The 57,027-nt window shown below is 59.0% G+C and carries 47 protein-coding genes and 1 pseudogene (1 of these 48 cut by a window edge); 28 read left to right on the forward strand and 20 right to left on the reverse strand.

The features are described 5' to 3' along the window. Positions 1-120 precede the first annotated feature (120 nt). From Q6A51_RS04535 to Q6A51_RS04550, 4 genes are read left to right on the forward strand one after another with little or no spacing between them, the layout of a single operon-like run. Positions 121-1,731 (forward strand): ABC transporter permease, encoded by a 1,611-nt coding sequence (locus Q6A51_RS04535; protein WP_405046122.1) that lies wholly within the window; start codon positions 121-123, stop codon positions 1,729-1,731. 12 nt (positions 1,732-1,743) lie between these two features. Beyond that, positions 1,744-3,045, forward strand: coding sequence for an ABC transporter ATP-binding protein (locus Q6A51_RS04540; RefSeq protein WP_201001326.1), 1,302 nt, complete (start codon positions 1,744-1,746; stop codon positions 3,043-3,045). 54 nt (positions 3,046-3,099) lie between these two features. Further along, positions 3,100-4,164, forward strand: a complete 1,065-nt coding sequence (locus Q6A51_RS04545; protein ID WP_304574213.1) for a sensor histidine kinase — start codon at positions 3,100-3,102, stop codon at positions 4,162-4,164. Beyond that, positions 4,164-4,817 carry a response regulator transcription factor gene (locus Q6A51_RS04550; protein WP_201019754.1) on the forward strand — a complete coding sequence of 218 codons (654 nt, stop codon included), beginning with the start codon at positions 4,164-4,166 and terminating at the stop codon, positions 4,815-4,817. Before Q6A51_RS04545 ends, Q6A51_RS04550 begins: the two co-directional genes overlap by 1 nt. Here Q6A51_RS04550 and Q6A51_RS04555 read toward each other — a convergent pair. From Q6A51_RS04555 to Q6A51_RS04570, 4 genes are all read right to left on the reverse strand, one after another. Then, positions 4,811-6,097, reverse strand: coding sequence for a glycoside hydrolase 5 family protein (locus tag Q6A51_RS04555; RefSeq protein WP_304574214.1), 1,287 nt, complete (start codon positions 6,095-6,097; stop codon positions 4,811-4,813). The genes Q6A51_RS04550 and Q6A51_RS04555 overlap by 7 nt on opposite strands. A 9-nt stretch (positions 6,098-6,106) precedes the next feature. Further along, a complete protein-coding gene (locus Q6A51_RS04560; RefSeq protein ID WP_304574215.1) occupies positions 6,107-7,414 on the reverse strand; it encodes a hypothetical protein in 1,308 nt (435 codons plus the stop codon). 307 nt (positions 7,415-7,721) lie between these two features. Further along, positions 7,722-9,341, reverse strand: coding sequence for a glucan biosynthesis protein D (locus tag Q6A51_RS04565; protein ID WP_201019751.1), 1,620 nt, complete (start codon positions 9,339-9,341; stop codon positions 7,722-7,724). 407 nt (positions 9,342-9,748) lie between these two features. Then, positions 9,749-10,495: a YkgJ family cysteine cluster protein gene (locus tag Q6A51_RS04570; RefSeq protein ID WP_201019750.1), complete on the reverse strand. Its 747-nt coding sequence runs from the start codon at positions 10,493-10,495 to the stop codon at positions 9,749-9,751. Between the two features lie 262 nt (positions 10,496-10,757). Between Q6A51_RS04570 and Q6A51_RS04575 the strand changes: the two genes are divergently transcribed. The 6 genes from Q6A51_RS04575 to cfaB all read left to right on the forward strand — a co-directional run bounded on the left by Q6A51_RS04575 (position 10,758) and on the right by cfaB (position 18,859). After that, a complete protein-coding gene (locus tag Q6A51_RS04575; RefSeq protein WP_201019749.1) occupies positions 10,758-11,375 on the forward strand; it encodes a TetR/AcrR family transcriptional regulator in 618 nt (205 codons plus the stop codon). A 131-nt stretch (positions 11,376-11,506) separates the two neighbouring features. Beyond that, positions 11,507-13,456: a protease modulator HflK gene (gene hflK / locus Q6A51_RS04580; protein ID WP_304574216.1), complete on the forward strand. Its 1,950-nt coding sequence runs from the start codon at positions 11,507-11,509 to the stop codon at positions 13,454-13,456. A gap of 11 nt (positions 13,457-13,467) precedes the next feature. After that, positions 13,468-14,493: a protease modulator HflC gene (gene hflC, locus Q6A51_RS04585; protein ID WP_201001314.1), complete on the forward strand. Its 1,026-nt coding sequence runs from the start codon at positions 13,468-13,470 to the stop codon at positions 14,491-14,493. Beyond that, positions 14,490-15,563 (forward strand): protease modulator HflK, encoded by a 1,074-nt coding sequence (hflK, locus tag Q6A51_RS04590; RefSeq protein WP_304574217.1) that lies wholly within the window; start codon positions 14,490-14,492, stop codon positions 15,561-15,563. Before hflC ends, hflK (Q6A51_RS04590) begins: the two co-directional genes overlap by 4 nt. Continuing rightward, positions 15,560-17,473, forward strand: coding sequence for a cation-translocating P-type ATPase (locus Q6A51_RS04595; RefSeq protein WP_304574218.1), 1,914 nt, complete (start codon positions 15,560-15,562; stop codon positions 17,471-17,473). Before hflK (Q6A51_RS04590) ends, Q6A51_RS04595 begins: the two co-directional genes overlap by 4 nt. Positions 17,474-17,674: 201 nt before the next feature. Continuing rightward, positions 17,675-18,859: a C17 cyclopropane fatty acid synthase CfaB gene (gene cfaB, locus Q6A51_RS04600; protein WP_201019744.1), complete on the forward strand. Its 1,185-nt coding sequence runs from the start codon at positions 17,675-17,677 to the stop codon at positions 18,857-18,859. Between the two features lies 1 nt (position 18,860). Here cfaB and cls read toward each other — a convergent pair whose 3' ends face one another. After that, the gene (cls, locus tag Q6A51_RS04605; RefSeq protein ID WP_201001307.1) at positions 18,861-20,300 is read right to left on the reverse strand and encodes a cardiolipin synthase; all 1,440 of its coding nucleotides are present in this window, start codon (positions 20,298-20,300) and stop codon (positions 18,861-18,863) included. Positions 20,301-20,447: 147 nt separating this feature from the next. Here cls and Q6A51_RS04610 point away from each other — a divergent pair, with 147 nt between their 5' ends. Next, complete coding sequence (locus Q6A51_RS04610) at positions 20,448-20,969, forward strand: DUF3617 domain-containing protein (protein ID WP_201019742.1); 522 nt, start codon at positions 20,448-20,450, stop codon at positions 20,967-20,969. Positions 20,970-21,157: 188 nt separating this feature from the next. After that, entirely contained in the window at positions 21,158-22,381 is a 1,224-nt protein-coding gene (locus Q6A51_RS04615) for an N-acetylmuramoyl-L-alanine amidase (RefSeq protein ID WP_304574219.1), read from the forward strand. Between the two features lie 6 nt (positions 22,382-22,387). Here Q6A51_RS04615 and Q6A51_RS04620 read toward each other — a convergent pair whose 3' ends face one another. Further along, positions 22,388-22,720: a glutamine synthetase gene (locus Q6A51_RS04620; protein ID WP_304574240.1), complete on the reverse strand. Its 333-nt coding sequence runs from the start codon at positions 22,718-22,720 to the stop codon at positions 22,388-22,390. A 211-nt stretch (positions 22,721-22,931) separates the two neighbouring features. On the opposite strand from Q6A51_RS04620, the gene zigA reads away from it, so the two are divergent. Then, positions 22,932-24,140, forward strand: a complete 1,209-nt coding sequence (zigA, locus tag Q6A51_RS04625) for a zinc metallochaperone GTPase ZigA (protein WP_201019740.1) — start codon at positions 22,932-22,934, stop codon at positions 24,138-24,140. Next, positions 24,140-24,790 (forward strand): DUF1826 domain-containing protein, encoded by a 651-nt coding sequence (locus tag Q6A51_RS04630; RefSeq protein ID WP_304574220.1) that lies wholly within the window; start codon positions 24,140-24,142, stop codon positions 24,788-24,790. Before zigA ends, Q6A51_RS04630 begins: the two co-directional genes overlap by 1 nt. Here the strand turns inward: Q6A51_RS04630 and Q6A51_RS04635 are convergent. Beyond that, positions 24,787-25,161: an NADH:ubiquinone oxidoreductase gene (locus tag Q6A51_RS04635; protein ID WP_201019738.1), complete on the reverse strand. Its 375-nt coding sequence runs from the start codon at positions 25,159-25,161 to the stop codon at positions 24,787-24,789. The two genes, Q6A51_RS04630 and Q6A51_RS04635, sit on opposite strands and share 4 nt — an antisense overlap. 55 nt (positions 25,162-25,216) lie before the next feature. On the opposite strand from Q6A51_RS04635, the gene Q6A51_RS04640 reads away from it, so the two are divergent. Further along, a complete protein-coding gene (locus Q6A51_RS04640) occupies positions 25,217-26,191 on the forward strand; it encodes a CobW family GTP-binding protein (RefSeq protein WP_304574221.1) in 975 nt (324 codons plus the stop codon). On the opposite strand, the gene Q6A51_RS04645 is transcribed toward Q6A51_RS04640, so the two are convergent. Continuing rightward, a complete protein-coding gene (locus Q6A51_RS04645; RefSeq protein ID WP_201001294.1) occupies positions 26,173-26,565 on the reverse strand; it encodes a DUF3301 domain-containing protein in 393 nt (130 codons plus the stop codon). The two genes, Q6A51_RS04640 and Q6A51_RS04645, sit on opposite strands and share 19 nt — an antisense overlap. 114 nt (positions 26,566-26,679) lie before the next feature. Here Q6A51_RS04645 and pdxY point away from each other — a divergent pair, with 114 nt between their 5' ends. Beyond that, on the forward strand, positions 26,680-27,546 hold the full coding sequence (pdxY, locus tag Q6A51_RS04650; protein WP_304574222.1) for a pyridoxal kinase PdxY: 867 nt from the start codon (positions 26,680-26,682) through the stop codon (positions 27,544-27,546). 221 nt (positions 27,547-27,767) lie between these two features. Here the strand turns inward: pdxY and Q6A51_RS04655 are convergent, their stop codons facing one another. Beyond that, positions 27,768-28,253 (reverse strand): acyl-CoA thioesterase, encoded by a 486-nt coding sequence (locus Q6A51_RS04655; RefSeq protein WP_025262582.1) that lies wholly within the window; start codon positions 28,251-28,253, stop codon positions 27,768-27,770. A 310-nt stretch (positions 28,254-28,563) separates the two neighbouring features. On the opposite strand from Q6A51_RS04655, the gene Q6A51_RS04660 reads away from it, so the two are divergent. Then, on the forward strand, positions 28,564-30,330 hold the full coding sequence (locus Q6A51_RS04660; RefSeq protein WP_201001292.1) for a cation:proton antiporter: 1,767 nt from the start codon (positions 28,564-28,566) through the stop codon (positions 30,328-30,330). Positions 30,331-30,358: 28 nt separating this feature from the next. On the opposite strand, the gene Q6A51_RS04665 is transcribed toward Q6A51_RS04660, so the two are convergent. From Q6A51_RS04665 to uvrD, 3 genes are all read right to left on the reverse strand, one after another. Further along, positions 30,359-30,766, reverse strand: a complete 408-nt coding sequence (locus tag Q6A51_RS04665; RefSeq protein WP_025262580.1) for an SMI1/KNR4 family protein — start codon at positions 30,764-30,766, stop codon at positions 30,359-30,361. Positions 30,767-30,991: 225 nt separating this feature from the next. Then, positions 30,992-31,834 (reverse strand): Tim44 domain-containing protein, encoded by an 843-nt coding sequence (locus Q6A51_RS04670; protein ID WP_201019735.1) that lies wholly within the window; start codon positions 31,832-31,834, stop codon positions 30,992-30,994. A 228-nt stretch (positions 31,835-32,062) separates the two neighbouring features. Next, positions 32,063-34,246: a DNA helicase II gene (uvrD, locus tag Q6A51_RS04675; protein ID WP_304574223.1), complete on the reverse strand. Its 2,184-nt coding sequence runs from the start codon at positions 34,244-34,246 to the stop codon at positions 32,063-32,065. A gap of 237 nt (positions 34,247-34,483) precedes the next feature. Here uvrD and Q6A51_RS04680 point away from each other — a divergent pair, with 237 nt between their 5' ends. The 3 genes and pseudogenes from Q6A51_RS04680 to Q6A51_RS04690 all read left to right on the forward strand — a co-directional run bounded on the left by Q6A51_RS04680 (position 34,484) and on the right by Q6A51_RS04690 (position 38,328). After that, entirely contained in the window at positions 34,484-36,976 is a 2,493-nt protein-coding gene (locus Q6A51_RS04680) for a putative bifunctional diguanylate cyclase/phosphodiesterase (protein WP_304574224.1), read from the forward strand. Positions 36,977-37,145: 169 nt separating this feature from the next. Beyond that, a pseudogene (gene hexR, locus Q6A51_RS04685) lies at positions 37,146-38,053 on the forward strand (transcriptional regulator HexR). Positions 38,054-38,106: 53 nt separating this feature from the next. Continuing rightward, on the forward strand, positions 38,107-38,328 hold the full coding sequence (locus tag Q6A51_RS04690) for a PA3496 family putative envelope integrity protein (protein ID WP_201019732.1): 222 nt from the start codon (positions 38,107-38,109) through the stop codon (positions 38,326-38,328). On the opposite strand, the gene Q6A51_RS04695 is transcribed toward Q6A51_RS04690, so the two are convergent. Further along, entirely contained in the window at positions 38,279-39,232 is a 954-nt protein-coding gene (locus Q6A51_RS04695) for a LysR family transcriptional regulator (protein ID WP_201019731.1), read from the reverse strand. The two genes, Q6A51_RS04690 and Q6A51_RS04695, sit on opposite strands and share 50 nt — an antisense overlap. A 222-nt stretch (positions 39,233-39,454) precedes the next feature. On the opposite strand from Q6A51_RS04695, the gene Q6A51_RS04700 reads away from it, so the two are divergent. Together Q6A51_RS04700 and oadA are read left to right on the forward strand one after the other, a co-directional pair. Then, positions 39,455-40,870 carry an acetyl-CoA carboxylase biotin carboxylase subunit gene (locus Q6A51_RS04700; RefSeq protein ID WP_201001283.1) on the forward strand — a complete coding sequence of 472 codons (1,416 nt, stop codon included), beginning with the start codon at positions 39,455-39,457 and terminating at the stop codon, positions 40,868-40,870. A gap of 102 nt (positions 40,871-40,972) precedes the next feature. After that, positions 40,973-42,778, forward strand: coding sequence for a sodium-extruding oxaloacetate decarboxylase subunit alpha (gene oadA / locus Q6A51_RS04705; RefSeq protein WP_304574225.1), 1,806 nt, complete (start codon positions 40,973-40,975; stop codon positions 42,776-42,778). Between the two features lie 100 nt (positions 42,779-42,878). On the opposite strand, the gene Q6A51_RS04710 is transcribed toward oadA, so the two are convergent. Genes Q6A51_RS04710 through Q6A51_RS04720 form a run of 3 tightly spaced genes read right to left on the reverse strand, consistent with a single transcriptional unit; the run spans position 42,879 to position 44,648 of the window. Then, positions 42,879-43,550 (reverse strand): GNAT family N-acetyltransferase, encoded by a 672-nt coding sequence (locus tag Q6A51_RS04710; protein WP_304574226.1) that lies wholly within the window; start codon positions 43,548-43,550, stop codon positions 42,879-42,881. 16 nt (positions 43,551-43,566) lie between these two features. Continuing rightward, the gene (locus Q6A51_RS04715) at positions 43,567-44,013 is read right to left on the reverse strand and encodes a GNAT family N-acetyltransferase (protein WP_304574227.1); all 447 of its coding nucleotides are present in this window, start codon (positions 44,011-44,013) and stop codon (positions 43,567-43,569) included. An 11-nt stretch (positions 44,014-44,024) separates the two neighbouring features. Then, on the reverse strand, positions 44,025-44,648 hold the full coding sequence (locus tag Q6A51_RS04720; protein WP_200986385.1) for an FMN-binding negative transcriptional regulator: 624 nt from the start codon (positions 44,646-44,648) through the stop codon (positions 44,025-44,027). An 89-nt stretch (positions 44,649-44,737) separates the two neighbouring features. On the opposite strand from Q6A51_RS04720, the gene pdxR reads away from it, so the two are divergent. The 3 genes from pdxR (at position 44,738) to Q6A51_RS04735 (ending at position 49,054) form a co-directional block, all read left to right on the forward strand. Then, entirely contained in the window at positions 44,738-46,297 is a 1,560-nt protein-coding gene (gene pdxR / locus Q6A51_RS04725; RefSeq protein WP_304574228.1) for a MocR-like pyridoxine biosynthesis transcription factor PdxR, read from the forward strand. A gap of 149 nt (positions 46,298-46,446) precedes the next feature. After that, positions 46,447-47,361 (forward strand): bestrophin family protein, encoded by a 915-nt coding sequence (locus Q6A51_RS04730; RefSeq protein ID WP_201019727.1) that lies wholly within the window; start codon positions 46,447-46,449, stop codon positions 47,359-47,361. Between the two features lie 88 nt (positions 47,362-47,449). Next, a complete protein-coding gene (locus tag Q6A51_RS04735) occupies positions 47,450-49,054 on the forward strand; it encodes a glucan 1,4-alpha-maltotetraohydrolase domain-containing protein (protein WP_304574229.1) in 1,605 nt (534 codons plus the stop codon). A gap of 23 nt (positions 49,055-49,077) precedes the next feature. On the opposite strand, the gene Q6A51_RS04740 is transcribed toward Q6A51_RS04735, so the two are convergent. The 3 genes from Q6A51_RS04740 to aspA all read right to left on the reverse strand — a co-directional run bounded on the left by Q6A51_RS04740 (position 49,078) and on the right by aspA (position 53,268). Next, entirely contained in the window at positions 49,078-50,082 is a 1,005-nt protein-coding gene (locus Q6A51_RS04740) for an asparaginase (protein ID WP_201019725.1), read from the reverse strand. Positions 50,083-50,108: 26 nt separating this feature from the next. After that, the gene (locus Q6A51_RS04745; protein ID WP_201019724.1) at positions 50,109-51,560 is read right to left on the reverse strand and encodes an alanine/glycine:cation symporter family protein; all 1,452 of its coding nucleotides are present in this window, start codon (positions 51,558-51,560) and stop codon (positions 50,109-50,111) included. 283 nt (positions 51,561-51,843) lie between these two features. Continuing rightward, positions 51,844-53,268 (reverse strand): aspartate ammonia-lyase, encoded by a 1,425-nt coding sequence (aspA, locus tag Q6A51_RS04750; RefSeq protein WP_201001264.1) that lies wholly within the window; start codon positions 53,266-53,268, stop codon positions 51,844-51,846. 416 nt (positions 53,269-53,684) lie between these two features. Between aspA and Q6A51_RS04755 the strand changes: the two genes are divergently transcribed. Beyond that, a complete protein-coding gene (locus Q6A51_RS04755) occupies positions 53,685-54,587 on the forward strand; it encodes a LysR substrate-binding domain-containing protein (protein WP_201001263.1) in 903 nt (300 codons plus the stop codon). A 42-nt stretch (positions 54,588-54,629) separates the two neighbouring features. Here Q6A51_RS04755 and Q6A51_RS04760 read toward each other — a convergent pair whose 3' ends face one another. Continuing rightward, on the reverse strand, positions 54,630-55,271 hold the full coding sequence (locus Q6A51_RS04760; RefSeq protein ID WP_304574230.1) for a hypothetical protein: 642 nt from the start codon (positions 55,269-55,271) through the stop codon (positions 54,630-54,632). A gap of 379 nt (positions 55,272-55,650) precedes the next feature. On the opposite strand from Q6A51_RS04760, the gene purE reads away from it, so the two are divergent. Continuing rightward, on the forward strand, positions 55,651-56,142 hold the full coding sequence (purE, locus tag Q6A51_RS04765) for a 5-(carboxyamino)imidazole ribonucleotide mutase (protein ID WP_025262557.1): 492 nt from the start codon (positions 55,651-55,653) through the stop codon (positions 56,140-56,142). 9 nt (positions 56,143-56,151) lie between these two features. Next, positions 56,152-57,027, forward strand: partial view of a 5-(carboxyamino)imidazole ribonucleotide synthase gene (locus Q6A51_RS04770; protein ID WP_304574231.1) — the 5' portion only. It continues 207 nt past the right edge of the window; the window shows 876 of its 1,083 coding nt (coding positions 1-876); it begins with the start codon at positions 56,152-56,154; its stop codon lies off the right edge, out of view.

Genomic DNA, 57,027 nt, shown 5'->3' on the forward strand with positions numbered 1-57,027 from the left:
AAAAAATTGCCAGCCATTAAATACGGTGCGACACGCAGCCCTGTGTCCGGTCTGGCCGACTTCATCTGCGTGCTGCTTCTGGCGGTGATCGCGGTATTGGTGTTTCACGGTGTCCATCAGATGACGCAACCCTTGGCCGCGCTGGAAAGCACGCCCATGGTGCTCGATCCGGCACAGTTGCCGGATTATGCATTGCGCACGACTTTGCGCATGTTTGCGGCCCTGGCGGCTTCATTGATCTTTACGTTCATCGTGGCCACGTTGGCGGCCAAGAGTCGCAAGGCCGAGATGATTATTGTGCCCGCGCTGGACATCTTGCAGTCCGTGCCGGTCCTGGGTTTTCTGGCATTTACCGTGACCTTTTTCATGGGCATGTTTCCCGGTCGGCAACTGGGTGCGGAATTGGCCGCCGTCTTTGCCATCTTTACCAGCCAGGCCTGGAACATGACGTTCAGTTTCTATCAATCGCTGCGCACGGTGCCGAGCGATTTGAATGAAGTCAGTCGTCAGTTCGGTTTTTCGCCGTTGCTCCGGTTTGTCCGGCTGGAACTGCCGTTCGCCATGCCGGGGCTGGTGTGGAACATGATGATGTCGATGTCCGGCGGCTGGTTCTTTGTCGTGGCCTGTGAGGCTATTTCGGTTGCCGACACCCAGATCAACCTGCCGGGCATCGGTTCCTGGCTGGCTCTGGCGATAGCCCGCAAGGACATGGCAGCGGTGGCCTGGGCGGTTGGCGCCATGGCGCTGGTGATCCTGTGCTACGACCAGTTGCTGTTTCGGCCGGTGGTGGCCTGGGCTGACAAGTTTCGTTTCGAGCAGACGGCTTCGCAAAAGCGTCCGCGTTCGTGGATGTACAGCCTGTTGGGGCGTTCGCGTCTGATTCCGGCGCTCTGCACGGTGTTCACGGTGCCATGGCGGGTATTGATGTCGATGGACTGGACGGCCTTGGGGCGCTCCCGCAAAGCGGTATCCAGGCCGGAGTCTTCCCGTCTGGCTGACGGCTTCTGGCGGATGCTGGTGTTGGCTGCTTGTGTGTCTGGCAGTGTCTGGCTGATGCATTTCATCGGTGCGTCACTGGGGCTGGACGACGCACTGAACGCTTTTGGTCTGGGGCTGGCGACCATGTTGCGTGTGGTCCTGTTGATTGTCATTGCCAGCCTGATCTGGGTGCCGATTGGCGTCTGGATCGGCCTGCGCCCGGCGTGGGCTGAGCGCCTGCAACCGGTCGCGCAGTTTCTCGCGGCGTTCCCTGCCAACGTGCTGTTTCCGTTTGCAGTCATCGCCATTGTCGGGCTGAACCTGAACCCGGATATCTGGCTCTCGCCGCTCATGGTCCTGGGGACTCAGTGGTACATCCTGTTCAACGTGATCGCCGGGGCCAGCGCGTTGCCGACCGATCTGCGCGAGGTGGCCGGGATGTTCAACATGCGCGGCTGGCAATGGTGGCGGCGCGTGGCCTTGCCGGGGATCTTCCCTTACTACATCACCGGCGCGCTCACCGCTTCCGGCGGTTCGTGGAACGCCAGCATTGTGGCCGAGGCAGTGTCCTGGGGCGACAAGTCGCTGGAGGCGACCGGGCTGGGCTCGTATATCGCCAACGCTACTCAGGCCGGGGATTTTGCCAGGGTTGCCTTGGGTGTTGTCGTGATGTCGGTGTTTGTAATTGCTTTCAACCGCCTGCTCTGGCGCCCGCTGTACGGGTTTGCCGAGCGGCGTTTGAGCCTGGTTTGAGGAGTGGAAGCCATGATGACTATCGAAAAGCGCTGCCTGGTGGATGTCCGTGACGTCCGGCATGTCTACGGCAAGGCCAGCAAAGAGCGTCTGGTGCTCGATAACGTGACGCTGAAGCTCAACGAAAACGAGATCATCGGGCTGCTGGGCCGCTCGGGTTCGGGCAAGTCCACGTTGCTGCGCTCGATTGCCGGTCTGGTGGTGCCCACCGCTGGCGAAGTGAGTTTCCCCGCCGGGCCGCAAGGGCGCGCACCCACCGTGAGCATGGTTTTCCAGAGCTTTGCGCTGTTCCCGTGGCTGACAGTGCTGGAGAACGTGGAGGTTGGCCTGGAGGCGCAGCGAGTGCCTGCCGAATTGCGTCGCAAGCGCGCACTGGCGGCCATCGACCTGATTGGCCTGGACGGTTTCGAGAGTGCCTATCCCAAGGAGTTGTCGGGCGGCATGCGCCAGCGCGTGGGCATGGCCCGTGCTCTGGTGATCGACCCTGACGTGCTGCTGATGGACGAGCCTTTTTCTGCCCTCGACGTGCTGACCGCCGAAACCTTGCGCACCGACCTGCTGGACATGTGGTCGGAAGGCCGGATGCCCATCAAGTCCATCCTGATGGTGACCCACAACATTGCCGAAGCGGTGCTGATGTGTGATCGCATCCTGCTGTTCTCCTCCAACCCCGGTCGGGTGGTTAGCGAAATCAAGGTCGACCTGCCGCAGCCGCGCAATCGTCAGGACCCGTCTTTCAGGGCGCTGGTCGAGGAGATCTACGTGCTCATGACTCAGGACAGTGGCGCTGGCGAGTTGCGTCAGGGCGTTTTTCCGGGGACTGGGTTGGGCATGGTGCTGCCGCAGGTATCAATCAACGCGCTGGCCGGGCTGATCGAGGCGATTCATGCACCGCCTTATGGTGCCACGGCGGATTTGCCGGAGCTGGCGAGCGCGCTGCACTACAACGCCGATGAGCTGTTCCCGATTGCCGAAGTCCTGCAATTGCTGCGCTTTGCCGAACTCAAGGGTGGCGATATCCGCCTGCTGCCGGCTGCGCGTCGTTATGCGCTGGCGGATGTCGACGAGCGCAAGCAGCTCTTCGCCCACCACCTGCTGAGCTTCGTGCCGCTGGTGGCGCATATCCGTCGGGTTCTGGATGATCGTGCAACCCATACTGCGCCTGCGCGACGCTTTCGTGACCAGCTCGAAGACTTCATGTCCGAAGGCGATGCGATGCAGACCTTGCGCAGCGTCACCCAGTGGGGCCGCTATGCCGAGCTTTTTGCCTATGATGAATTGCTGGATCAGTTCAGCCTCGACAATCCTTCATAAGCTTTGCAGGAAAACTGGCATATTCAGCTTTCATCAACGAGCGAGACACGGGCAATGCGCGAGTCGAAAACCTTTGGCAAGGCGGCAATGGCTGTTCGACTGGCATTATTGCTCGCCCTGGCGGTGGCCATTGCGATTGCCGATACGCTGACGGATCTGGAAATCGCGGTCGGCGTCTTTCAGATTGCCGTGGTGCTCATGGCTGTCAGGTTCATGCCCGCTGGCGGCGTGATCGCGGTCGCGCTGGCGTGTATGGGGCTGACGGTGCTCAGTTACGAACTGACCACTTCCCGCTCCAGCGAAGCGGGGCTGATCAATTGTGGTATCAGCCTCTTGGCCATCGCCATGACGACGTATCTGGCATTGCGCCTGGCAGCGGCAGTCCGGACGGTTCATGAGGCGCGTACCCAGTTGGCGCAGATTGCCCGGGTCAATATGTTGGGCGAACTGACGGCTTCCATCGCCCATGAGGTCAATCAGCCGCTGGCGGCGATTGTCACCAGTGGCAATGCCGGGCTGCGCTGGCTGGCCAGCGAGCCTGCGAATCTGCCCAAGGCCCGACAGGCCATCGAGCGCATGATCAGTGATGCCAATCGGGCCAGTGATGTCATCGTGCATGTGCGTGCGCTGGCGAAACCGGCCCCGACCCACAAGGAGTGGGTGAGCGTGGCCGATGCCGTCGCCGAAATCGTTTCCCTCGCCCATAGTGAAATGAACCAGCAGGGCATTACCCTGACGGTGGAAATTCCCGACGGCTTGCCTCCGCTGTTGGCCGACCGGGTGCAGATCCAGCAGGTGTTGCTGAACATGATGCTCAATGCGATGGACGCCATGAGCGGTCTTGAGTCAGGCCATGGCCAGTTGCAGGTGGTGGTCGACTGGAGCGCAGGCGCGGATATCGGATTTTCGGTGCGCGATAACGGTATCGGCGTTCCGGCGGAACATCTCGACCGGATTTTCGATGCCTTCTACACGACCAAAGAACAGGGGATGGGGATTGGGCTGGCGATCAGTCGCTCCATTATCGAAGCCCATGGCGGACGCATCTGGATGACACCCGGCGAGCAAGGCGGCGCGACGTTTCACTTCACCCTGCCTACCGCAAAGATGGAGAGCTGATGAAAACAATCGTTCCGGCCCCGCAGGTCGAGGAACCGATCATTTACGTGGTCGACGACGATCAGTCGGTGCGCTCGTCTCTGGAGGACTTGCTGGCCTCGGTCGGGCTGCGCTCCATGCTGTTTGGCTCGACTCAGGAGTTTCTCGACGCCTCGCGGCCCGATGCGCCCGGTTGCCTGATTCTGGACGTGCGCATGCCGGGCATGAGCGGCCTGGATTTTCAGCGTGAGATGGTGAAGTGGGGCATCGGCCTGCCGGTGATTTTCATCACCGGTCATGGTGATATTCCCATGTCGGTGCGGGCGATGAAGGCGGGGGCTCTGGAGTTTCTGACCAAGCCTTTTCGCGAGCAGGATTTGCTGGACGCCATCCAGCAAGGCTTGGTGCGGGACCGGGCAAGACGTCAGGCCAGCGCAGTGGAAACCGAGTTGCAACGGCGTTATGCAAGCCTCAATGCCGGTGAGCAGCAGGTGATGGACCTTGTGGTCAGCGGCCTGCTGAACAAGCAGATTGCGGACCGGCTCAACGTGAGCGAGATAACGGTCAAGGTCCGGCGTGGCTCGGTCATGCGCAAGATGCAGGCGGACTCATTGGCGGATCTGGTCAAGTTTGCCGAGCGCATTCAGCCATCAGCGGTGTCGCACGATCAGTGATTGCTGCTCAGGCTGATGATCTTGGGGAAATTGGTCAGCCTGACCGAGGTCGAGCAGCGGCTGGCCTGGCACTGCCATGACTGCTTACTGTCGATGCTGCCCTGTTCGGGGTTGATGGTATCGGTCAGCCTCACCGGGCCGCTCATGGGCTTGTCGCTGATGATTTTTTCGTCTTTCGGTGCGCCGATTGCCCAGGCCACCAGAACACGCTCATCACCCTTGTCGAAGTACAGCAGGTAAGTGCTGTCGCTCAGGGTGCTGGCCTGTGCATCGTAGGTGAAGCTGCTGATGACCGGCGCAATGGCTTGCATCATGGTGTAGGCGGGCTTGGGCGAGAGGTCTTCATTGAGCACTCCGAAGTTGTGCTCCTGGTCGTAACGGTTCGGTCCGTCATTGAGCAGGTCGTACCACCACAGGCCTTTGACATTAGGCACCGTGCGCGACAGGAAAAAGATCCGCGCCATGTACACGGCCTGGGTCACTTCACTTTTGCCGCAAGGCCCCTGATGGCTGGGCCAGCCCATTTCCGTGAGGTAGAGCGGCACAGCGCGGCCAACACGGGTGCGGATGTCCAGCTCGTAGCGGGTCATCCAGCGCACCCAGGCTTCCGGCGTATTGCCGTTGGTAGCGGAACAATGGGCGTAAGGATGCAGGGAAAGGCCGTCCACCAGATCCAGCACGCCGCTTTCGATCAGGCCATCCGCGAAACCACCATTCATGCCGTCGCGGGTAATGGCTCCTGCCAGGATCTTTGCCGGAGTGCCGTTGGCATTGAGGGTGTTCTGGCGAATCACTGGCACGGTGCTGCGCACCAGATCGGCATAATCCAGGCTGAGCTGGCGGTCTTTTGGCCCGTCCAGATCCCACTCGTTCCAGACCTCGTAAAAGCTGATCTTGTTGCCCAGTTGCCGGGTGACGTAATCGACGTATTTCAGAAAGGGCACCGTGACTTCGGGCGTGCGCGGCTTGGCGTTGTCATGAAAGTAAGTGCTGTAGCCCAGGATTGCCGTTCTGTTGAGGTTCAGGTCACTGGCCAGGTTCAGGTAATTGCGCCATTGCGGAACGATACGCAACTGATTGGGACTGGGTTCGGCGGTCGACCAGAAGATATCGTCCCTGACCGCGTTGAAGCCAGCCTGTGCGGCGAGGTTCAGCGGCTGCCGGACGGGCTGGTCGAAGTTCATCAAATGGGTGCCGATACCGACCAGAAATACCGGTTCGGCCTGCACCGATGCGTTACCGGCCAGGCAACCCAGCAGCAGGCATGCAAGGGTTCTCATGTTGAAGCCTCAGTATTGCGCGGGGAGGGCGCTGATCTGCATTTCCGGTGAACGGGTTGCCAGAGCATCTTCTTCACGCTTGGCGAACACCACATGGCCTATGGTCAGGCCGATGAACAGGTTGGCTACCGCTACCTCGAAGATGTCCGTGGTCCAACTGATCAGGCAGCAGCAAAAACTGATCGCCAGCAACATGCGCCCCACGTGGCTCTGATCGTTGATCAGTGCGAAGAACATGGGAATCTGCAGCGCATACAGCAGCAGCCCGGTCGCGCCCAGCATCACCCACAAGTACATGACGCTGCTGTCGATGGTCATGAAAATATCGGCACCTGGAACCGGGAACATCGTCAGCGTACTGCCGACCATTCCGAAGCCCGCGCCGGTAATTCCCCAGCCCGCAAAGGTCATGGCTTCGGCGATGTTGGGCCAGGTATTGTTCAGCCGGTCATACAGCGATGCCATCGAGCTGCCACCGCTGCTGACCGTTCGGGCATCGAAGTCATACAGCAGGCCCAGCGTCGGCAGCAGCAGACCGGCCATGACTGCCATGATGCAGGCAAGCCGGCAGATCCAGGTCATGCGCTGGATCAGCAACAAACCCAGAGTCAGCATAAAAGCGACGGCTGGGCCTTTGCTGGTGGTCAGCACAATCGCGTAGAGCGCCACTGCGCTCAGCACCATGAGGACCGGGCGCGAGCGGATGAACATGAGCAGATACAGGCTGTAGATGGCGATGAGTATGGCCAGCAGGCTGGACATCCGGGCGAACCCGGCGACCCGGTCTTCCTCATCCGAACTCCAGGATGTGTTGGCGCTCAGTTGCGTTTCTCCCACGCTGTAGCTGTAGCCTTTCCAGGGCACGAAGGTGAACTTGTCCAGCGCCAGCCCCACCAGAGATGCCAGCAGACAAAAGCCGATGGCCCAGCCGAGCAGCTTTCTTCGATGGAACAGGTGCTCGCTGCACACCAGCCCGAAAAACAGCGGGCTCAAGGCGAACAGGCTGAATGCCAGATTGAATACATGGGCTCTGTGCAGCATCGCCAGCAGTGCGTAAATCAGCCACAGCACCATGCATGTCCAGAACAGTCTTCCGGCCTTGAGGGTGCGCAACTCCATGACGAACAGCAGGACGCAGGCCATCTTGGGCAGATAGAGCAGCGGGCTGATGCCGACCTTGTCGAAATAGAAACGCAGGGCGCCGGAAAAGGTTTCGACCAGAATCAGACCGATGGCAACCAGCACCACTACGGTCGACTTATCGAAAGACAGGAGCGACGGTTTCTCGCCCGTATTGTCCACAGGGTTCAACTCCATGATGTAGGCCTTCTGAAGAGCGTCAGGAATTTCGGATGGGCATAGCTACCGCCCTCGACCGCGACAGACGGGCCGATAAGGGGATGAGCTTGAGGAGGGGAAACAAGTCTGGAGCGAATGCTCGCAACGGCGTGACAAGGGATATATCAGTCGCAGTTCACGATACTGTCAACTTTTAGAGGTGATCAAAACCAGGCAGGACCGGATTTATCCGGGAAGAGGCCAGTGCATTCACTGCCTCTTCACCGTCAGCAATCATGTCTTCCCGGATAAATCCGGTCCTGCAACTGTTGCGGGTTTCAGAGCATTACGGGTACTTGCGTCTGTCCGGGGCAGGCGGGAAGTACTGGTACAGCCAGGTTTCACTCAGGGTGCGATCCCCGGTGCGGATGAACATGCGCATTTCCACCGGCTCTACCGAGTCGCTGTCAGGCAGCCAGTCGAAGGTGATGCGGTAACCCTTGATGTCCGGCAGTACCAGGATGTTGAAGTCCTGGACCTTGCCGTGGGAAACCTTGAGCACCGGCTCGATACCTGTACCTTCTGGGAGACGATCCAGGCCGCCGCCGTGGAAGTCCACCGCGAAACGACGTGCCCAGTATTTGGGGTAATGCTCGCCCGGTGCCCAGCCTTCGGTAAAGCCGCCCATGCCCGAACGGGTCGCATTGACCTGAGCCAGCGGAGTGCTGACTGGTGGCAGCGGGCTCCAGAACAGCTTGTAGCCGTAGTTGAGTGACTCGCCAGCCTTGACCTTGGCCTTGGGGGTCCAGAACACCACGATGTTATCCATCGTTTCGCCCGTGGTCGGGATCTCCAGCAGGCTGACCTCGCCTTCACCCCACGGCGTCGTGGGCTCGACCCACAGGCTTGGGCGGCGGTGGTACCAGACAACCGTATCCTGATAGCTGGCAAAGTTGTGGTCGTACTGCACCAGGCCGAAGCCCTTCGGGTCCTTGTCGGAGAAGGCGTTGAATTGCAGTTTGGCCGGGTTGTTCAGCGGGCGGCAGATCCACTCGCCGTTACCGCGCCACATGGCCAGCCGGTCGGAGTCGTGCAGTTGCGGGTGAATCGAGTCGCACATGCGGCGCTCGTGGGTGCCGCAACTGAACATGCTGGTCATCGGCGTGATGCCCAGTTGCTCGATGTCGGCCCGCGCGTTGATATGTGCGTCGACTTCCATCACCACCTGACCGGACTGGCAATCGATGTCGAAGCGATAGGCACCTGTGGCGCTCGGCGAGTCCAGCAAGGCATAGACCACGAAACGGGTGGCATTCTTGTCCGGCGTCTCGAACCAGAACTTGGTGAAGTCGGGAAACTCTTCCTGGCGCTTGGCGTAGGTGTCGATGGCCAGACCGCGTGCTGACAGGCCGTACTGATTGTTGCCGTCCACTGCGCGGAAATAACTGGCGCCCAGGAACGACACGATATCGTTGACGGCGATTTGTGGAGCCTTGAACAGCTTGAATCCGGCAAAGCCCAGGTCGCCCTTGACCAGATTTTTGTCGATGCCGCTGTTCTCGTAATTGAACAGTTCATGACGGAAATGCACTTCGCGCGCCTGTTTGGTCTTGGCGTCGAGGCTGTACATGCGCACGGGCGTCTTGAAGCCCATGCCGACGTGGAAGAACTGTACGTCGAGCTGGCCTTTGACGTCATGCCACAAGGAGTGCGCGGCGTCATAGCGGATGGCGTTGAATTGCAGCGGCGTCATGTTCGCCAATACCGGCGGCAGCACCTGCTTGGTGCTGACATAGGCCTTGCCGGCCAGTTGTTTGGCGTGAGCCTGCAATGTCGGGAAATCGAAATGTTCTATCTCGCCGTCCGCAGCTGCGGCAAGCGCTCGCGCAGCAAAAAGCCCCGAGGCTGGCAAGCTGCTATAGGCGGCCAACGCCATGGAAGCTTTAAGGAGATTCCTGCGATTCATAAAAGTGAAGCCTCTGAGTAATTCTGTGCGTCCTGCACAAGAAAATGGCGCGCCAACGACTCCTTGCCGAACGCAAACTACCCACAACAGATAACAAAGACGAGATGCTGTTCCAAAATAGGTGAAAAAAAATGCCGCTCATCATCAATGAATATGGCACTTGAAGGGCAGGGCGGGAAGGTTTTCAGAACCGGCCCGACCGCCTCATCCCGCTCATCGCCGCTTGGCATAAGGCTTTCAGACGAGTCGGGTGCGAATGAGCGGTCAGGAAGTTGAGTTTGCGTGACGTCTGGAAGCCATTCGCCATGCAATATTCAGCAATCATTTTGCCATGCCTTTCAGGCGGCCCAACCCGCCAATCGGGGTGCTCACGGGCTTGAACGCCAGGAGCTTTTGCCGTTGCCTTGCTACAACTTGTGAAAGATATAGTCACAGTCATCCGCGGCGGCCAGCGGAATATGGTGTGCAAGCAGGCGCTCGTGCAGTTGCGGATCATCGACCCGTACTTTCCAGTTTTCGCTCCAGTTCTCTACGGTGGCCTCCTTGCTGCTGCGTATCGCATCGATCAGTTGCAAACGCTCCGGGAAATAGACCGCGAATGCATCCTCCTTCCAACTGGCCACCTTGATGCCCAGTTGTGCGCAGACTGCTATCTTGGCCGCAGCGTCAACGATGTCGGCTTGCCTGGAGCGGTTGACCAGTGCCTGAAGTTCGGGATTGGCTACGCCATCGGTACACAGGATGTCGCCGCTTTCCCAGGACTCGGGCGGACAGATCTTGTTGTCCTTGTTCACCTCGATGAATGGATTGATTTCCATCGGGTAAATCCGGCAGACCAGCGGGCGTTCTTCATAGATACCGCACAGGTTATCCGCACGCAGATTCGGGCATTGCTCAAGGGCATTGCCAGCGAACACCGCAATGACGCGAATGCTGCTCTGGGCATCGTTGACCGCGACCGACCTGCCAGCGCTGTGCGCATATTCTCTTGAATCGGCTGGCCAGGTCAGCTCGTTGAAGGCCTCCAGGATCACCGCTACATCGTGTCCGCGAGCCAGCCATTGTTCGGCTTCGTTCAGCGTCAAGGGTACAAGCCGGCCTTTACAGCAGATACCGCAACCCACGCAGTTATATCGGATTACATTGCTTGGCATGTTCCATACCTGGAGCTACAGATTTATTCGCACGGACGAACCTGTGCCCAGGCTGGAAGCTTGAGTCAGACCGTCATTTTGTTTTCAGGGGGGTGAGCTATAGGCTTTCCACGCTCGACGTCACGACGGGTTGTCTGCTTGCAGGCCAACTTGTAACCATTTATGTGACATAATTTTTCAAGCCTTATATTTCGTAACGTTCATTACGAAATGCTTTTATCCCGGCCACGCAGACGCTGTCAAACATTTCATAGCGATCATTATGAAAACAGTCGAATCTAAAAAATCGGGACGTCCGCTTTCTTTTGACCGCGATGTCGTACTGGAAAAGGCAATGCTCGCTTTCTGGGAGCATGGCTATGAATCCACGTCCATGGCCACGCTGACCAAGGCAATGGGGGTGACCGCTCCAAGCATCTATGCCGCCTTCGGAGACAAGAAACAGCTTTTTCTGGAGGTTGTGGATCTGTATGTCAAAAAGGGAATGGCTTCCAGAAAGGAGCTTGATGCGAACGCTACAGTTCGTGAAAGCGTTCTGGGTTCATTGCATCATGCAGTCGATGTGTTTACAGCCAATTCCGGTTCTTCCGGATGTCTGCTCGCCACGGCTGCGGTCAGTTGTTCGGAAGCGGCTGCCGATGTCCGCGAACATCTGGCTGCAATTCGCCGTGACATGGAAACCGACTTCGTCTCAACGATCAGGGGAGGCATCCAGAAAGGTGAACTTCCTCCTGGCACTGACGCTGCGGTTCTGGCGGGGTTTTTCATGGCAATACTTCAGGGAGTGGCGGCACAGGCACGCGATGGAGCGGATCGGCAGAAGCTGTTTGAGATCGTGGATTTGGCCATGTCTGTCTGGCCTTCTCCTTCTGAGAGATAGCAGGCCGGGCTGCTGAACAATATTGTTTGCTCGTAGCGGCCAGAGACGCGGAGTCACCTGACGAAAGTTTCACGATAAGCGTTATATCGTAACGCTATCATTCATGGGGTTAGTCAGGTTCCGGGGTAGCAATGCGGGTTGATCTGGATATCGGGCGCGCAGGCCTTGAGGGTTTGCCGCGCTTTCAACTGGCTGCACAACAGGCACAGCGCCTGAGTCGGCTCAGGTACCTGGCTGTCGGCACGAGCATCACGGTGCTGTTGCTGGCGCTGTTCGTCGATCTGTTTTCCCCCAGTTCCTTGTGGATGGCGGTGCTCGTCAACGGTGCTGCTGCCTTGTTGTTGCTGGCTGCCGGACTGCAATCGGCGCTGGGGATCGCCCGCTGGCGCGCTCGTGCCCTGGGCACACTCGCGCCGCTTGAACAGAGCCAGACGTTGCCGCAGATCGACGAAGCCGGTTGGTACGAGCGCCTGCTGACCCGGCTCAGCGATGCTGGCGAATCCATGCTCGCACACTTGGGCACCGCGGCATTGTGGCTTGCCGGCTGGTCGCTGCTGGCGCTGATATGTATCCGCATGGTCTGGGACTTGAGCTTGCCCGGCACCGAGCTGTCATCTGTCGCCAGTCTGGCGGGCAGCCTCATGCTGCTGATGGCTTTCGGATTGCTGGTGCTGGAGCGGCAGTTCAGTCACGAACAGACCGCCCAATGGCCTGAAGCCGGGCAACTGGCGCAACTGACCCGCATGGTCATCGGGGTCTTGCTGGTCGGGGCGCTGTGTCTGTTCTTTGCCAGCGTGGATCGCGTCTGGCCGCCACGGCTGGCGGTGCTGGTCGGCATCCTGCCAGCGTTGGTCGCTGTCGAATTCCTGCTTCGGGCGCTGCTGTCGCTCTTCACTCCGCGCAATGAGCGTCTTGAGCCACGCTTGATGGCCAGCAGCCTGATTGCCGATCTGTTGCGCTGGCCGCCTCGGCCGTTGCTGGTTTTGCAGCATGAATTGCATAACCGGTTTGGTATCGACCTGCGCCAGATCTGGGCGCTGAGCTATATGCGGCGTGCGTTTCTGCCGGTGCTGGCGGTGGTTGCTGCCTTGGGCTGGGCGCTTACGGGCGTGCATGAAATTTCAATGCAGGGGCGCGGGATTTATGAGCGCTTCGGCAAACCGGTCGAGGTGTTCGGGCCGGGTCTGCATGTCGGGTTGCCATGGCCGTTCGGCAAGGTGCTGGCGGTGGAAAACGGCGTGGTTCACGAGATGGCCACCAGCGTTTCCGAGGCCAGTGCCGTGGAACAGCTTCTGGACCCTGCCGAAGGTCCGCCGCCCGCCAGCGCCAATCGCCTGTGGGACGCCAGCCACATCAACGAGAAATCCCAGGTGATCGCCAGCAGCACGGGTGACAAGCAGAGCTTCCAGGTGGTGAACATGGATGTGCGCTTTGTCTATCGCATCGGCTTGAGCGACGCCGCTGCGCTGGCCGCGACCTACAACAGTGCCGATGTGCCGACCCTGATTCGCAGCACCGCCAGCCGTGTGCTGGTCCACGACTTCGCTTCCCGCACGCTGGATGAGCTGCTCGGCGAACAACGCACAGGGCTGGCCGAAGACATTGGCAAAGCGGTTCAGGCCGACTTGCAGCGTCTCGATAGTGGCGTGGAAATTCTCGCCACGGTGGTCGAAGCCATCCATCCACCAGCCGGTGCCGCCAATGCCTACCATGCCGTGCAGGCTGCGCAGATCAGCGCCCAGGCCTTGATCGCCCGCGAGCGCGGCGCGGCCAGTGCCCAGGCCAATCAGGCGCAACTCAATGCCAGCGTCGCCCATGACCAGGCCAGTGCCAATGCACGTGAAGTGCTGGCGACGGCGCAAGGCGCGGACCTGCGTTTCAGTGCCGAGCGTCAGGCTTACACCGAGGCGGGCCAAGCGTTCCTGCTGGAGCAATACCTGACCCGGCTCAGTCAGGGCCTGGGCAGCGCCAGACTGCTGGTTCTCGACCATCGTCTGGGCGGCACTAGTGCGCCGACCATCGACCTTCGCACCTTCACCCCACCGGCAGACCCAACGGCGCCGCGTAAAGCCGTTCAGTAAGGAGTCGTCCCTTGAGTCTGTTCCATCATCACCATGATCATCACGACCACAGCGACCATGCCCATGGCGGGCATCACCACCATCATCACGATGAAGCCGTCGGCTCAGGGAAGCGTCCCTGGCTGCGAATGGGGCTGGCGGTATTGCTGATTGCATTTGCGGTCGCCACGGCGAGTCTGGTGCAGGTTCGTTCGGGGGAGGCGACGGTGATTACCCGCTTCGGCAATCCGTCCCGCGTCTTGCTGGAGCCGGGCCTGAGCTGGCGCTGGCCTGCGCCGTTCGAGGCGGCGATCCCTGTGGACCTGCGTTTGCGCACCACCTCCAGCGGTTTGCAGGATGTGGGCACCCGCGATGGTCTGCGCATCATCGTCCAGGCTTATGTGGCGTGGCAGGTGCAGGGCGATGGGGACAACGTTCAGCGTTTCATGCGCGCCGTACAGAACCAGCCCGATGAGGCTGCCCGGCAGATTCGCACCTTCGTCGGCTCGGCGCTGGAAACCACCGCCAGCAGCTTCGACTTGTCGAACCTGGTCAATACCGATGCCAGCAAAGTGAACATCACGGCTTTCGAGAACCAGCTGCGCCAGCAGATCGAGCAGCAGTTGCTCACGACCTATGGCGTGAAAGTCCTGCAGGTCGGCGTGGAGCGCCTGACCTTGCCTTCGGTGACGCTCAGCGCCACGGTCGATCGCATGCGTGCCGAGCGTGAAACCATTGCCACCGAGCGCACGGCCGCCGGCAAGCGCGAAGCCGCGCAGATCCGTTCGGCTGCCGAGCGTGATGCGCGGATCGTCGAAGCCGACGCCACGGTCAAGGCGGCGGATATCGAGGCTCAGTCTCGGGTCGAAGCCGCCGAGATCTATGGCCGCGCCTATGCGGGCTCGCCGCAGCTCTACAACCTGCTGCGCTCCCTCGACACGCTGGGCACGGTGGTGACGCCGGGCACCAGGCTGATCCTGCGCACCGATGCCGCGCCGTTCCGGGTGCTGGTGGACGGGCCGCCAACACTGGACGGCAAGAGTGGATCGCAGCCATGAGCGAGCCTTCAGGCGTCGAGGCAGAAGCGCAGCGTCCGGCGGTCAACAGCCCATGGTTGCAGGCCAGTCGTCTGGCGTTTCTGGGGTTGTATGGCGTGACGCTGTTGGCGGCCCTGGGCTGGGTGACTTCCAACGTGCGACAGATCGATCCCCAGAACCGTGCCGTGGTCATGCGCTTCGGTGAGCTGGAGCGGATCCAGAACGCCGGTTTGCTGATTGCCTGGCCGCAGCCACTGGAACGTGTGGTTCTGCTGCCTTCGGCGGATCGGGTAATCGAGCGCCGGGTGGAAACCCTGTTGCGCTCGCCTCAGGCCCAGAAGGCCGATGAGGTCGCAACCTTTGCCGTGCCCATGAGCGATGCCCTGGCAGGCTCCGGCTTTCTGCTGACGGGCGATGCGGGTGTCGTCCAGCTCGACGTGACGGTGTTCTACAAGGTGACCGATCCATATGCTTTCGTTCTCCAGAGCGAGCATGTGCTGCCTGCACTGGATCGGCTGGTCAATCGCAGCGCCGTGGCGCTGACGGCGGCGCGAGATCTGGACACTATTCTGGTTGCCCGTCCCGAGCTGATCGGAGCTGACAGCAAGGCTGCCGAACGGCGTGAGCGGTTGCGTGGCGATCTGGTGCGCGGCATCAACCAGCGTCTGGCTGAACTGGAGGCGACAGGCGCTGGAGTCGGTATCGAGGTGGCGCGGGTGGATGTGCAGTCCAGCTTGCCCAAGGCCGCCGTCAACGCCTTCAATGCGGTGCTGACCGCCAGCCAGCAAGCGGACCAAGCCGTGGCCAACGCCCATAACGATGCGGAAAAGCTCACTCAGGCTGCCAACCAGCAAGCCGACCGAACCTTGCAGGTGGCGCATGCCCAGGCGTCGGAGCGACTGGCCAAGGCCCAGACCGACACCGCGACCGTTGCCAGCCTCGCGCAGTCGATCCAGAACCGCAACGATCCTGGTCTGTTGCAACGCCTCTACCGTGAGCGCGTGCCGAAAATTCTCGGTCAGGCCGGATCGGTCACTACTGTCGACCCCAAAGACGATTCCCGCCTGATCATTCAGGGAGCTGAACAATGAGTGGCGAAGCCGTTCACACCCACGCCAGACCCGAAGCGGCCAGCCTGCTGAGCGGGGCGGAGCAACGCAGCGCGGCCCGTCAGTTGACCCTGGCCATGCTGGCTTTGGGTTTATTGGGGCTGGGCCTGATCTGGCGTTTGATTGCGCCTGAGCAGACCGGCGTCAGCCAGTTGCTGCTGGGCGCGGCCTCGCTGTTGGTGGCAATCCCGGTGATCAGCGCCGGTTGGCATAGCTTGCGTCACCCAAGCCTGCATGGCATCACCGACCAGTTGATTGCGCTGGCGATGCTGGGTGCATGGGCTACAGGCGACCTCATGACGGCGGCCTTGCTGCCGATCATCATGATCTTCGGCCATGTACTGGAAGAGCGCAGCGTGATCGGTTCCCAAGAAGCCATTCAGGCGCTGGGCCAACTGACCCGCAGCCACGCCCGGTTGATCAAGGCCGATGGCAGCATTCATGAAGTGGACAACTCGACGTTGCAGGCTGGCGATCAGGTCGAGGTGCGGGCCGGTGATCGGGTGCCTGCCGATGGCCGGGTGATTTCCGGTCAGGCCAGCCTCGATACGTCCTCCATTACCGGCGAGTCCATACCGCTGGAAGCTCAGACCGGAATGGAAGTCTACGGCGGAGCGATCAACCTTGATGGCCTGCTGCGCATCGAGGTGACGCGCATTGGCGACCAGTCCACGCTGGGCAAGGTCATTGCGCTGATGCAAAGCGCCGAACGTTCCAAGCCGCCGATCACTCGTCTGCTGGAGCGTTATGCCGGCAGCTACATGGTGCTGGTGTTGCTGATTGCCGCGCTGACCTGGTTCATCACTCAGGATGCTCAGGCGATGCTGGCTGTGCTGGTCGCTGCCTGTCCTTGTGCGCTGGTGCTTTCGGCTCCGGCCACGGCCATTGCGGGCATTGCCGTGGCGGCCCGTCACGGGATTCTGATCCGCAGTTCGGCATTTCTCGAAGAGCTGGCGGACCTGACGTCGCTGGTTGTGGATAAAACCGGCACCCTGACGTTTGGCAGCCTGCGTCTTCAATCGATCCAGGACAGCACGGGGTATGCAGACCTGCTGCCGTTGGCGGCCAGCCTCGGGTCGGCCAGCAGCCATCCGGTCAGCCGGGCACTGGCCGGGCTGGTGGACAAGGATCAACTGCTGGCGCTCAGCGATATTCGCGAACGTCAGGGCCTGGGTGTGGTGGCTTCGACAGCCCATGGCGAAGCGGCATTGGGACGTCCCGAGCTGTTTGAGCAATTGGGAATTACCACGCCTGCGGTGCCCGAGCATGACGGCCCGTTGGCCGGGCTGGCGCTGGGCGGGGTATTCCAGGCTTGGTTGTTGCTGTCGGACAGCCTCAAGCCCGAGGCGAGCAAGGCGCTGGCCGAGTTGCGCGAGCTGGGCCTGGGACGGCAATTATTGCTGACCGGTGATCGCCAGACCGTGGCCGACAATCTGGCGCGGGAAGTGGGGATCGTCGATGTTCAGGCTCAGGCACTGCCTGAAGACAAGCTCAACCGGGTGAAGGGTGAAATTGCCCAGGGCTTCAGACCGATGGTCGTCGGTGACGGGATCAACGATTCGCTGGCCTTGAAGGCAGGTGTTGTCGGCGTCGCCATGGGCGCAGGTGGTGCCGATATCGCGCTGGCTTCGGCGGATATCGTGCTGATCGGCAGCGATTTGCGTCGTCTCGGCACCTGCGTACGCCTTAGCCGCCTGTGTCGCCAGACGTTGCAAGTGAACGTGATCATCGGCCTCGGCTGGACACTGGCTATTGTTGCACTGGCAGCCTTTGGTCTGCTGGGTGTCGCTGGCGCCATGGTTGCGGCTGTGCTGCATAACCTCAGCACGTTGCTGGTGCTGGGTAATGCCGGGCGTTTGCTGCGTTTTCAGGAGCCGCTACTAAAATTGTAAGACGGCACTCAAGCCCGAAGAACTCTGTTACAAATTGATGGTCATTCAAGACTAGGGTGATCCATGAAAGGCTGCACGTTTGGCTCGAATCAGTGGGCACAAGGCCGTTCCCGGTAGTTTTTCTTTCATGCCAATAGCCTCGGTTCTGACTGAACCGTCTGGACTACCTTTCTCCAGCTTCTGGATAGGGGGGCAACTCATATGAATGTGCAACTTCCAACGGCCTTGCAGAATCTCCACTTGCCATTGCGTCTCAAGCTTTGGGACGGTCATGAGCTGGATCTGGGGCCTGCGCCCAGTGTCACGATTTTCGTCAAAGACCCGATGTTGGTTTCCGACTTCACGCATCCCAGCCTCGGCCTGCTGGGTAGCGCCTTCGTGGAGGGGCGTCTGGAGCTGGAAGGTTCGATCAGTGAAGTCGTGAGGGTTTGTGACGAGTTGACTCACGCCTTGCTGGTGAATGAAGACTCCATCTCTCCTGTGCGCACTCAGCACGATAAAGCCACCGACGCGGCGTCGATCTCCTATCACTACGACCTGTCCAACGACTTCTATCAGCTATGGCTCGATACGGAGATGGTTTATTCCTGCGCTTACTTCAAGACGGGAAGGGAAACGCTTGAGCAGGCGCAGCAGGACAAGTTTCAGCATCTGTGCCGCAAGTTGCGCCTCAAGCCCGGTGAGTACCTGCTGGATGTCGGTTGTGGATGGGGCGGTCTGGCACGTTTTGCGGCGCGTGAGTATGGGGTGAAGGTGTTCGGGATCACCCTCAGCCATGAGCAACTGGCGCTTGCCCGGGAGCGGGTCAAGGCCGAGGGTTTGCAGGACAGGGTCGAGCTGCAATTGCTCGACTACCGCGATCTGCCGCAAGACCAGCGTTTCGACAAGGTGGTCAGCGTGGGCATGTTCGAGCATGTGGGCCACGGCAACCTGCCGCTCTACACCCAACGCCTGTTTGGTGCCGTGAAGGAGGGTGGTCTGGTGATGAATCACGGGATTACGGCCTTGCATACCGATGGCCGTCCGGTTGGGCGTGGAGCTGGGGAGTTCATCGACCGGTATGTGTTCCCCAACGGCGAGTTGCCGCATCTGGCGATGATCAGCGCGCATATCAGTGAAGCAGGCCTGGAAATCGTCGACGTCGAAAGCCTGCGTCTGCATTACGCCAGGACGCTGGAGCACTGGAGTGCTCGTCTTGAGGCGCGCTTGAGCGAGGCTGCCGCCATGGTGCCGGAACACACCCTGCGTATCTGGCGGCTGTACCTGGCAGGCTGCGCGTATGCATTCGCCAAGGGCTGGATCAATCTGCACCAGATCCTGGCCGTCAAACCCTTTGCCGATGGCGGGAACGGTTTGCCGTTGACCCGTGAAGACATCTATCGGTGATTTACAGGATCGGCGAAATCAACCGCGCCACGCGCATGCCCAGTTGGTGCAGGTGGCGGGTTTCGCGGCTTTCCTGAAGGGATATCTCGTGGCTCAGGTTGAAGTCGGCACTCAGCATGGCTTCAACCTCACGGGCGAAGTCCGTATCGACGGTCAGCAGCATCAGCTCGAAATTCAGCCGGAACGAGCGGTTGTCCAGATTGGCGCTGCCGATGGCGGTGATCTCGTTGTCCACCAGCACCACCTTCTGGTGCAGGAAGCCCGGTCTGTAGCGGAACACTCGCACGCCAGCCCGCACGGCATCGAAGGCGAACAGGCTGGAGGCGGCGTACACCACGTAATGGTCGGGGCGCGAAGGCAGCAGCAGTCGCACATCCACACCGCGCAGCACTGCCAGGCGCAACGCTGCCGAGACGGCTTCGTCAGGGATAAAGTAAGGGCTGGTGATCCACACCCGCTCGGTCGCCGCGTGGATGGCTTCGACAAAGAACAGCGAGCAGGTTTCCTGGGCATCGGCCGGACCGCTGGCCAGTAACTGACACAGCACGCCCTGTTCAGGAAATGATTCGGGAAGGTTCATGGGCGGCAGTTCGCGGGTGGCCCAGAACCAGTCTTCGGCGAACGACTCCTGCAGGCAGGCGACCACCGGACCGATGACCTGCACATGGGTATCGCGCCAGGGCGACAGGGGCGGTTTGAGCCCCATGTATTCATCACCGACGTTGTGCCCGCCCAGATAACCTTTCAGCCCGTCGACCACCACTATCTTGCGGTGATTGCGGAAGTTGATCTGGAAGCGATTGAGCCAGCCGCCATGGGTGGCAAAGGCCTTGATCTGCACACCGCCTGCGCGCAGCTTCTCGCTGTAGGAGGCGGGCAGGGCATGGCTGCCGATACGGTCATAGAGCACGAAAATCGCCACGCCTTCGGCGGCTTTCTTCAGCAGCAGCGTTTGCAGGCGACGCCCAAGGTCATCGTCATGAATGATGAAGAACTGCACCAGAACCGTCTGCCGGGCCTGCTCGATGGCCGCGAACATGGCATCGAAGCTGGCCTTGCCATTGATCAACAGTTTGACCTCGTTATTGGCCAGAGCCGGCATGCGCCCGAGCTTGGGCATGGCGCGCAGCGATGCGTAAGCATCCGAGCGGCGCGCGGCGACGGCTTCTTCGATCCAGGGGCGCCAGTTCAGGTTGGTGATAGCGTTGCGCATTTCGCTGTTGGCGTCACGCCGGGCCTTGATATAGGCATCAAACGAACTGCGCCCGAAGACCAGATAAGGGATCAGGGTGAAGTAAGGAATGAAGAACAGCGGCATCGCCCAGGCAATCGCGCCTTGCGCGGTGCGCACGGTCAGCAATGCATGGATGGCAGCAACTGCGCCCACCAGATGAATGAAAGCCAGGACGTAGCCGAAGAAATACGGGCTATGGAAATCCATAGGTAAACGATGCTCCTTAACTTTGCGCCTACAACAGACCATAGCCGCTCGGGATTGTCGCTATTTTGATCCGGGTGCAACTGGTTACAGCTTATGTCGTCTAAGATGCGGCCTATCTGGGTAATGTTCTTACGAGGAATCTTTTTAATGAACAAACGCGCGTTGGCGTTGATGTTTTGTCTGGCTGCACCTGTGGCTCATGCTCAGGTGCTGCAACCTGGCTTGTGGGAACTGACCTCCAGCAACATGCAGGTCGATGGTCAGGCGCTGCCGGATCTGCAACTGATGCTGGGCCAATTGAAAAACCTGCCTCCCGAGCAGCGCGCCATGATGGAACAGATGATGCAAAAACAAGGCGTCACGCTGGGTGGGCAAGGCGTGCGATTCTGCCTGACCGAGGCGCAGGTCAAATCGGACAATATTCCTCTTACCGATCCAAAATCCGGCTGCTCGCAAAAGATCACCGCACGTAACGGTCAGACCTGGAACTTCCAGTTCAGTTGCCCCAAGGCGCAAGGTACCGGGCAGGCCCAGTTTCTCAGTAACCGTGAGTTCACCACCAAAGTGGTCGGCACCTTCAACGCTACAGGCCAGCAACAGAATGGCAGCATGGACACACGGGCTGTCTGGTTAGGGCCGCAATGTGGTGCAGTGGCTCCACGAAACTGATTACGTTCCACGTGGAACATTTTTCTTTTCGGTCATGCACTTACTGCCCCTGATTGCAGGTTTCTCGACAGCGCCAATCTTCATGTAAGGCTTCAAGTTTCACTTGTAACGTGGTGTTATATTATTACTATTGTTGCGGTGATACTTTTCATGAGCCGGGATGCTCGCCTTGTTTCGTGAGACCTGCCATGCACAGACGTCAAATCCTGCTCAATATGCTTCTGGCCAGCGCTGCGCTGGCCTTGCCTTTTGGGGCTTACGCCACGCAGATTCGCAATGCCCGGCTGTGGCGCAGCGATGACAAGCTGAGGCTGGTGCTCGATTTGAGCGGGCCTGTGCAATACAAGACTTTCACGCTGGCTGCGCCTGACCGCTTGATCATCGATGTCAGCGGTTCGCGGCTGACCGGGGATTTCAGCCAATTGGCGCTGGATCGAACGGTGATCAAGTCGATTCGTTCCGGGCATTACGGGCATGGTGATGACACTCGCATCGTGCTTGATCTCACCGCGCCTGTGCAGCTCAGCAGTTTTCTGCTCGGGCCGGAAGGCGGGCAGGGGCACCGCCTGGTACTGGACCTGAGTTCTACTGCCAGCGCGCCGGTGCAGATGGCTGCTGTCGCGCCGCCGCCTCCGGTTCAGGTTTCCGACAAGGCTCATCCCAAGCGCGACATCATGGTGGTGGTCGATGCCGGGCATGGCGGCAAGGACCCTGGCGCTGTCGGTTCCCGAGGCGAGCGGGAAAAGGACGTTGTGCTGTCCATCGCTCAATTGCTGGCCAAGCGTCTGAAACGTGAGAAAGGCTTCGATGTGCGGCTGGTACGCAACGATGATTTCTTTGTTCCCCTGCGCAAGCGTGTGGAGTTTGCCCATAAGTCCAAGGCCGACATGTTCATCTCGGTGCATGCCGATGCTGCGCCGCGGCTGACAGCCTCCGGCGCTTCGGTGTTTGCCTTGTCCGAAGGCGGCGCGACATCGGCGACGGCGCGGTTCATGGCCCAGCGTGAAAACGGCGCCGACCTGCTGGGCGCCACCTCGTTGCTCAATCTCAAGGACAAGGACCCGATGCTGGCCGGGGTGATTCTCGACATGTCGATGAACGCTACCATCGCCGCCAGCCTGCAACTGGGCCATACCGTGCTGGGCAGCCTGGAAGGCATCACCACACTGCATCAGAAGCGCGTGGAACAGGCGGGGTTTGCGGTGCTCAAGTCACCGGACGTGCCTTCGATTCTGGTCGAGACGGGGTTCATCTCCAATAGCCGCGATAGCCAGAGACTGGTGACTGCACGCCATCAGCAGGCCGTGGCCGATGGTTTGTTCGAGGGCTTGCAGCGTTACTTCCAGCGCAACCCGCCGCTGGATTCCCACATGGCTTGGGTTCAGGAGCAGAAGAAACAGGCGCAAGCCTGACGTTGCTCAGTGGCAGCCATTCAGACGGCTGCAAGTGATCTTGCTGCGTGTGCCATCGGAGCTGGAAACCCGTGTGATGGTGGTCCAGCCGATACGCTGGATGGTGCCTATCCAGGCATCGCCATTCGAGGCCAGGCCGGTGAAGAAGGTCAACTGATCAAACCGGCTGTTGGTCTGCGCCCAGCGTTTTTTGCCAATCACCTCATAGCCCCGCAAATACGTGGTCGAACCTGCGGTGAAGACGCTATAGCCATTGCCTTGCGCATCGCTGCACGCCAGCAGGTTCGCGCTACGGGTACAGGTCGCCATATCTACGCCGGGCCGCGGGCCTGCCGCCATTATTTGTGTGCTGATCAATAGCAGTAACGTGAACAAGCCTTTTGAAATGTGTTTCACGCAGACGCCCTTTGTCGAACAGGTTGGCAATTTTGCATCGTTATACTATAACATTGTCGGGTGATTAGAGCTGGCTGCCAACGGTGTCGATAACAGGCCCGGTGCAGCCTATATCAACAAGGTGCAAGCCTTGCAACCTGGCCCGAGAATCCTGATGCCCAATCGTCTGCCTGTTACCGTTTTGTCCGGTTTTCTTGGAGCCGGGAAAAGCACCCTCCTCAATTACGTGCTGCGCAACCGCGAAAACCTGCGAGTGGCCGTTATCGTCAACGATATGAGCGAGATCAATATCGATGGCGGCGAAGTTCAGCGTGATGTCAGCCTGAATCGTGCCGAAGAAAAGCTCATCGAGATGAGCAACGGCTGCATTTGCTGCACGTTGCGCGAAGACCTGCTCGAAGAAGTCAGCCGTCTGGCTCAGGATGGGCGCTTCGATTATCTGCTGATCGAATCCACGGGCATTTCCGAACCCTTGCCGGTGGCCGAAACCTTTACCTTCCGCGATGAAGCGGGCAAGAGCCTGGCCGACATGGCGCGGCTGGACACCATGGTGACGGTGGTCGATGGCGTCAATTTCATGCTCGATTATCAGGCTTCCGAAAGCCTGGCCACCCGTGGCGAAACCCTGGGCGAAGAGGATGACCGCTCGATTACCGATCTGCTGATCGAGCAGATCGAGTTCGCGGATGTGATCCTGCTCAGCAAGATCGACCTGATCAGCTCCAGCGAACGTGAAGAGCTGATGGCCATCCTCAAGCGCCTCAACGCCCATGCCGAGATCGTGCCGATGGTGATGGGCGAGGTGCCGTTATCGACCATCCTCAACACCGGTCGTTTCGATTTCGAGCGAGCTTCCCAGGCGCCGGGCTGGCTCAAGGAAATGCGTGGCGAGCATGTGCCGGAAACCGAAGAGTACGGCATCGCCTCCACGGCTTACCGGGCGCGTCGTCCTTTCCATCCAGAGCGTTTTTTCAACTTCATCGATCGCCCATGGACCAACGGCAAACTGCTGCGCTCCAAGGGCTTCTTCTGGCTGGCGAGCAAATACAAGGATGCGGGCAGCTGGTCCCAGGCTGGCGGCCTGATGCGGCATGGTTTTGCAGGCCGCTGGTGGCGCTTCGTGAGTCGCGCGCACTGGCCGCAGGATCAGGAGAACATTACGTCGATCATGGACAACTGGTCGCCTGAAACCGGCGATTGCCGTCAGGAGCTGGTGTTCATCGGGCAAAACATCGACTTCGCCCAACTGATCGCAGAGCTGGATGACTGTTTGCTTACCGACGACGAACTGGCCATGGGCGCGGAGAGCTGGCGCCTGTTGCCTGACCCGTTTGGTGACTGGTACGACGAGGAGGCTGCCTGATGCTGGCACCCGTATTGAAGTTTCAGCCCCGTGCCCGTCAGGTGCAGGGCGAGACGCCCGAAGTGTTGGGGCAGGTGCTGGAAGACGGCGTCAACCTGTCGGTCTGGCAGCGCCAATTGCCCGCGCATATCGAGGATTTCGGCGCATTGCTGTTGTCCCTGAACGAGCCCCTGTCGGAGTCCATGACTCTGGAAGTGCAGGGCGGTGATGTCGAGCCCAATCTGCAAGGCCTGGCCTCGGGCTATGCCGACTTGCAGGGGTATGACGGGTTTATCGCAGACGTGTCATGGCTGGTCAGTGCTTATGCATGCCTGCTGGGCGCTGAATGTGTCGGCCTGCGCTTGCGGGCGCTGGACAAAGCCATGTGCCCGCGCTTTCACGTCGATCACGTACCGGTGCGTCTGGTTACTACCTATGCCGGGATCGGCAGCCAGTGGCTCAAGGAACACGCCATCGACCGCAAACAACTTGGCAGCCCAGAGGCCGAACCGCAGGACCCGAGCCGTATCCAGCAGATCCATTGCGGGGAAGTCGCCTTGCTCAAGGGCGAGCGCTGGAGCGGTAACGAAGGTTTGGGGCTGGTGCATCGTTCGCCACAACTGGAGCGCAACGAACGGCGTTTGATCCTGACCTTGGACTGGCTGGCCTAATTGGGCGTCAGCCACTTGCCCTTGCTTTGCCCCTCACAAAACGGCTTGAGGTAAAGCGCGTCGCTGGCAATGCCGTAATAGTGGATATTCTCGTGATAGGGCATATTGGCAACCTGTGCGTTGCTGCATATGCCAAAGGCACCTGCCGGACAACTTTGCGAGAAGGTCACTTCTGTTTTCTGGCCTGCCAGTTGCGGTTGGCAGAAGCCGTCGCGGAACAGGTCTTCCGGGATATTCAGGTTTTCCTGACAGACTTTGACGTCTAACCTCTCAGCCTGGCTGTGCACCAGACACGCTTGGGCCAATACCTTGCCCGATGCCATTGTCAGCAGCATCAACGCCAATCGAACAGGCAGCCTGATGGCTCGCATTGTCAGCTTTCCTTCATCATTGTTTGCAAACGACACTCTCCAGAAGCGACTCCAGATGCTGCAGAACATTGCGACCCATGTGATCGGTGGCCCGCTGGGCGCCGGCAAGACCAGCCTTATCAGGCATCTGCTGAGCCAGAAACCGGCCGATGAGCGCTGGGCGGTGCTGATCAACGAGTTTGGTCAGATCGGTCTGGATGCTGCGCTTTTGACCGTGGATGCCGATGGTATCGCACTTGGCGAAGTGGCTGGCGGCTGCCTGTGCTGCGTCAACGGCGTGCCGTTTCAGATCGGCCTGGGACGCCTGCTGCGCAAGGCCAGGCCCGCCCGCCTGTTCATCGAACCTTCGGGCCTGGGGCATCCCGCACAACTCATGGCCCAGTTGCGCCAGGCACCATGGCTGGGTGTGCTCAGTGTGCAACCTGGCGTGATGGTGCTCGATGCGATCAGCATGGCGGCAGGTCAGCCGCTACCGGTTACCCAGCAGGATGCGTTGGCGGATGCTGGTCTGGTGGTGATGAACAAGGCGCAGGGTATCGACGATGCGTCACGCAGGCGTTTGGCCGAGGCATTGCCGGAGCATTCGCTGATCTGGGTTGAGCAAGGCCAGCTTGCGTTGGCGCAACTGCCCGGTTTTCTGGAGCACGGAGCTGTGGATAACCGTGCTGTGGATAACCTCATTCTGCCCCCAGGCCTCGGGCAATTGCCTGCTGTCTGGAATGATCCGAACGAGCCGATCCGTCAGAGCCAGGAGAGCCCGGACGGCTGGAGTATCGGCTGGCGCTGGCATCCTTCCCGGCAGTTCGATCGGGCAAAGCTGCTGCAATGGCTGGAAAGCCTGACGTGGCGGCGCGCCAAGATGGTTATCCACAGCCCCGACGGCTGGTTTTCAGCCAATGGGCTGGAAGGCTCGCAACTTGAATGGCAAGGCAGCGAGTGGCGCCAGGATTCGCGTCTGGAATTGATCTTTGCGACGCCGCAGGACAGCGTCATGTTGCAGACGCAATTGGCTCACTGCTTGCGTTGCTGATGAGTCTCGCGCCACTTGTTCATTTCGATGATTTCAGCGCTAGGTGGTGGCGTTTTAATTTCAAACGGGTAGGGTGCGAGTTCGATCTGGGCCGAATGGGCACCGAACATCGTGATCGTACCGGGGTGACGTTGTTCTCCGGTGACGGTGAACTCGAAGCCGTAGATACGGGCCAGACGCTTGTGGCCCTGAGCATCGCGGATGAAAGCCAGACGACGCAGAGCGACATTGCCGTCGAGCAGTTCCAGGTCGAGCCGGGCACAATGCTGTTTGACCCGCTCCAGCGCTCGCTCGCGCAGACCGTGGGCATGCCACAACCAGGCTGCCGCACTTGCGAACAGCATCAGCACGAAAATGTTTCCCAGGGTCAACATGGCAGAGTGCTCCTACTCAGGAGTCTTCAGCTTAACTGCCCGAAGTGATTTACAGCCATACTGCGCGACTTAAATTTCTTATTACTGCACTTGCATCGTGTTCAGGATCCTCCCATGAAACGTACACCTCACTTGCTCGCCATCCAGTCCCATGTGGTGTTCGGCCACGCAGGCAACGGCGCAGCGGTGTTCCCTATGCAGCGTATCGGGGTCAATGTCTGGCCGCTCAATACGGTCCAGTTCTCCAACCACACCCAATACAAGCAATGGACCGGCGAAGTGCTGGCTCCGCAGCAGATCCCGGCGTTGATCGAGGGTATTGCGGCAATTGGTGAACTGGGCAACTGCGATGCCGTGCTTTCCGGCTATCTGGGCAGCGCGGCGCAGGGGCGGGCGATTCTGACGGGGGTGGCGCGTATCAAGGCGGCCAATCCCAAAGCGCTGTATTTGTGCGACCCGGTGATGGGGCATCCCGAGAAGGGCTGCATCGTTCCGGCCGAGGTCAGCGATTTTCTGCTGGAAGAAGCAGCGGCAGTGGCGGATTTCATGTGCCCGAACCAGCTGGAGCTGGACAGCTTTGCCGGTCGCAAGCCCGAGTCCCTTCTCGATTGCCTGGCCATGGCGAGATCGTTACTGGCGCGAGGCCCCAAGGCTGTGCTGGTCAAGCATCTGGATTACCCCGGCAAGGCGGCGGATGGTTTTGAAATGTTGCTGGTGACCGCCGATGCCAGCTGGCACCTGCGTCGTCCGCTGCTGGCCTTTCCGCGTCAGCCGGTGGGTGTGGGTGATCTGACGTCCGGCTTGTTCCTGGCGCGTGTGCTGCTGGGTGATGATCTGGTGGCCGCTTTCGAGTTCACGGCTGCGGCAGTGCATGAAGTGCTGCTGGAAACCCAGGCCTGTGGCAGCTACGAGCTGGAGCTGGTGCGGGCACAGGACCGGATTGCCCATCCGCGGGTGCGGTTTGAGGCGGTGCGGTTGTAATGGTCTTGGCGAATGAATTCGCTCCTGCCGATTAATGCCGATCACTTAAGGTCATAAATCACTTTGTGGGAGGCAGCTTGCTGGCGACTTCAGCGTACAGACGCAGAATATCTGCCGGTTTCACAGGCATTTTCGCCAGCAAGCTGCCTCCTACACGTTTTGTTTGCGCCTTAACTGATTGGCATTACTCCTGCCGATCGAATTCATTTGCGAACAACGTATTACAGGGATTCTTCCTTGATCTCCTGATAACGCTTTTCCAGCTCCTGGCGAATCTGGCGGCGTTGCTGGGCCTGGATGAAGCGGCGTTTGCCTTCGGCGGTTTCCGGCTCCAGCGGCGGGACGCTGGCTGGCTTGCGGTTGTCGTCCACCGCGACCATGGTGAAGAAGCAACTGTTGCTGTGACGCACCGAGCGCTCGCGGATGTTCTCGGTCACGACCTTGATCCCGACCTCCATCGAGGTATTGCCGGTGTAGTTCACCGAGGCCAGAAAGGTCACCAGCTCACCGACGTGAACCGGCTCGCGGAAAATCACCTGATCCACAGACAGCGTCACCACGTAGCGACCGGCATAACGGCTGGCGCAGGCGTAAGCGACTTCATCCAGATACTTGAGCAAAGTACCGCCATGTACATTGCCAGAGAAGTTGGCCATGTCCGGGGTCATCAATACAGTCATCGACAGCTGGGCGTTTCCGGGTTCCATAGCGTACTCACACGGTCAAGGTCATCATGAGTGGCGCCTTGTGCCGGCGCTCACGAGGGTGGTTCTATTACCTGCAACAGACAGTTATCGGGACGTTGGCTGATGCAATGCCGTCACGCCTGCGAATCTATCTGTTTCCATATATTGCACCGGCTTTCTCTCGACGGGTGCAGTGTTACTCTCCCAAAACCCGTGGATCGGGTTTTTTCTTACGCTTTTAGCCGCGTTTTCTTGATGCAGCTTCCGATTTTTCAGCTTTGCTGGCTACTCGGGAGAGGTAGGCATCATTTCTCAATAAGGAGCCACACCCATGCATGCCGTCAATTTTATCCAGGATTTGGCAGTGATCATGCTGGTGGCGGGTGTGGTGACTATTCTCTTCCATCGCCTCAAGCAGCCGGTGGTACTGGGCTATATCGTGGCGGGGTTCATCATTGGCCCGCATACACCGCCTGTCGGGCTGATTCACGATGAAGGGACCATCAAGACCCTCGCCGAGCTTGGGGTGATCTTCCTGATGTTCTGCCTGGGCCTGGAGTTCAGCCTGCGCAAGCTGTTCAAGGTGGGAGCCACTGCATTCATTGCGGCCTTCCTCGAAATTGCCCTGATGATCTGGATCGGCTATGAAATCGGCCAGTTCTTTGGCTGGAAAACCATGGATTCGCTGTTCCTGGGCGCGATCCTGGCCATTTCCTCGACCACCATCATCGTCAAGGCCCTCAACGACCTGAAGATGAAGAACCAGCACTTTGCCCAACTCATCTTCGGGGTGTTGATCGTCGAAGACATTCTGGGGATCGGCATCATCGCTTTGCTGTCGGGGATTGCTGTCAGCGGCTCGGTCAGCTCAGGCGAAGTCTTCTCCACGGTCGGCAAGCTGTCGCTGTTCATGATCGTGGCCCTGGTGGTCGGCATTCTGCTGGTGCCGCGCCTGCTGTCCTACGTCGCGAAGTTTGAAAGCAACGAAATGCTGCTGGTGACTGTACTGGGCCTGTGTTTCGGTTTCTGTCTGCTGGTCGTGAAGCTGGAATATAGCATGGTGCTGGGGGCGTTCCTGATTGGCGCGATCATGGCCGAGTCTCGTCAACTGGTGAAAATCGAGCACCTGATCGAGCCTATTCGCGACATGTTCAGCGCCATCTTCTTTGTTGCCATTGGCCTGATGATCGATCCCAAAGTCCTGCTGGAATATGCATGGCCCATCGCGCTGATTACCGTCGCAGTGGTGTTGGGCAAGATGCTGTCCTGCGGGCTGGGGGCTTTCATTGCCGGTAATGATGGCCGGACTTCGTTGCGCGTCGGCATGGGGCTGTCACAGATTGGCGAGTTTTCCTTCATCATCGCGGCGTTGGGTATGACCTTGCAGGTCACCAGTGATTTTCTGTATCCCGTGGCTGTGGCCGTTTCGGCCATTACCACGCTGCTGACCCCGTACCTGATCCGCGCTGCCGACCCGCTGTCGCTCAAACTGGCTGCTGTGGTGCCTCGCCGGATGGCGCGAGTGTTCGGCATGTACGGCGAATGGCTGCGCAGCATCCAGCCACAAGGGCAGGGCGCGGTGCTGGCGTCGATGATCCGGCGGATATTGCTGCAGGTCGGGGTCAACCTGGCGCTGGTGATCGCTATCTTCTTCAGCGGCGGCTATTTTGCCGGACGCATTGGCGCTTACATGAATGAATGGGTCAGCGATGTGGGCCAGCAGAAAGCCTGGATCTGCGGAGCGGCCTTACTGTTGTCGCTGCCGTTCCTGATTGCGGCGTATCGCAAGCTCAAGGCGCTATCGATGCTGCTGGCCGAGATGGGCGTGAAGCCGGAAATGGCCGGGCGTCACACCGTGCGGGTGCGCAAGGTGGTGGCGGAGGTGATTCCGTTGCTGTCGCTGGTGGTGATCTTCATCCTGCTGGCAGCCCTGTCGGCGAGCATTCTGCCGACAAGCGAGCTGCTGCTGGTGATCGTGTTGATTGCGGCGGTGGTTGCAGCATTGCTGTGGCGCTGGTTCATTCGCGTGCATACGCGGATGCAGATTGCCTTGCTGGAAACGCTGGGCAACAACAATCAGGAGTCGTCCGGGCATTGAGCCCGGCGATACCTTCTTGCGGGGTGTCTCAGCTTTCCAGCCAGACATCCCGTGCCCAGTGCCAGACAGATTCCCAGTTCTCTTCGGTCACCAGCTCTTCTTCGCCGGACCACAACACCACAGTGCCGTCTTCTTCGACGCAGTAATAGTCGTCGCCGTCCTGGCAGATCGGGATCAGTTCACGAGGCACACCCAGATCCCACGCAGTCGCGGCTACATCCGGCAGATAGGTGTGTGACTGAGGGTCGGTCACGGTGACTGGCTCAAGGCTGCCATACACGACGTCGCTGACGGTCAGAAGAAATTCTTTGAAGACGTAAGGGATATTGATAAACAGCTGTTCCTCGATCTCGACGAGTTGGTCCTCGTCAGGCAGTTCGAGGGGAACCGGAACCGGCTCGTTTTGTTCACGCAGTTGTTCGATGACTTCTTCCACGACATGGGTCCTCTAAGCTTGATGGCGCGGGTTATACAGTAGCCTAAAGCTTTTCTCAAAATAACTACCCGATCGGATAGGCTCTGTACGAAAAATCCTGGTCGGCCTGCTTTCAATTCACATCAAGCGTGGGACCTTTCAGACTTGCTTTTGTTAGCTGCAGGTGACTAAAAATAAAAACCCCGGAACAGGTCCGGGGTTCGGTGCTGCTGGATATGCCTGGGATCAGCCGTTCTGGCGAATACCGGCAACCAGCCAAGGTTGGTTGTCGCCCTGGGCGCGCTCCATGTTCCAGCTTTCGCTGAACACTTCGCCCTGATCAAAGCGCGAAGTCTTGGAGATGCCGGAGAAGGTCAGGGTCGCGATGGTTTTGTCAGCGCGATCATCCACACCTTCCAGCTGGACGTTCAGGTTGTCGATGTAGGTCGACTGGAAGGCATCGCCAAGGTCAGCACGTTCCTTTTTCAGGAACTGCAGCATTTGTGGCGTTACGAACTCGGCAATCTTGTCCATCTCGTTCGCATCCCAGTGCTGCTGCAGCGACTGGAAGTGGCTACGGGCGGCTTCCAGGAAGCGCTCTTCGTTGAACCAGGCCGGAGCGTTGATGACCGGAGCGGCAGGGGCCGACGAAGCGCCACCGAAGATAGAGTTTTGCGCTGGCTGGCTGGTTTCACGCTGGTAAGGAGCACCGGCACCGGCCATTTTCGGCTGTTGCTGCTGACGACGACGCGCAATGAAGCGGAAGATCAGGAAGGCGATGAGGCCCATGATCAGGATGTCGAAGATCTGCAGGCCGTTGAAGCCATCACCCATGAACATTGCAGCCAGCAGGCCACCGGCAGCGATGCCGGCCAATGGGCCTAACCAGCGCGAAGCGCCACTGGCAGCAGCGGCCGGACGACCGGCAGCGTTAGGGGCTGCGGCTGGAGTAGCCGGAGCGGCCTGGCGTGCCTGGTGCGACGGTGCCGAGCCCATGCTCTTGCCACCACCAAAACGTGCGGCGTTCACATCCAGACTCATGGTGAGCCCGATGCACAGCGCCAGAGCCATGCTTAGAAAACGTTGCATAAGGGTATTCCCGTTGTATGAATGCATGCGCGCCATGTTGCACAGGAGGGCAGTCCATGGCTAGTGCGTTAATGTTTCGGATTTTTGCACAAATCCCGTAAGACCTGTCTATTTGGGCGGTAGGCGAGGAAATAAAGTTCTGTGGGAATTTTCTTTATACGCCGCCGTAGGAGCGAATTCATTCGCGAATATTTTCTTCGCGAATGAATTCGCTCCTACGGAGTCCGATCAGATCGGCACCAGCTTCGCATAACCCATCATCAGCCACTTGCTGCCTTCAGAGAAGTTGACCTGCACCCTGGCCTGTGCGCCGGAGCCCTCGAAGTTGAGGATTACGCCTTCACCGAATACCGCATGCTGTACGTGCTGGCCCAGGGTGAACTGGGTTTCGGGGATGCCGGTGCCCGTGAACAGGCTGCTGTTGCTGACTTTCTGGGTGCCACCGAAAGGACGGCTGACGCTATTGGACAGGCGCACTTCCTGGATCAGCGTCGGCGGAATCTCGCGGACGAAGCGCGACACTTTGTTGTAAGTCTCGCTGCCATACAGACGACGGGTTTCGGCGTAGGTCATCACCAGCTGTTGCATGGCGCGGGTGATGCCGACGTAGGCCAGGCGGCGCTCTTCTTCCAGACGGCCCGGTTCTTCCAGGCTCATCTTGTGCGGGAACAGTCCTTCTTCCATGCCCACCAGAAACACATAAGGGAATTCCAGGCCCTTGGCGCTGTGCAGGGTCATGAGCTGAATGCTGTCTTCGTGCTCCTGAGCCTGGGTGTCGCCCGCTTCCAGCGATGCATGGCCGAGGAAAGCCGCCAGCGGGGTCAGCTCTTCGTCATCTTCATTGTTCTCGAAGTTGCGCGCAGCGCTGACCAGTTCCTCAAGGTTTTCCACCCTGGCCTGACCTTTTTCACCTTTTTCCTGTTGGTGGTAGGCGATCAGCCCCGATTGCTCGATGACGGTCTGGGTCATCAGGTGCAAGGGCATTTCCATGACCTTGGCCGACAGGTTCTCGATCAGTTCGATGAAAACGTTCAAGGCTCCGGCTGCCCGGCCAGTCAGGCCTTTGTTGGCGACCAGTTGGCGCATTGCCTCCCACATGGAGATATCGGTGTGGCGCGCATGCTCGCGGATAGCCTCGACGGTTTTCTCGCCAATGCCGCGTGCCGGGACGTTGATGACCCGTTCCAGCGCGGCATCGTTGCCACGGCCTTCCAGCAGGCGCAGATAGGCCATGGCATTCTTGATCTCGGCGCGCTCGAAGAATCGCTGGCCGCCGTAGATGCGGTAAGGAATACGCTCGCGCAACAAGGCTTCTTCCAGTACTCGCGACTGGGCGTTGGAGCGATACAGAATGGCGATATCGTTACGCGAAAGGCCGGTCTTCAAGGCGCTTTCGATGGTTTCGACCACGTAGCGCGCTTCGTCGTGTTCGTTGAAGGCGGCATACAGGTTGATCAGCTCGCCATCGCCCACGTCCGTCCACAGCTCTTTGCCCAGGCGACCGCTGTTGTTGACGATCAAGCCGTTGGCAGCCTTGAGAATGCTTGCCGTCGAGCGGTAGTTCTGTTCAAGGCGGATGACTTCGGTATCCGGGAAGTCCGACGAGTACTGATGAATGTTCTCGATCTTCGCGCCACGCCAGCCATAAATGGACTGGTCGTCATCGCCGACCACCATCAGGCTGTCGCCGCCTTGTGCCAGCAGCCGCAACCAGGCGTACTGCACGGCGTTGGTGTCCTGGAATTCGTCCACCAGCACATGGCGGAAGCGCCGCTGATAATGCGCCAGCAGGCCTGGATGATCGCGCCACAGGTCCAGTGCGCGCAGCAGCAGCTCGGAGAAGTCGATGACGCCGGCGCGCTGGCAGGCGATTTCATAGGCTTCGTAGATCGACTTCATGGTGCCCAGGAACAGGTCGCCGCTGGCCTGGATGTGTTTGGGACGCAGGCCTTCGTCTTTCTGGCCATTGATGAACCACTGGGCCTGACGTGCCGGCCAGCGCTGTTCGTCCAGCCCCAGTTCGCGAATCACGCGCTTGACCAGCCGTTGCTGATCGTCGCTGTCCAGAATCTGGAAGGTTTGTACCAGCCCCGCTTCCTGCCAGTGTGCCCGCAGCAGGCGGTGCGCCAGACCGTGGAAGGTGCCGACCCACATGCCTGCCGGGCTGATGCCCATCAATTGCTCGATGCGATGACGCATCTCGGCTGCGGCCTTGTTGGTGAATGTCACCGACAGGACCGAATGCGGGGAGGCTTGCTCGACCTGCATCAGCCATGCGATGCGATGCACCAGCACACGGGTTTTGCCGGAACCAGCGCCGGCCAGGACCAACTGACGACCCAGAGAGGCAGCTACGGCCTGACGCTGGGCATCGTTGAGGGAATTGAGAAGGAGAGAGAGATCATCGCGCATCGACGCATTCTAGGGTGCTGCGCCATGGCGGGCAAACCATGCTTTGTCATGGGTAATAAAAAAGTCGTCGATGCTGACGATCGGTCATCTCAGGCTACAGACAGCGTCCGTTGTGCCTGATGCCCTTTGATCAATGCTTTGAACGTCACAGTTTTATGGTAGTGGCAGTTTGGTCTGGCTCAGCGCTTGTGTATGCTCGACACACGCCAAGGCCCTATCAAATACAAGAACCCAGCCATGCCTTTCAGCTTCAGCGCCCACGATGCTTCTGACACCAGCCGACGGGGTATTCGCAAGAAGTTCGCTACCCGGTTGAGGGTCGAGCGCACGCGCCTGCTTTATCAGGGGTCGTTGCTGCCGACCTTGTTCATGCTTGTCAGTGGTCTGGTCTGCGCATGGCTGCTCTGGAGCCCTGAACGCTACGTGCTCGTCAGTATCTGGCTGCTCTGGCTGGCGGTACTTGTGGGCCTGCGAATCATCCAGGTTGCCGCGTTTCGGGCGGCATCCCCTGAGCGTCAGGCCCGGCCTGTCTGGCGACGAATGTTTCTGCTGGGTGCCGCTGTCAGTGGCCTGACGCTGGCTTGTGCGGCCATGGCGTTGGTGCCTGTGGCCAGTTTCGAGCAACAGGCCTGGGTGTTCGGCATGATCGGTGGTGCGACGCTGTGTGCCAGTGTGGCCTACGCCGTCAGCCTCACCGCGTTCCTTACCTTCAGCCTGTCATGCCTGTTGCCGCCGATCGTTTATCTGTTTCTGGGCGGCGACGTGCCCTTTCGCGGCTGGGGCTGGCTCGGCCTGATTCTGTTGTTTGCTCTGATCGTCGTGGCTTGGCAGATCAATCGCCTGATACTGCGCAGCCTGTTGCAGCGCTTTCAGAATCAGGCCCTGATCGAGCACTTGCAGCAAGCCCAGGCCAAGGGCGATGAACTTAATGAAAGCCTGGCCAGGGAAGTCGAGCAGCGCCGCCAGGCCGAGCATAGCCTGCGCGAGGCGCAAGCCGGGCTGGAGGAGCGGGTTGCGCAGCGCACCCTGGAGCTGGAGGCGGCCAATCTGGCCTTGAGCAAAAGCCCGCCGCGTCTTGCCGAGAAAGTTTTCGATGCGGTCAGCGAAAGCATCATGATTTTCGACCCGCAGTACCGGATTCTCACCATCAATCAGGCTTTTTCCCGGCTCACGGGCTACGCGCCTGAGGATGTGGTGGGGCGTCAGGTCATGGATATCGCCAGCAGTCGCGATGCTCGCCGCCACTTCCAGGCGATTCACCATGCCTTGGAGCAGACAGGAAGCTGGCAGGGCGAGCTGGTGGAGGCGCGTAAAAACGGCGAGCTGTATCCGCAATGGCTGCAAATGAATGTCGTGCGCGATATTGCAGGGAATGTCAGTCATATAGTCGGCTTCTTTACAGACTTGTCGGCTAATCGTGAGTCCGAGGAGCGCATGCGCTACCTCACCTATTTCGATGAGTTGACGGGGCTGGCCAATCGCTCGCAGTTCAAGGAGCGCCTGCGTGAAGCCAATCAGCGTGTGCGTCAGGGCGGAAGAAGCCTGGCACTGCTGCATATCAATCTGGATCGTTTCAAGCTGCTCAATGAAAGCCTGGGGCATGAAGTTGCGGACCAGTTGCTCAAGCACGTTGCCCGTCGACTGATCAGCGCCATGCCGGAGGCGGACACCATTGCGCGCCTGTCTGGCGATGAGTTCGCGGTGTTGTTCGATGCCTATGCCAACCTTTCCAGTCTGGCGCGGGTCACCAGCCGTTTGTTGAGCAAACTGCGCACGCCTTTATCGGTGGCGGGCAACGAACTGGTCATCAGTGCCTCGGTGGGGATCAGTCTGCTGCCCGACTCTGCCCGGGAAATCTCGGCACTCGTGAGCCAGGCCAACATGGCGATGCGGCATGCCAAGCATCTGGGCGGCAACAACTTCCAGTTCTTCACCGAAAGCCTGCGAGCCAGCACTCTGGAGCGCCTGCAACTGGAGATCCAGTTGCGTAAAGCCATTGAAGATCACCAGCTACAAGTCTTCTATCAACCCAAGATGCTGCTGGAAAATGGTCGCCTGGATGCGGCAGAGGCGCTGGTGCGCTGGAACCATCCGACACGGGGCATGGTGCCGCCGGGTGAGTTCATCGGGTTGGCCGAAGAAACCGGCCTGATTGGCGATATCGGGGAGTTCGTTCTGCGTCAGGCCTGCTGGCAGGCTTGTGAATGGCAGCGTCAGGGGCTGGAGCCGATCCGCGTTTCGGTCAACCTGTCGGTCCACCAGTTGCGTCAGGGCAAGCTGGTCAGTCTGGTGCGGCAAGTGCTGGATGAAACGGGGCTGGCTCCGCAGTTGCTTGAGCTTGAGCTGACCGAAAGCCAGTTGCTGGACAGCGTCGAACATATCATCTCGACCTTTCAGCAGTTACGCGAACTGGGCGTGAAATTGGCCATCGACGACTTTGGCACCGGCTACTCTTCATTGAGTTATCTGAAACGCTTCCCGGTGGATTACGTAAAGATCGACCAGGCGTTTATCCGCGGCCTGGATGACGGCACGGAAGATGCGGCAATCATTCAGGCGATCATCTCCATGGCTCACAGCCTGGGGCTCAAGGTCGTGGCTGAAGGTGTCGAGAACGAAAAACAACTGGAGTTTCTCAAGGCGCAGGGTTGCGACGAGGTTCAGGGCTATTTGATCAGTCGGCCGATCGAAGCTTCGGTGATGGCAGGTTTGCTGGATCGATCCCGGTGAGGTAGCAGTCCTCTGGAATGTAGGATTATTCCCACAAAAAAGAAGAATTTGTCATTCAAAGGCTTGTGTATGACGTTCAGGGCTCGTTTAACTGGGCGGCTCGCAGGTCATGTAGTATAACTACAAGAAAGCTACAACCCGCCAACCGCACCACTAGCGAGTCTGCCTCTTGAATCTGCTGCAACACATCGCCCAGTCACGTAATTTGCTGCGCAAGTCGGAGCTCAAGGTAGCCGACCATGTGCTGCTTGATCCTGCGGCTGTGATGCACAGTTCCATGGCTGACCTTGCTCATAGCGTCGGGATCAGTGAGCCGACCATCGTGCGTTTCTGCCGTGCCATTGGCTGCACGGGGTTTCAGGACCTTAAGCTCAAACTGGCGCAAAGCCTGGCAGCCGGCGCAAGCTTCGGGCAGTTCGCGATTCACGAAGATGATTCGGTTGCCGATTACAGCCTGAAGATTTTCGACACTACGCTGCACACCCTCATGGAAGTGCGCGAGAACCTTGATCCCCATGCCTTGCAACTGGCCGTGACCGCCATGGCGGGCGCCAATCGGGTGGAGTTCTATGGTTTCGGCGCTTCGGGCGCTGTGGCGGCCGATGCCCAGCACAAGTTCTTTCGTTTGTTGCTGAGCGCTGCGGCCTATTCCGATCCGCACATGCAGGCAATGTCGGCGGTGACCTTGAAGCCGACCGATGTAGCGGTGTGCATTTCCCAGTCCGGCCGCTCCAAGGACTTGCTGATTTCGGCGAACCTGGTTCGCGAAAGCGGCGCAACGCTCATCACGCTATGCCCGAGCCAGACACCTCTGGCCGAGCTGTCGTCGGTCAATCTGGCCATCGATGTACATGAAGACACCGAAATCTACACCCCGCTGACTTCGCGCATTGCGCATCTGGTCGTGATCGATGTGCTGGCGATGGGTGTCGCCATGGCTCGCGGCCCGAGCCTGGTCAACCACCTCAAGAGCGTCAAACGCAGTCTGCGCAGCCTGCGACTGTCGCCCAAGTCGGTGAAGGCCCACGAGGATTGAGGGGCGAACCTTCATCAACTTGTCACGCATTCGCCGCCTGATCGTCATGCCCTCGCGCCACTCTGTACTCCCGCAACGTATTGGGAGACAGGACATGGCTCGGCATTACGATGACTTACCCAACAGCACCGTCAAGACTCGTCGTCAACAGGAAGACCAGCGCCGAATGGAGTTTCGTCGCGCGATTGAAAGCTACTGCGAAGCGCGGCAGCTCAATCAGGACCTCTGCGATTACATGGACAGCATGACCGGTAACCACTGGCAGGCTAACCAGCCGTCCGAGGACGTCCGTCGAAGCGTTCGACAAGCTGGCTGATCTGCGCACGTTCGGTGCGGATGAACGCAAGGAAGGCGTGAGCGACGGGAGACAGGCGTTTATCCCTGGCTTGTACCACGCACCAACTGCGATAAAGCGGCAACTCCGCCACGGGCAGCTCCTTGAGGGCGCCGGTGGCGAGTTCCATGCTGACGGCGTGACGGGTCAGCAGCGCCAGCCCGAGCCCGGCGACCACGCATTCGCGTTGTGCTTCGCTGGATGACACTTCCTGTGTCTGGGTGAAATGCACGCGCTTTTCCTTGAAGTACTCCTCACAGGCCCTTCGTGTTCCTGACCCTGATTCGCGAATCAGCAGCGGCCAGGGCTCCAGGTCTTTCAGGCTCAGTTGCTCCCGATCACACAGCGGATGGCTCGCTGGCGCAACGGCGACAATCGGGTTGTTGAGAAAAGGCAGGAACTCCAGGCCCATGTCCTGCGGCACCATGGACATCACCACCAGATCGTCGCGGTTGTCCGACAGGCGCCGGATGACCATGGCGCGGTTGACCACGGTCAGGTTGAGGATGACTTCCGGGTGCTGGCGCTTGAAGGCTGCGAACACGTGCGGGATGAAATATTTGCAGCTCGACTCGATGGCCAGCTTCAACTGGCCCTGCAATGAACCCTGCATGTCGGAAAGCTGCATATCCAGGCTTTCCAGGCGGCCGAAGATGTCACGGCTGGCCAGTTGCAGCGCTTCGGCGGCTTCGGTCAGGTAGAGTTTTTTGCCGACATACTCGAACAGCGGCTGCCCGATCAGCTCTTCAAGCTGTCGGATCTGCAGGCTGACAGCCGGCTGAGTGAGGGACATTTCCTCGGCGGCGCGACTGTAGGAGCGCAGGTCGCACACCTCATTGAAAATTCGTAACTGACGCAATGTCATACGCATCAATGACTTACGCATGATCAACAACTCCTGCCAATGGCTTAAGTACTGACTATAAGCTTTTGCTTATGCCTATCCCAATTTTTACTCATTTTTATTAATCGCTGATCAGGCATAGGGTGTCCCTGCGTCATTCAGCCACATACGCAGTTACAAAAAGACAGTAACTACACTGCGTAATGCGGCCTTGCGCCGACCGGCTCTGCCGGTTCGATTGTCCTTATGGTCGAGGAAATGCCAGTGATAACAAAAATCCTGATCGCCAACCGTGGAGAGATTGCCGTCCGGATCGTGCGTGCATGCGCCGAAATGGGCATCCGCTCGGTTGCGATCTTTTCGGACGCCGACCGCCATGCCTTGCATGTCAAACGTGCCGACGAAGCCTATAGCATTGGCGCTGAACCTCTCGCCGGTTACCTGAACCCGCGCAAGCTGGTGAACCTGGCAGTGGAAACCGGGTGCGATGCACTGCATCCCGGCTACGGCTTCCTCTCGGAAAACGCCGAACTGGCGGAAATCTGCGCCGAGCGCGGCGTGAAGTTCATCGGCCCGTCCGCAGAAGTCATTCGCCGCATGGGCGACAAGACCGAAGCGCGTCGCAGCATGATAAAAGCCGGTGTGCCGGTCACGCCGGGTACGGAAGGCAACGTCGCGGATATTCAGGAAGCCTTGCTTGAAGGTGATCGCATCGGTTATCCGGTGATGCTCAAGGCGACTTCCGGTGGCGGTGGCCGTGGCATTCGCCGCTGCAACAGCCGCGACGAGCTGGAGCAGGCTTTCCCGCGGGTGATCTCCGAAGCCACCAAGGCTTTCGGCTCGGCGGAAGTCTTCCTGGAAAAGTGCATCGTCAATCCCAAGCACATCGAGGCGCAGATTCTCGGCGACAGCTTCGGCAATGTCGTGCATCTGTTCGAGCGCGACTGCTCCATCCAGCGGCGTAACCAGAAGCTGATCGAAATCGCACCCAGCCCGCAACTGACCCCCGAACAGCGTGCCTATATCGGTGATCTGTCAGTGCGTGCCGCCAAGGCAGTGGGTTACGAGAATGCCGGTACCGTGGAGTTCCTGCTCGCCGATGGCGAGGTGTATTTCATGGAGATGAACACCCGGGTTCAGGTGGAGCACACCATCACCGAAGAGATTACCGGCATCGATATCGTTCGCGAGCAGATCCGCATCGCGTCCGGTCTGCCGCTGTCGATCAAGCAGGAAGACATTATTCATCGTGGTTTTGCCCTGCAATTCCGGATCAATGCTGAAGACCCGAAAAACAACTTCCTGCCCAGTTTCGGCAAGATCACTCGCTATTACGCGCCCGGCGGGCCTGGCGTGCGGACGGATACGGCGATCTACACCGGTTACACGATCCCGCCGTTCTATGACTCGATGTGCCTGAAACTGATCGTCTGGGCGCTGACCTGGGAAGAAGCGATGGACCGCGGCCTGCGTGCGCTGGACGACATGCGCCTGCAGGGCGTGAAGACCACGGCTGCCTATTATCAGGAAATCCTGCGCAACCCGGAATTTCGCAGCGGCCAGTTCAACACCAGCTTCGTTGAAAGCCACCCTGAACTGACCAATTACTCGATCAAGCGCAAACCCGAAGAGTTGGCCCTGGCCATCGCTGCCGCCATCGCCGCCCACGCAGGGTTGTAAAAAATTGAGCGGCAAGCTGCAAGTGACAAGCTACAAGGAAGAGCGAATCGGCTTTTTCTTGAGGCTTGTAGCTTGCAACTTGCAGCTATAAGGAGCCCCAACATGCCTAAGAAAATCTTTGTCACCGACACCATCCTGCGCGACGCTCACCAATCGTTGCTGGCGACCCGCATGCGTACCGAAGACATGCTGCCGATCTGCGACAAGCTCGACAAGGTCGGCTACTGGTCGCTGGAAGTGTGGGGCGGTGCGACCTTTGATGCTTGTGTGCGGTTTCTGAAGGAAGACCCGTGGGAGCGCCTGCGCCAGTTGCGTGTGGCCTTGCCCAACACTCGTCTGCAAATGCTGCTGCGCGGCCAGAACCTGCTGGGCTATCGCCATTACAGCGATGACGTGGTGCAGGCATTTGTCGCCAAGGCGGCGGAAAACGGTATCGATGTGTTCCGTATCTTCGACGCCATGAACGATGTGCGTAACCTGAAGGTCGCCATCGAAGCGGTGAAAGCGGCGGGCAAGCATGCCCAGGGCACCATCGCTTACACCACCAGCCCGGTCCACACCATCAGCGCTTTCGTGGAGCAGGCGCGGCAGATGGAAGCCATGGGTTGCGACTCGGTGGCTATCAAGGACATGGCCGGTCTGTTGACTCCTTACGCCACGGGCGAACTGGTCAAGGCATTGAAGGCCGAGCAATCGCTGCCGGTCTTTATCCACTCCCATGACACCGCTGGCCTGGCGGCCATGTGTCAGCTCAAGGCTGTCGAAAACGGGGCCGACCATATCGACACGGCCATCTCCAGCTTTGCCTGGGGCACCAGCCATCCGGGTACTGAGTCCATGGTTGCCGCTCTCAAGGGCAGCGAGTTCGACACCGGCCTCGATCTGGAACTGTTGCAGGAAATCGGCTTGTACTTCTACGCCGTGCGCAAGAAGTACCACCAGTTCGAGAGCGAGTTCACCGCAGTCGACACCCGCGTGCAGGTCAATCAGGTGCCGGGCGGCATGATTTCCAACCTGGCCAACCAGCTCAAGGAGCAGGGTGCTCTCAGCCGTATGGGCGAAGTGCTGGCCGAGATCCCGCGTGTCCGAAAGGATCTGGGCTATCCGCCGCTGGTGACACCGACTTCCCAGATCGTTGGTACCCAGGCGTTCTTCAACGTGCTGGCAGGCGAGCGTTACAAGACCATCACCAACGAAGTGAAGCTGTACCTGCAAGGCGGCTACGGCAAGGCGCCGGGTGAAGTGGATGCCAGGCTGCGTCGTCAGGCCATCGGCAACGAGGACCTGATCGATGTGCGCCCGGCCGATCTGCTCAAACCGGAAATGACCAAGCTTCGTGGCGAGGTTGGTGATCTTGCGCAATCCGAAGAGGACGTGCTGACTTACGCCATGTTCCCTGACATTGGCCGCAAGTTCCTCGAAGAGCGCGCTGCGGGGACTCTGAAACCTGAAGAGCTGTTGCCGATTCCTGAAGCGGGCAGCGTAGGCAAGGCGGGCGGAGAAGGCGTACCGACCGAGTTCGTGATCGATGTTCACGGCGAAACCTACCGTGTGGATATCACTGGTGTGGGCGTCAAGGCGGAGGGCAAGCGCCACTTCTATCTGTCCATCGACGGCATGCCGGAAGAAGTGGTGTTCGAGCCGCTCAACGAATTTGTCGGCGGCGGAGCCAGCAAGCGCAAACAAGCCCATGCACCGGGCCATGTCAGCACCACCATGCCAGGCAACATTGTCGATGTGCTGGTCAAGGAAGGCGATACGGTCAAGGCTGGTCAGGCTGTGCTGATCACCGAAGCGATGAAAATGGAAACCGAAGTCCAGGCGTCCATCGCCGGCAAGGTGGTCGCCATTCATGTCGCCAAAGGTGATCGGGTCAACCCTGGCGAGATCCTGGTCGAGATCGAATGACAGCAACGCTGTAGGAGCGAATTCATTCGCGAAAGGCCATTTCGCGGATCAACGATTTTCCTCGGGGGAGCACATGTGGCTCCCCTTTTTTATTTCCCGGTCATCCGCGAAACGCTTCCAGCCCCTTGATCTGCTGCCCATCCTTGAAGTTATCCACAGCCAGCCAGGCCTCGAAAGCCTTTTGCAGCTCGGGCCATTCGTTGTCGATGATCGAATACCACGCGGTATCGCGGTTCACGTCCTTGGTCACCATATGCTGGCGAAAGAGCCCTTCGTAGCTGAAGCCGAAGCGATCTGCCGCACGCCGGGAGCGGGCGTTATTGGCGTTGCATTTCCACTCCAGCCGGCGGTTGCCCAGAGCAAAGGCTTCCCGGGCCAGCAAGTAGATGGCTTCTGTGCCTTTTGGGGTGCGTTGCATGCTGGCACCAAAGGTCACATGACCTATTTCTATCCGGCCATGAGCAGCGACGATGGACATCAGGCTGATCACGCCTTCGGTCACGCCTGTGGCCTGATCGACCACGCTGTAGAACCATGGGTCAGTGTCCTTGGCATGTCGCTCCAGCCAGAGGTCGAAAGCCTCGCGTTCGCTGAACGGCCCATAAGGCAGGTAATCCCAGAGTTTCGGGTCGGAGTCCGGCCCATTGAGCGCAAGCCAGAGATCGTCGCCATGGCGGGTCGGGTCGAGTTTTTCCAGGCGAATGAAGCGGCCTTCCAGAGTCTTGCTGCCGGGAAGTGCAGCGGGCTGCCAGTGGAGTTGGGTGTCGGACATGAGCAGACTTCCTGCCTCAAAGGGCCTTGCGAAATTGAATGTAGCCGCCGCGTTCGGCGATGCGTTCGTAAAGCTGAATGGCCGTGGTGTTGGTTTCGTGGGTCAGCCAATGTACTTTGTCGCAATCGTTGGCCTTGGCTGTAGCGTAGACATGTTCGATCAATTGCCTGCCGATACCGCTACCGCGTTGTTCGGGGGCCACGATCAAGTCCTGTAGATAACAGGCATTCTTGATGCTCCAGTTGGAGCGGTGGTAGATGAAGTTCACCATACCGACGGCTTTGCCATCCAGCCACGCCAAGGCCGAGTTGGTGGTTTCGGCGGGGTCCAGGATACGTTGCCAGGTAACGTCACTGACGTCATCGGCCAGTTCAGTCTTGTAGAAGCGCAGATAGGCCTGCCACAACGGCAGCCATGCGCCGTGATCGTCGGCAGTTACGGGACGGATTTGAACAGCGGTCATGACTCTCTCCTTCAGCTCATCAAGCGAGCGATTTCCTGGTCTTTCGGATCAAGGCTGGCAGCCAGGCCGTCGCGCACGCCTGCAATGTCCGGGGCGCTGCGGTTCTGGCTGAGTTTGCGCTTGCCCTGCAAGCGCTCGATGGGCAGGGCGAAACCGACAATCGCCCCCAGCATCTTCTCGATGTACTCGGCCGGTGCATCATTGATGGACCACGGCTGCGCACGGCGGGACTCATGCTTGTCGGTGAGGCTGCCGACCAGTTGGTGCAGGCGCTGGGCATCGGTGAAGACTTCGGCCTGGCCATAGGCGTGAACCGCGAGGTAATTCCAGGTCGGTACGACTTTCTCGTGTTCGGCCTTGCCCGGGTAGAAGGACGGGCTCACATAGGCATCGCCACCAGGAAATATCACCATGGCTTCAGTCAGGTTTTCGAGCGCCCGCCACTGGGGGTTGGCTTTGGCCAGATGGCCGTAGAGCGTGCCGTTGGGGCCTTGATCACGATGCAGCAACAGCGGCAGATGAGTGGCCTGCAAACCGCCTTCGCCCTGGGTGACAAGAATCGCCAGGCGGGTTTGCTCCATCAACTCGTGCAACTCAAGCGTGTCGTTCTCACTGAAGGCTTTGGGCGTGTACATGGCAATGTCCTTGGTTAATGGCTAAATCCTAGGCAAGCTATTGGTTCCTTGTAAGAGCCATTACCGATAGATTTCATAGGACCAATTCCATGCTTTCAGGCTCTCCCGCGTTTCCTTTGAACCTCGCCGGTATCGAACTGGATCGGCGCAGGGGCTTGAGTCGGCAGCTTTATCAGGTCTTGCGCCAGCGGATTCTCGATGGCGGTCTTGCCAGTGGCACACGTTTGCCTGCCAGCCGTGATCTGGCGCAGTCGTTGTCTATTTCCCGCAACAGCGTGATGCGTGCCTACGATCAACTGTATGCCGAAGGATTTATCGAAGGCCGCATCGGTGATGGGACTTACGTCGCCCGGTTACCCGATAAGGCGGTGCCTGTTGAACGTTCGCCTGTGAAAAAATTATCCACTGAACTATCCACAGGCTTATCAACAAGGTTACGCACAGGTTTATCCACATTTTCCGCCGAAAACCCTCAGGATGCACCCGATCAAGTTATCCACAACTCGGCGTTGGAGCTTCTGCAAAAGCATCATCTGAATGTTCCCATCAAGGGCGCGCCACGCACATTTCGAGTGGGCGTACCGGCTTTCGATCTTTTTCCCTTTGCCATATGGGGCAAGCTGCATGCGGCTTTTTGGCGCAAGCCGGACCTCCAGCTTTTGGGCTATGGCGAGGCAGCAGGAGAGTGGCGTCTTAGAGAGCTGGTTGCCTTGTATTTACGTTCTTCTCGCGGGCTGCATTGCTCGGCTGAACAAATAGTGATCACCAGTGGCGCACAACAGGCAATCAGTCTTTGTGCACAGTTGCTGTTGGAGGCTGGCGACGGTGTGGCTGTGGAAAACCCGGGCTATCGGGCGGCAGGTCATGCCTTTGCCGTTGCGGGAGGCAGGTTGCAGGGCGTTGCCGTCGATGAGGAGGGCATGCGCTGTGCGGATCTGGAACACACCGACTGTAAGCTGGCTTACGTCACGCCATCCCACCAATACCCGACCGGTGTGGTCATGAGCCTCGCTCGCCGCCTGGAATTGCTGGCCTGGGCAAAAAAGACCCAGGGCTGGATTGTCGAAGACGACTACGACGGCGAGTACCGCTATAGCGGCGCGCCTTTGGCACCATTGGCGGCGCTGGATGGGGAAGGGCGGGTTCTGTATGTCGGTACTTTCGGCAAGGTGGTTTTCCCGGCATTGCGTCTGGGGTATCTGGTCTTGCCCTTGGGGCTGGTCAAGCCGTTCAGCCAGCGTCGGGGTGTGGATATGCGTCACTCCGAGGTCAGCACCCAGATGGTGATGGCGCAATTTATCGCCACTGGTCACTTTCAACGGCATATCCGCCGCATGCGTCGCGCTGCCTTGAGCCGTCGTGATGCACTGCTGGCGGGCTGGCCGGAGAATATTCCGGGCTGTGGCGCGATGCCTAAAGTCGTGGCCGGTCTGCATGTCACGGTCAGGGTGGACAGCCTCGCCCGTGAGCGGGAGTTGATCGAAAAGGCCGAGAGTGTCGGAGTCGAGATCACGGCATTGAGCAGTTATTGGTTGCCGGATTCCACCGAGCCTGTGGATAACCGTACTGGACTGGTCCTGGGGTTTGCTGGCGTGCCGGAAGAAGCGATTGCCGATGCGCTGGAGAGATTGCGTCAGGTCTGGCGGTAGGGGGCGCTTCCACACGGTATGCACGGAAATATTCGAGATCGGATAAAAACGAACCATCTGAGCCCGTGGCATTCAAACCTTGCGCAGTGGTGGGAAACTTTGCAGTCCCGCACGTTTATCGATGAGGTGATGCTTTGCAGCAGGCGATCATGGAGAGGTTTCGATTTCTGAGCAGGACATTTGGTTATGTAGGGTGGTCGCTCTTCTGGCTGCTGATCTGGGATGTGATTGTCACGGTCGACTTCATGTTGTACCTGGAGCGTAAGGTCACGCTGCCGTCCATGCCCCTTACCCTGCTGGGTTCGGCGCTGGTGGTCTTGATCAGTTTCCGTAACTCCAGCGCCTATAACCGTTGGTGGGAAGCCCGGACCTTGTGGGGTGCGCTGGTCAACAGCTCCCGCAGCTTCGCGCGTCAGGTGCTGACGCTGATTGAGGATGAAGACGGTATCAACCCGGTCAAGGCGCTGCTGCTGCGCCGGCACGTGGCCTACGTGAAATCCCTGTCGGCGCACTTGAAGGGCGATATCACCAAGGCCGATGTGCAGGCGTTGATTTCCCGTGAGGAATTCGAGCGCCGTCAGGACACCAATAACTTCCCCAATGACCTGCTCAATGCCTCCGCTGCACTGATTGCCAAGGAGTATAAGGCGGGCCGTCTGGACAGCATTCGCCTCGCTCGTCTTGAGTCGACAATGGTGGATCTTTCCAACTGCCAGGGCGGTATGGAACGTATCGCCAATACGCCGTTGCCTTATCCCTATGTGGCATTCCCCAGGCTGTTCATCACCCTGTTCTGCGTGATCGTGCCCATAGGGCTGGTCGAAACCCTGGGCTGGTTCACGCCATTGGCGTCTACAGTGGTGGGCTTCATGCTGCTGGCCATCGAAAAAATCGGCACCGACCTGCAAAGCCCGTTTCGCGCCAGCGAGCACGAAATCCAGATGGTCGCGCTGTGCGAGAACATCGAACGAAATCTGGATTCGATGCTTCGCGATGCCGAGGCGCAAAGTCAGGATGGCACGTCGGCTACAGGAATAAACAAGAGCTTTTCCGTAACGAATTGAAAGGACGTTCTGTCAGTTCTATCAGGTTACAGGCGTCCGGGCCGGGCCTACTCTAGCGATAACTTCCTTCTTCCCGAGGAGTATCGCCATGAAGCTCTTGAGGCTCGGTGCGCTTTCAATCCTGCTGTTGGTGACGCAGGCCGCCAGTGCAGATGACCTTCGCGGCAATACCCCTCAGGGCACGCGCAACGACGGCAATGATGAAATCGTGTTGCAAGGGTTTCACTGGAACTCCAGTCGTTCGAGCCCTGGCAGTTGGTACAGCACGTTGAAAACAATGGCCCCGCAGATTCGGGCTGACGGTTTTACCTCGGTCTGGATGCCTGTGCCCTGGCGTGACACTTCGCGCTGGAGCGATCCGGGGACCGGTGCTTCAGGTGGTGGCGAGGGGTATTTCTGGCAGGACTTTGACAAGAACAGCGCCTATGGCAGCGATACCGAGCTCAAGCAGGCGGTCGATGCCTTGAGTGCTGCCAGCGTCAAAGTGATTTATGACGTGGTGCCCAATCATATGGACCGCCAGCATGTCGGGCCTGCGCTCAAGGAGACCCTGAGCGACAAGACGGATTGGCGTGATGGCTGCGCCCAGTGTGACGATGGCGATCCGTTCATGGGCGGTGATGCCGATCTCAATACGCAAAAGCCTGAAGTGTTCAACCTCTTCAAGAACGAGTTCCTGAACCTGCGTGACAACTACTCCGCCGACGGCCTGCGTTTCGACTTTGTAAAAGGCTACAACGCTACGACTGTGGATAACTGGATGAAAGCGTTCGGTGACCAGCAGTTCTGCGTGGGGGAACTCTGGAAGGCACCGAACGAATATCCCGCCAATGACTGGCGACATAACGCTACCTGGCAGGACGGCCTGAAAGTCTGGTCCGATCAGGCGCATTGCACGGTATTCGACTTTGCACTCAAGGAGCGTATGCAAAACGCGGGGCTCGCCGAATGGCGATACGGCCTCAACGGCAATCCCGACCCTGCATGGCGTGCGGCAGCCATGACCTTTGTGGATAACCATGACACCGGTTATTCGCCGGGAGCCAACGGCGGCCAGCATCACTGGTCCTTGCCTGAAAACCTTCGGGATCAGGCCTATGCCTACATTCTCAGCAGCCCCGGAACGCCAACGGTGTACTGGCCGGACATGTATGACTGGCCACGCGGTCAACTGCTGCGCCAGTTGATAGAGATACGCCGTACAGCGGGTATCAAGGCCGATTCAGCGATCAGCTTTCTGGACAACTATTCGGGGCTGGTTGCCGAAGTGACAGGCTCGCAACAGATGCTGCTGGTTGCGCTGGGCTCCAACCTCAAGAGCGAAAGTGTGCCGGGCAGTTTCAGCCAGGCATTGGTGGCAGGCGACAACGGTGCCATACGGATCTGGCGGGCCAAAGGGGTTGATGTGCAGTTTCGCTGCGACAAGGGCGAGACCCAGGTCGGCGAGGGCGTTTATGTCGTGGGGTCGGGCTTCGAGCTGGGGGAGTGGAACCCCGCACGGGCCGTGCGCCTGAGTGATGTGAGCCAGTATCCCGTATGGAAAGGGCTGATCCGGCTTGCCGACAATACCCGCTATGAGTGGAAATGCATCGTGCGCAGCGAGGCTGACCCGAACAAGGTCATCAAGTGGCAGGAAGGAGGGAATACAGTGTTTGTTGCAAATGAAAAAGGTAGCAGTGCTGCTACCTTTTAGGTCCTGCTGTGGTGATGAGCTGCTTAACGCAGCTCTCCACACAGATCCAGCTCGACCAGACGCCGGACTTCTTCAATCTTCAAACCAGCACCCAGCAGCGCATGCAGTTTGCCAAGCGCTGCTTCGCGGGTCATGCCGCCACCGGAAAGAACGCCCACGCCGCGCAGACGGCTGCCTGCTTCGTAGACGTCCAGTTCGACACCGCCTTCATGACATTGAGTGATCGCAACCACGCAAATGCCCTGTTGTTGTGCTCGCTCCAGGCTGGCAAGGAACGCCGGATTATCGCTCGGGCCGGTGCCGCTGCCGTAGCATTCAAGCACCAGACCTTTGATGCCGCTGTCGATCAGGCCATCGATCTGCGCTGCCCCGATACCGGGAAACAGTGGCAATGCCGCGACATTTGCCAGCGTCTTGGGCTGGCGATAATCCAGTGCCTCAGGCAATGACGAGACAGCCTGGCCGCCACGCGAGCGTTGCAGAGGTGCGAACGGATGACGACCGAAGCTGCGGATCTTCGCACAACGGGTTGGCGCCAGCAGTTCACCGTGGAAGTACAGGTGAACACCCGACGACAAACCCGAACCCAGTGCCAGCAGGGCGCCGTTGACGTTTTCCCAGGCATCGCTGTCGGGAACGCCGGCCGGGAGCATGGAGCCGGTGAAAACCACTGGTGCATTGAGTCCCAGCAACTGGAAGCTCGTTGCGGCAGCGCTGTAGGCCAGAGTGTCGGTGCCATGCAGCACCAGCACCGAGTCACAGCCATCCACATCCACGGCTTCGATCACCGCTTCGCGCAGGCGTAACCAGTAATCGGGCGTCATGTTGGCGCTGTCGATCAGAGGTGACATCTCGCGAAAACGCCACTGCGGCACGACCAGTTCAGGCAATTCGGCCAGTTGCCCGGCCATCCTTGCCTCGAAACCGGACGCTGGAGCCAGGCCATTGGCGCTGGCTTGCATGCCGATGGTGCCGCCGGTGTAAAGAACCATCACTCGCTGAGCGGGTTGGGGTGCATCATGAGTCATGGTTCTCTCCTGCGGCATTTCGGTTGTCAGTTTGCTTGTGAAACAGGCTTGGCTGCTGCGTCAACGCCAGCTTGAGGCTGTTGCGTCGGGTTGGCAGGCCATGCGTTGCGGTCCAGATCCAGATCCGGGAACTTGCTGGAATCGAAGACCGGAACCTTGATGCCTGCCTTACGCTGCTCATCGTAGTCACGCAGGATGCGCATGGCGACCTTGAACAGCAGGGCCAGGGCGATCAGGTTGACGAAGGCCAGCAGGGTCATGGCGATGTCGGCGAAGGCAAACACCGTCTTGAGGTCAACCACTGCGCCCCAGAAGATCAGAGCCAGAACCACGATGCGGAAGCCGACGATGGCCTGGATCTTCTCGCCTACCAGGAAGCGCAGGCTGTTTTCGCCCAGGTAGTAGTTGTAGAGGATCGAGGTGAATACGAACAGTGCCAGCGCAACGCTGATGAAGATCCGACCCCAGTCGCCCACTACGGCTGCCAGAGAGTTCTGCGCCAGAACGATACCGTTGCCGCTGTAGCCTACGTCATAGATACCGGACAGCAGGATCAGCAAGGCGGTGCAGGTGCAGATCAGGAAGGTGTCGAGGAATACGCTGAACGCCTGAACCACGCCTTGGGCAACCGGGTGCTCGACCTGTGCAACGGCGGCAACGTTCGGGGCACTGCCCAGACCGGCTTCGTTGGCGAAGACGCCACGTTTCACGCCCATCACGATTGCGCTGCCGATCAGGCCGCCAAACACCGGGTCAAGACCGAAGGCGCTTTTGACGATGGTCAGCAGCATGCCTGGAACGTGGTCGATCTGAATGGCGATGACGTAGATGGTAACCGCGATGTAGGCCAGGGTCTTGACCGGTACCAGCAGGTCGGAAATGGCAGCGATACGCTTGATGCCACCGATGAACGCCAGGCCCAGCAGCACGACCAGGCAGATGCCGGTGGTCATCTGGTCTACGCCGAATGCGCTGTTGAGCGAGTCGGTCACGGCGTGGGATTGCAGGCCGTTGAAGGAGAGACCGAAAGTCATGATCAGCAAGACCGCCATGACCATACCCAGCCAGCGTTTGCCCAGACCATGCTGGATGTAGAACGATGGACCGCCGCGGAACTGGCCTTCGGAGTCCTTGCGTTTGTAGAGCTGAGCGAGAGAACACTCGATGAAGCTGCTGGACATGCCGACCAGCGCGGTAACCCACATCCAGAACACTGCGCCTGGACCGCCCAGTGTCACGGCAAGGCCGACACCTGCGATGTTGCCTGCTCCGACGCGGCCCGCAAGGCTGAGCATCAGGGCCTGGAACGAACTCAGTTGACCCGAGCTGCTACGCAAGCTGTCGCGAAACACCGCGAACATGTGAAAGAAGTGACGAAACTGAACGAAACGCGAGCGGATCGTGAAGTAACCACCAAGGCCTACGATAAGGACGATGAGGACCTTTCCCGAGAGGAAGTCGTTAATCATTTCCAACATTTTTGTTATTCCTCGCTACTTTTGAGGGGGCGCACTATACCGGTGCAAAGTTTTTACGTCTGTAGCCGCTTTGTTGTGTAACTGAATCTTCATTTGCGGTGCGAAACGAATGTCTTTGCCAGGACCTCAGCAAAAACGGGGTTTTCAGCTGCCCAAACTCCTTATTATTGGTCGTCAGCAAGCAGGCAAAAAAAAGGGTCTGGAGAATCACTCCCAGACCCCCAAAAGGTGAGGGGTGTCTAGGCCCTCAACCTGGTGAGCATGTTACGCAAGGCATTTTCGGTCAGGCCTTCAGTGGCGCCAGACGCGGAGCAATCATGTTTTCCGGACGCAGGATGTCATTGAGCATCGCGTCATCCAGCAAGCCTTCTTCACGGACCAGTTCCAGTACACCGCGGCCACTTTCCAGGGCAATGCGGGCGATACGGGTCGAGTTTTCGTAACCGATGTAAGGGTTCAGTGCGGTGACCAGACCGATCGAGTGCTCGACCAGTTCACGGCAGCGCTGTTCGTTGGCGGTGATACCGACGATGCAGTGCTCGCGCAGCATGTCCATGGCGCGTTGCAGCAGGCGGATCGAGTCGAAAATCTTGTAGGCTATCAGCGGCTCCATGACGTTGAGCTGCAACTGGCCGCCTTCGGCTGCCATGGTCAGGGCCAGGTCGTTGCCGATGATTTCAAAGGCGACTTGGTTGACGGCTTCCGGAATGACCGGGTTGACCTTGCCTGGCATGATCGAGCTGCCTGGTTGACGCGCTGGCAGGTTGATTTCATTGATGCCGGTGCGTGGGCCGCTGGACAGCAGGCGCAGGTCGTTGCAGATCTTCGACAGTTTGACTGCGGTACGCTTGAGCATGCCGGAGAACAGGACGAAGGCGCCCATGTCGGAAGTCGCTTCGATCAGGTCGGCGGCTGGAACCAGTGGATGGCCGCTGATGGTCGCCAGACGTTCAACCGCCAGCTTCTGATAGCCAGGGTCGGCGTTGATGCCGGTACCGATGGCGGTACCGCCCAGGTTCACTTCGGTCAGCAGCTCAGGAGCCAGGGTGCGCAGGCGGTTCAGGTCTTCGGTCAAGGTTGTGGCGAAGGCACGGAATTCCTGACCCAGGGTCATTGGAACCGCGTCCTGCAACTGGGTACGGCCCATTTTCAGTACGTGGTTGAATTCTTCGCCTTTGGCTGCGAAAGACTGGATCAGGCTTTCGAGGCTTGCGAGCATGGCGTCATGACCCAACAGCAGGCCCAGACGGATTGCCGTCGGGTATGCGTCGTTGGTCGACTGAGCCATGTTCACGTCGTTGTTCGGGTGCAGATGCTTGTATTCGCCTTTCTCGAAGCCCATGGCTTCAAGAGCGATGTTGGCGATGACTTCGTTGGCATTCATGTTGGTTGAAGTGCCAGCGCCGCCCTGGATCATGTCGACGACGAACTGATCGTGGAAGTCGCCGCGAATCAAACGTGCGCAAGCTTCGCTGATGGCAGCGTGCTTGGCATCGCTGAGGTGTCCGAGCGTGTGGTTTGCATCAGCTGCCGCCTGCTTGACCATTGCCAGTCCAACGACCAGTTTCGGGTAGTGCGAAAGCGGAACGCCGGAGAGGTGGAAGTTGTTCACTGCTCGCAGGGTCTGGATACCGTAGTAAGCGTGAGCAGGTACTTCGAGAACACCAAGCAGGTCTTTTTCGATGCGCAGTGATGCAGGCGAGGACATGATAGAGATCGTCTCAAATAAGGCACAACAATGCCGGAACGCCCCGAATGTTGGGGTTTTAGCTTGAAATTGACCAATGCTGTTAAACGCTGCCCTATGCAATAACGGCATAATGTGAATGTGACGTGGGTTTCTCTTTGTACGTAAACAGGACAAAATGTCGCACTTGTAATTGTTTTTGTCGCAGAGGCGACGTTATCTGGCAAATTGCGCGGCAGAATGAATTGGCAGGTGCAAAGTGAATGTCCCTGTTAAAGGGGGCATGTCCTGCCTGGACGTTGCGCAGTGGTAGCGGATTTATCCGCGAGACGTCATTGAAGGCGATGCATCTTCTTCGTGTTATGCGGGCCTCTCGCGAATAAATTCGTTCCTACCGAATTTCTTTCATTCATGTCCCGAATGTCCGGGAGGACGTAATGAACCTGGAAAGCAAATGGCTGGAAGATTTCAGTGCCCTGGCTGCCACCCGCAGTTTTTCCCAGGCGGCTGAGCGTCGCTTCGTGACGCAACCGGCATTCAGCCGTCGTATCCGCAGCCTGGAGTCGGCGCTTGGGCTGACACTGGTCAACCGCTCGCGAACCCCTGTCGAACTGACGGCAGCCGGGCAGTTGTTTCTGGTGACGGCGCGCACGGTCGTCGAGCAGTTGGGTGAAGTGGTTCGCCATCTGCATCATCTTGAAGGCGGGCAGGGCGAAGTCATCCAGGTGGCGGCGGCGCACTCTCTGGCGCTTGGATTCTTTCCCCGCTGGATCGCCCAGTTGCGCAATGATGGCTTGAACATTGCGACCCGGCTGGTGGCAACCAACGTGGGCGATGCGGTGCATGCGTTGCGTGAAGGTGGCTGTGACCTGATGTTGGCATTCTATGACCCGGATGCAGCCTTGCAGATGGATGCGGAGATCTTCCCTTCATTGCATCTGGGGCACACCGAAATGCTGCCGGTCTGCGCTGCGGACGCCAATGGTCAGCCGCTTTTCGATATGGAAGGCGAAAACAGCGTGCCACTGCTGGCTTACAGCGCCGGTGCCTTTCTGGGGCGTTCGGTGAATCTGTTGCTGCGCCAGCGCAATCTGCGTTTCACCACGGTTTATGAAACGGCAATGGCCGACAGCCTGAAAGGCATGGCGCTCGAAGGATTGGGGATCGCCTGGGTGCCGCATTTGAGCGTGCGGGCCGAGCTGGAGCGTGGCGAACTGGTGGTGTGCGGCGGGCCGCACTGGCATGTCCCGCTGGAGATTCGTCTGTACCGCTGCGCCCTGGTGCGCAAGGCCAATGTCCGATTGTTATGGCGCAAGCTGGAGGGCGGCGCTGCCCAATGAAGGCTACGCCGCGCCGGATGACCTTGCAGGCAGTACCCGGCCTTACGGGAATGCGCTCAAATGCTCGGCGATGGTCTTCTTGTTCCTGTCGCTGTAGATATAACAATTGGACCTTATCTTTTCGCGAGTGGGCGTTATATTGGTTTCACACCACCAGCCACCCCTGAATAATACTTCCGAGTGTTCATGAGTTCCGCCCAGCATGTGGCCTATCTCATGGGCGGCGGTGGTATAGGTCTTGATGGAGGCTATCGCTGAATAGTGCCTCTCGCGGGTATAACCCAGTGTTTTTTCGTTGATGGGGTGGCGGGTCAAGAGCAGGTATTTGGTTGTTCCGTTCAGGGGCAGATTGTTTTCCTGAATATGACGTTCCACGAGTCGATCCCATTCCTGTTTACCCCTTTGCAGGTCAGTGGTCTGATAGCGAAAGCCGCTCAGCGCTGATTTTTTCTCGATGATATCGAGATAGACCCTGCGGCCCGTAAAGCTTTCGAGATCCTTGATCATCCATGAAAAGTAATCACTTTTTATGTTGGCCCGCTCGGAAGCCGGTATGTCGTCATGCAGGAATACATACAGGAACAACGGGCGCTTTTCCTGGGCTTCACTGGCGCAGACGGACAGAAAGTTTATTAACAGCAATGCACCGAGCAGGGCCGAGAGTTTTTTGAAATTCATTTTCATATAAGTTAATCCATTAACAGAGTTGCAGTGTTTTCCAGAATGAAACGTGTCGTTCATCAAGTGGGTGAGTTAAAGAGGTAACAGGAAGTGTTGAGGGGTTGTCAGTTGGCTTTTACTTCGAGAGGGGTAGTAGGGCACGGACGCACTCTGTAGGAATTTCTGCAGCAGATTTGTCATTCATGGGGCTGCTTTGCAGGCTGTCGGCAAGGTCCGTATGCAGATGGTCGTCAGGGGGGCTGTCATCCTTGCGCTTTGAGGTATACTGCGCGGCCTTTGGCCGGTTGAATCGGCCATTATTCGTACAGCAAGCCACGCCGGTCCTCCCGCGTGGCTTGTTGTTTTTTGATGCGCCTGCGGGCGCCCGATGAGAGGCACGACGATGAGCGCACTGGTTGGCGTGATCATGGGCTCCAAGTCCGATTGGTCCACCCTTAGCCACACCGCCGATATGCTGGAAAAGCTCGGCATCCCTTATGAAGTCAAGGTGGTGTCTGCCCACCGGACGCCGGATCTGCTTTTTCAGTACGCTGAAGAAGCCGAAGGCCGTGGTATCGAAGTGATCATCGCCGGTGCTGGCGGTGCTGCTCACTTGCCTGGCATGTGTGCTGCCAAGACGCACCTGCCTGTGCTTGGCGTTCCGGTTCAGTCCTCGATGCTGTCGGGCGTCGACTCCCTGCTGTCCATTGTGCAGATGCCGGCAGGTATTCCTGTCGCAACCCTGGCCATTGGCAAGGCCGGAGCGATCAACGCCGCTCTGTTGTCCGCCAGTATCCTGGGCGCCAAGCATCCTCAATTCCATGCAGTGCTGAAGAAATTCCGTACTGAGCAGACAGACAGCGTGCTGGATAATCCAGACCCGCGCCACGCCTGAGGTTTTTCCATGAAGATCGGTGTAATCGGTGGCGGCCAGTTGGGCCGCATGTTGGCTCTGGCAGGTACGCCACTGGGTATGAACTTTGCCTTTCTCGACCCCGCACCGGATGCTTGCGCTGCCGCGTTGGGTGAGCATCTGCGAGCCGATTACGGCGATCTGGATCACCTGCGTCAGTTGGCCGATGAGGTCGATCTGGTGACGTTCGAGTTTGAAAGCGTGCCAGCCGAAACCGTGGCTTTCCTGTCGCAGTTCGTGCCGGTCTATCCGAGCGCCGAGGCCTTGCGCATCGCTCGTGACCGCTGGTTCGAGAAAAGCATGTTCAAGGACCTGGGCATTCCGACGCCCGAGTTCGCGGATATCCAGTCGCAATCGGACCTGGACGCTGCTGTCGCCAGCATCGGCCTGCCCGCCGTGCTGAAAACCCGTACCCTGGGTTACGACGGCAAGGGCCAGAAAGTCCTGCGTACAGCTGCCGATGTGGTCGATACCTTTGCCGAACTGGGCAGCGTGCCTTGCCTGCTGGAAGGCTTCGTTCCGTTCACCGGTGAGGTTTCGTTGATTGCCGTGCGTGCCCGCGATGGTGAAACACGCTTCTATCCGCTGGTTCACAATACCCACGAAAACGGCATCCTGCGCATCTCCATCGCCAGTACCGATCACCCGTTGCAGGCTTTGGCCGAAGATTATGTCGGTCGCATCCTGAAGCAGCTTGATTACGTCGGCGTTCTGGCTTTCGAGTTCTTTGAAGTCGATGGCGGCCTGAAGGCCAATGAAATCGCGCCGCGAGTACACAACTCCGGGCACTGGACTACCGAAGGCGCCGAATGCAGCCAGTTCGAGAACCACCTGCGGGCGGTTGCTGGCTTGTCATTGGGTTCCACC

This window comes from Pseudomonas serbiensis, from assembly GCF_030580745.1.
GTDB classification, from domain to species: Bacteria; Pseudomonadota; Gammaproteobacteria; order Pseudomonadales; family Pseudomonadaceae; genus Aquipseudomonas; species Aquipseudomonas serbiensis.

What these genes read in the sequence shown, in the direction of transcription:
- Q6A51_RS04630 (WP_304574220.1), top strand. Translation starts at nt 24,140, where the DNA reads ATGCTGGCACCCGTATTGAAGTTTCAGCCCCGTGCCCGTCAGGTGCAG.
- Q6A51_RS04575 (WP_201019749.1), top strand. Translation starts at nt 10,758, where the DNA reads ATGAAAACAGTCGAATCTAAAAAATCGGGACGTCCGCTTTCTTTTGAC.
- Q6A51_RS04690 (WP_201019732.1), top strand. Translation starts at nt 38,107, where the DNA reads ATGGCTCGGCATTACGATGACTTACCCAACAGCACCGTCAAGACTCGT.
- hflK (WP_304574217.1), top strand. Translation starts at nt 14,490, where the DNA reads ATGAGCGAGCCTTCAGGCGTCGAGGCAGAAGCGCAGCGTCCGGCGGTC.
- Q6A51_RS04545 (WP_304574213.1), top strand. Translation starts at nt 3,100, where the DNA reads ATGCGCGAGTCGAAAACCTTTGGCAAGGCGGCAATGGCTGTTCGACTG.
- Q6A51_RS04745 (WP_201019724.1), bottom strand. Translation starts at nt 51,560, where the DNA reads ATGTTGGAAATGATTAACGACTTCCTCTCGGGAAAGGTCCTCATCGTC.
- aspA (WP_201001264.1), bottom strand. Translation starts at nt 53,268, where the DNA reads ATGTCCTCGCCTGCATCACTGCGCATCGAAAAAGACCTGCTTGGTGTT.
- Q6A51_RS04755 (WP_201001263.1), top strand. Translation starts at nt 53,685, where the DNA reads ATGAACCTGGAAAGCAAATGGCTGGAAGATTTCAGTGCCCTGGCTGCC.
- Q6A51_RS04655 (WP_025262582.1), bottom strand. Translation starts at nt 28,253, where the DNA reads ATGGAACCCGGAAACGCCCAGCTGTCGATGACTGTATTGATGACCCCG.
- Q6A51_RS04680 (WP_304574224.1), top strand. Translation starts at nt 34,484, where the DNA reads ATGCCTTTCAGCTTCAGCGCCCACGATGCTTCTGACACCAGCCGACGG.
- Q6A51_RS04660 (WP_201001292.1), top strand. Translation starts at nt 28,564, where the DNA reads ATGCATGCCGTCAATTTTATCCAGGATTTGGCAGTGATCATGCTGGTG.
- pdxR (WP_304574228.1), top strand. Translation starts at nt 44,738, where the DNA reads ATGCTTTCAGGCTCTCCCGCGTTTCCTTTGAACCTCGCCGGTATCGAA.
- Q6A51_RS04535 (WP_405046122.1), top strand. Translation starts at nt 121, where the DNA reads ATGACGCAACCCTTGGCCGCGCTGGAAAGCACGCCCATGGTGCTCGAT.
- cls (WP_201001307.1), bottom strand. Translation starts at nt 20,300, where the DNA reads ATGGATTTCCATAGCCCGTATTTCTTCGGCTACGTCCTGGCTTTCATT.
- hflK (WP_304574216.1), top strand. Translation starts at nt 11,507, where the DNA reads ATGCGGGTTGATCTGGATATCGGGCGCGCAGGCCTTGAGGGTTTGCCG.
- Q6A51_RS04635 (WP_201019738.1), bottom strand. Translation starts at nt 25,161, where the DNA reads ATGCGAGCCATCAGGCTGCCTGTTCGATTGGCGTTGATGCTGCTGACA.
- Q6A51_RS04565 (WP_201019751.1), bottom strand. Translation starts at nt 9,341, where the DNA reads ATGAATCGCAGGAATCTCCTTAAAGCTTCCATGGCGTTGGCCGCCTAT.
- pdxY (WP_304574222.1), top strand. Translation starts at nt 26,680, where the DNA reads ATGAAACGTACACCTCACTTGCTCGCCATCCAGTCCCATGTGGTGTTC.
- purE (WP_025262557.1), top strand. Translation starts at nt 55,651, where the DNA reads ATGAGCGCACTGGTTGGCGTGATCATGGGCTCCAAGTCCGATTGGTCC.
- Q6A51_RS04740 (WP_201019725.1), bottom strand. Translation starts at nt 50,082, where the DNA reads ATGACTCATGATGCACCCCAACCCGCTCAGCGAGTGATGGTTCTTTAC.
- Q6A51_RS04550 (WP_201019754.1), top strand. Translation starts at nt 4,164, where the DNA reads ATGAAAACAATCGTTCCGGCCCCGCAGGTCGAGGAACCGATCATTTAC.
- Q6A51_RS04640 (WP_304574221.1), top strand. Translation starts at nt 25,217, where the DNA reads ATGCTGCAGAACATTGCGACCCATGTGATCGGTGGCCCGCTGGGCGCC.
- Q6A51_RS04720 (WP_200986385.1), bottom strand. Translation starts at nt 44,648, where the DNA reads ATGTACACGCCCAAAGCCTTCAGTGAGAACGACACGCTTGAGTTGCAC.
- Q6A51_RS04645 (WP_201001294.1), bottom strand. Translation starts at nt 26,565, where the DNA reads ATGTTGACCCTGGGAAACATTTTCGTGCTGATGCTGTTCGCAAGTGCG.
- zigA (WP_201019740.1), top strand. Translation starts at nt 22,932, where the DNA reads ATGCCCAATCGTCTGCCTGTTACCGTTTTGTCCGGTTTTCTTGGAGCC.
- Q6A51_RS04615 (WP_304574219.1), top strand. Translation starts at nt 21,158, where the DNA reads ATGCACAGACGTCAAATCCTGCTCAATATGCTTCTGGCCAGCGCTGCG.
- Q6A51_RS04730 (WP_201019727.1), top strand. Translation starts at nt 46,447, where the DNA reads ATGGAGAGGTTTCGATTTCTGAGCAGGACATTTGGTTATGTAGGGTGG.
- oadA (WP_304574225.1), top strand. Translation starts at nt 40,973, where the DNA reads ATGCCTAAGAAAATCTTTGTCACCGACACCATCCTGCGCGACGCTCAC.
- Q6A51_RS04715 (WP_304574227.1), bottom strand. Translation starts at nt 44,013, where the DNA reads ATGACCGCTGTTCAAATCCGTCCCGTAACTGCCGACGATCACGGCGCA.
- Q6A51_RS04610 (WP_201019742.1), top strand. Translation starts at nt 20,448, where the DNA reads ATGAACAAACGCGCGTTGGCGTTGATGTTTTGTCTGGCTGCACCTGTG.
- Q6A51_RS04735 (WP_304574229.1), top strand. Translation starts at nt 47,450, where the DNA reads ATGAAGCTCTTGAGGCTCGGTGCGCTTTCAATCCTGCTGTTGGTGACG.
- Q6A51_RS04570 (WP_201019750.1), bottom strand. Translation starts at nt 10,495, where the DNA reads ATGCCAAGCAATGTAATCCGATATAACTGCGTGGGTTGCGGTATCTGC.
- Q6A51_RS04555 (WP_304574214.1), bottom strand. Translation starts at nt 6,097, where the DNA reads ATGAGAACCCTTGCATGCCTGCTGCTGGGTTGCCTGGCCGGTAACGCA.
- Q6A51_RS04670 (WP_201019735.1), bottom strand. Translation starts at nt 31,834, where the DNA reads ATGCAACGTTTTCTAAGCATGGCTCTGGCGCTGTGCATCGGGCTCACC.
- uvrD (WP_304574223.1), bottom strand. Translation starts at nt 34,246, where the DNA reads ATGCGCGATGATCTCTCTCTCCTTCTCAATTCCCTCAACGATGCCCAG.
- Q6A51_RS04595 (WP_304574218.1), top strand. Translation starts at nt 15,560, where the DNA reads ATGAGTGGCGAAGCCGTTCACACCCACGCCAGACCCGAAGCGGCCAGC.
- Q6A51_RS04540 (WP_201001326.1), top strand. Translation starts at nt 1,744, where the DNA reads ATGATGACTATCGAAAAGCGCTGCCTGGTGGATGTCCGTGACGTCCGG.
- Q6A51_RS04560 (WP_304574215.1), bottom strand. Translation starts at nt 7,414, where the DNA reads ATGGAGTTGAACCCTGTGGACAATACGGGCGAGAAACCGTCGCTCCTG.
- Q6A51_RS04620 (WP_304574240.1), bottom strand. Translation starts at nt 22,720, where the DNA reads ATGGCGGCAGGCCCGCGGCCCGGCGTAGATATGGCGACCTGTACCCGT.
- Q6A51_RS04695 (WP_201019731.1), bottom strand. Translation starts at nt 39,232, where the DNA reads ATGCGTAAGTCATTGATGCGTATGACATTGCGTCAGTTACGAATTTTC.
- Q6A51_RS04710 (WP_304574226.1), bottom strand. Translation starts at nt 43,550, where the DNA reads ATGTCCGACACCCAACTCCACTGGCAGCCCGCTGCACTTCCCGGCAGC.
- Q6A51_RS04760 (WP_304574230.1), bottom strand. Translation starts at nt 55,271, where the DNA reads ATGAAAATGAATTTCAAAAAACTCTCGGCCCTGCTCGGTGCATTGCTG.
- cfaB (WP_201019744.1), top strand. Translation starts at nt 17,675, where the DNA reads ATGAATGTGCAACTTCCAACGGCCTTGCAGAATCTCCACTTGCCATTG.